50 protein-coding genes and 3 tRNA genes (1 of these 53 running past the window's edge) are annotated in these 57,051 nt (G+C 60.5%); 28 read left to right on the top strand and 25 right to left on the bottom strand.

The window, feature by feature from the left end:
• A protein-coding gene (acnB, locus tag ABQX22_RS20040) for a bifunctional aconitate hydratase 2/2-methylisocitrate dehydratase (protein WP_349801591.1) crosses the window boundary here: on the bottom strand, nt 1-1,497 show its 5' portion. 1,113 nt of this gene lie to the left of the window's left edge; 1,497 of the gene's 2,610 nt are visible here — the first part of the coding sequence; its start codon is at nt 1,495-1,497; its stop codon lies off the left edge, out of view.
• A gap of 402 nt (nt 1,498-1,899) precedes the next feature.
• On the opposite strand from acnB, the gene ABQX22_RS20035 reads away from it, so the two are divergent.
• The 6 genes from ABQX22_RS20035 (at nt 1,900) to ABQX22_RS20010 (ending at nt 8,222) form a co-directional block, all read left to right on the top strand.
• Complete coding sequence (locus tag ABQX22_RS20035; RefSeq protein ID WP_349801590.1) at nt 1,900-2,382, top strand: DUF1289 domain-containing protein; 483 nt, start codon at nt 1,900-1,902, stop codon at nt 2,380-2,382.
• A gap of 143 nt (nt 2,383-2,525) precedes the next feature.
• Nucleotides 2,526-3,158 (top strand): tRNA-(ms[2]io[6]A)-hydroxylase, encoded by a 633-nt coding sequence (locus tag ABQX22_RS20030; RefSeq protein WP_349801589.1) that lies wholly within the window; start codon nt 2,526-2,528, stop codon nt 3,156-3,158.
• 213 nt (nt 3,159-3,371) lie between these two features.
• Nucleotides 3,372-3,845, top strand: coding sequence for a MarR family winged helix-turn-helix transcriptional regulator (locus ABQX22_RS20025; protein WP_349801588.1), 474 nt, complete (start codon nt 3,372-3,374; stop codon nt 3,843-3,845).
• Nucleotides 3,842-5,338 (top strand): efflux transporter outer membrane subunit, encoded by a 1,497-nt coding sequence (locus tag ABQX22_RS20020; protein WP_349801587.1) that lies wholly within the window; start codon nt 3,842-3,844, stop codon nt 5,336-5,338. The genes ABQX22_RS20025 and ABQX22_RS20020 overlap by 4 nt, the downstream gene beginning before the upstream one ends.
• 10 nt (nt 5,339-5,348) lie before the next feature.
• Nucleotides 5,349-6,623, top strand: a complete 1,275-nt coding sequence (locus tag ABQX22_RS20015; RefSeq protein ID WP_349801586.1) for an efflux RND transporter periplasmic adaptor subunit — start codon at nt 5,349-5,351, stop codon at nt 6,621-6,623.
• A 63-nt stretch (nt 6,624-6,686) separates the two neighbouring features.
• On the top strand, nt 6,687-8,222 hold the full coding sequence (locus ABQX22_RS20010) for a DHA2 family efflux MFS transporter permease subunit (RefSeq protein ID WP_349801585.1): 1,536 nt from the start codon (nt 6,687-6,689) through the stop codon (nt 8,220-8,222).
• 181 nt (nt 8,223-8,403) lie between these two features.
• On the opposite strand, the gene lpxH is transcribed toward ABQX22_RS20010, so the two are convergent.
• Nucleotides 8,404-9,168: a UDP-2,3-diacylglucosamine diphosphatase gene (gene lpxH, locus ABQX22_RS20005; protein ID WP_349801584.1), complete on the bottom strand. Its 765-nt coding sequence runs from the start codon at nt 9,166-9,168 to the stop codon at nt 8,404-8,406.
• Nucleotides 9,165-9,668, bottom strand: a complete 504-nt coding sequence (locus ABQX22_RS20000) for a peptidylprolyl isomerase (RefSeq protein WP_349801583.1) — start codon at nt 9,666-9,668, stop codon at nt 9,165-9,167. Before ABQX22_RS20000 ends, lpxH begins: the two co-directional genes overlap by 4 nt.
• 167 nt (nt 9,669-9,835) lie before the next feature.
• On the opposite strand from ABQX22_RS20000, the gene ABQX22_RS19995 reads away from it, so the two are divergent.
• Complete coding sequence (locus ABQX22_RS19995) at nt 9,836-11,533, top strand: glutamine--tRNA ligase/YqeY domain fusion protein (RefSeq protein WP_349801582.1); 1,698 nt, start codon at nt 9,836-9,838, stop codon at nt 11,531-11,533.
• A 24-nt stretch (nt 11,534-11,557) separates the two neighbouring features.
• Nucleotides 11,558-12,940 carry a cysteine--tRNA ligase gene (gene cysS, locus ABQX22_RS19990; RefSeq protein WP_349801580.1) on the top strand — a complete coding sequence of 461 codons (1,383 nt, stop codon included), beginning with the start codon at nt 11,558-11,560 and terminating at the stop codon, nt 12,938-12,940.
• 323 nt (nt 12,941-13,263) lie between these two features.
• On the opposite strand, the gene ABQX22_RS19985 is transcribed toward cysS, so the two are convergent.
• The 3 genes from ABQX22_RS19985 to ABQX22_RS19975 all read right to left on the bottom strand — a co-directional run bounded on the left by ABQX22_RS19985 (nt 13,264) and on the right by ABQX22_RS19975 (nt 15,792).
• A complete protein-coding gene (locus tag ABQX22_RS19985; protein WP_349801579.1) occupies nt 13,264-13,641 on the bottom strand; it encodes a type II toxin-antitoxin system VapC family toxin in 378 nt (125 codons plus the stop codon).
• On the bottom strand, nt 13,638-13,877 hold the full coding sequence (locus ABQX22_RS19980) for a type II toxin-antitoxin system Phd/YefM family antitoxin (protein ID WP_349801578.1): 240 nt from the start codon (nt 13,875-13,877) through the stop codon (nt 13,638-13,640). Before ABQX22_RS19980 ends, ABQX22_RS19985 begins: the two co-directional genes overlap by 4 nt.
• Before the next feature lie 64 nt (nt 13,878-13,941).
• Nucleotides 13,942-15,792 carry a sigma-54-dependent Fis family transcriptional regulator gene (locus ABQX22_RS19975; RefSeq protein ID WP_349801577.1) on the bottom strand — a complete coding sequence of 617 codons (1,851 nt, stop codon included), beginning with the start codon at nt 15,790-15,792 and terminating at the stop codon, nt 13,942-13,944.
• A gap of 348 nt (nt 15,793-16,140) precedes the next feature.
• On the opposite strand from ABQX22_RS19975, the gene ABQX22_RS19970 reads away from it, so the two are divergent.
• From ABQX22_RS19970 to ABQX22_RS19945, 6 genes are all read left to right on the top strand, one after another.
• Nucleotides 16,141-17,235 carry an ABC transporter ATP-binding protein gene (locus tag ABQX22_RS19970; RefSeq protein ID WP_349801576.1) on the top strand — a complete coding sequence of 365 codons (1,095 nt, stop codon included), beginning with the start codon at nt 16,141-16,143 and terminating at the stop codon, nt 17,233-17,235.
• Complete coding sequence (locus ABQX22_RS19965) at nt 17,235-18,353, top strand: ABC transporter ATP-binding protein (protein WP_349801575.1); 1,119 nt, start codon at nt 17,235-17,237, stop codon at nt 18,351-18,353. The genes ABQX22_RS19970 and ABQX22_RS19965 overlap by 1 nt, the downstream gene beginning before the upstream one ends.
• Nucleotides 18,346-19,212 (top strand): carbohydrate ABC transporter permease, encoded by an 867-nt coding sequence (locus ABQX22_RS19960; protein ID WP_349801574.1) that lies wholly within the window; start codon nt 18,346-18,348, stop codon nt 19,210-19,212. The genes ABQX22_RS19965 and ABQX22_RS19960 overlap by 8 nt, the downstream gene beginning before the upstream one ends.
• A 9-nt stretch (nt 19,213-19,221) precedes the next feature.
• Nucleotides 19,222-20,022: a carbohydrate ABC transporter permease gene (locus ABQX22_RS19955; RefSeq protein WP_349801573.1), complete on the top strand. Its 801-nt coding sequence runs from the start codon at nt 19,222-19,224 to the stop codon at nt 20,020-20,022.
• A gap of 12 nt (nt 20,023-20,034) precedes the next feature.
• A complete protein-coding gene (locus ABQX22_RS19950; protein ID WP_349801572.1) occupies nt 20,035-20,307 on the top strand; it encodes a DUF2160 domain-containing protein in 273 nt (90 codons plus the stop codon).
• Nucleotides 20,308-20,483: 176 nt separating this feature from the next.
• Entirely contained in the window at nt 20,484-22,253 is a 1,770-nt protein-coding gene (locus tag ABQX22_RS19945; protein WP_349801571.1) for an ABC transporter substrate-binding protein, read from the top strand.
• Nucleotides 22,254-22,441: 188 nt separating this feature from the next.
• Here the strand turns inward: ABQX22_RS19945 and folD are convergent, their stop codons facing one another.
• Entirely contained in the window at nt 22,442-23,296 is an 855-nt protein-coding gene (gene folD / locus ABQX22_RS19940) for a bifunctional methylenetetrahydrofolate dehydrogenase/methenyltetrahydrofolate cyclohydrolase FolD (protein WP_349801570.1), read from the bottom strand.
• Nucleotides 23,297-23,602: 306 nt separating this feature from the next.
• On the opposite strand from folD, the gene ABQX22_RS19935 reads away from it, so the two are divergent.
• From ABQX22_RS19935 to ABQX22_RS19895, 9 genes are all read left to right on the top strand, one after another.
• A tRNA-Arg gene (locus ABQX22_RS19935) sits at nt 23,603-23,679 on the top strand.
• Between the two features lie 61 nt (nt 23,680-23,740).
• Nucleotides 23,741-23,816: transfer RNA gene (locus ABQX22_RS19930), tRNA-His, on the top strand.
• A gap of 57 nt (nt 23,817-23,873) precedes the next feature.
• Nucleotides 23,874-23,958, top strand: a tRNA-Leu gene (locus tag ABQX22_RS19925).
• A gap of 371 nt (nt 23,959-24,329) precedes the next feature.
• The gene (gene tig / locus ABQX22_RS19920) at nt 24,330-25,640 is read left to right on the top strand and encodes a trigger factor (protein WP_349801569.1); all 1,311 of its coding nucleotides are present in this window, start codon (nt 24,330-24,332) and stop codon (nt 25,638-25,640) included.
• A gap of 90 nt (nt 25,641-25,730) precedes the next feature.
• Nucleotides 25,731-26,372 carry an ATP-dependent Clp endopeptidase proteolytic subunit ClpP gene (gene clpP / locus ABQX22_RS19915; RefSeq protein ID WP_349801568.1) on the top strand — a complete coding sequence of 214 codons (642 nt, stop codon included), beginning with the start codon at nt 25,731-25,733 and terminating at the stop codon, nt 26,370-26,372.
• A 116-nt stretch (nt 26,373-26,488) separates the two neighbouring features.
• On the top strand, nt 26,489-27,772 hold the full coding sequence (clpX, locus tag ABQX22_RS19910; protein WP_268797143.1) for an ATP-dependent Clp protease ATP-binding subunit ClpX: 1,284 nt from the start codon (nt 26,489-26,491) through the stop codon (nt 27,770-27,772).
• A 177-nt stretch (nt 27,773-27,949) separates the two neighbouring features.
• A complete protein-coding gene (gene lon, locus ABQX22_RS19905; protein ID WP_349801567.1) occupies nt 27,950-30,346 on the top strand; it encodes an endopeptidase La in 2,397 nt (798 codons plus the stop codon).
• 149 nt (nt 30,347-30,495) lie between these two features.
• Complete coding sequence (locus ABQX22_RS19900; RefSeq protein ID WP_096822334.1) at nt 30,496-30,768, top strand: HU family DNA-binding protein; 273 nt, start codon at nt 30,496-30,498, stop codon at nt 30,766-30,768.
• Between the two features lie 225 nt (nt 30,769-30,993).
• Nucleotides 30,994-32,865, top strand: coding sequence for a SurA N-terminal domain-containing protein (locus ABQX22_RS19895; RefSeq protein ID WP_349801566.1), 1,872 nt, complete (start codon nt 30,994-30,996; stop codon nt 32,863-32,865).
• 89 nt (nt 32,866-32,954) lie between these two features.
• On the opposite strand, the gene fabI is transcribed toward ABQX22_RS19895, so the two are convergent.
• The 8 genes from fabI to gloB all read right to left on the bottom strand — a co-directional run bounded on the left by fabI (nt 32,955) and on the right by gloB (nt 43,873).
• Nucleotides 32,955-33,749 (bottom strand): enoyl-ACP reductase FabI, encoded by a 795-nt coding sequence (gene fabI, locus ABQX22_RS19890; RefSeq protein WP_349801565.1) that lies wholly within the window; start codon nt 33,747-33,749, stop codon nt 32,955-32,957.
• Between the two features lie 19 nt (nt 33,750-33,768).
• Nucleotides 33,769-35,379, bottom strand: a complete 1,611-nt coding sequence (locus ABQX22_RS19885; RefSeq protein ID WP_349801564.1) for an ABC transporter ATP-binding protein — start codon at nt 35,377-35,379, stop codon at nt 33,769-33,771.
• Between the two features lies 1 nt (nt 35,380).
• The gene (locus ABQX22_RS19880; protein WP_349801563.1) at nt 35,381-36,400 is read right to left on the bottom strand and encodes an ABC transporter permease; all 1,020 of its coding nucleotides are present in this window, start codon (nt 36,398-36,400) and stop codon (nt 35,381-35,383) included.
• Nucleotide 36,401: 1 nt separating this feature from the next.
• On the bottom strand, nt 36,402-37,475 hold the full coding sequence (locus tag ABQX22_RS19875; protein WP_349801562.1) for a microcin C ABC transporter permease YejB: 1,074 nt from the start codon (nt 37,473-37,475) through the stop codon (nt 36,402-36,404).
• Nucleotide 37,476: 1 nt separating this feature from the next.
• Nucleotides 37,477-39,342, bottom strand: coding sequence for an extracellular solute-binding protein (locus ABQX22_RS19870; protein ID WP_349801561.1), 1,866 nt, complete (start codon nt 39,340-39,342; stop codon nt 37,477-37,479).
• On the bottom strand, nt 39,339-41,168 hold the full coding sequence (locus tag ABQX22_RS19865) for an extracellular solute-binding protein (RefSeq protein WP_349801560.1): 1,830 nt from the start codon (nt 41,166-41,168) through the stop codon (nt 39,339-39,341). Before ABQX22_RS19865 ends, ABQX22_RS19870 begins: the two co-directional genes overlap by 4 nt.
• 212 nt (nt 41,169-41,380) lie before the next feature.
• Complete coding sequence (locus ABQX22_RS19860; protein ID WP_349801559.1) at nt 41,381-42,994, bottom strand: LysM peptidoglycan-binding domain-containing protein; 1,614 nt, start codon at nt 42,992-42,994, stop codon at nt 41,381-41,383.
• Nucleotides 42,995-43,093: 99 nt separating this feature from the next.
• Nucleotides 43,094-43,873 carry a hydroxyacylglutathione hydrolase gene (gloB, locus tag ABQX22_RS19855; RefSeq protein WP_349801558.1) on the bottom strand — a complete coding sequence of 260 codons (780 nt, stop codon included), beginning with the start codon at nt 43,871-43,873 and terminating at the stop codon, nt 43,094-43,096.
• A gap of 92 nt (nt 43,874-43,965) precedes the next feature.
• On the opposite strand from gloB, the gene ABQX22_RS19850 reads away from it, so the two are divergent.
• The 4 genes from ABQX22_RS19850 (at nt 43,966) to ABQX22_RS19835 (ending at nt 46,819) form a co-directional block, all read left to right on the top strand.
• A complete protein-coding gene (locus ABQX22_RS19850) occupies nt 43,966-44,724 on the top strand; it encodes a class I SAM-dependent methyltransferase (RefSeq protein WP_349801557.1) in 759 nt (252 codons plus the stop codon).
• A gap of 48 nt (nt 44,725-44,772) precedes the next feature.
• On the top strand, nt 44,773-45,225 hold the full coding sequence (gene rnhA, locus ABQX22_RS19845; RefSeq protein WP_331188517.1) for a ribonuclease HI: 453 nt from the start codon (nt 44,773-44,775) through the stop codon (nt 45,223-45,225).
• Between the two features lie 182 nt (nt 45,226-45,407).
• Entirely contained in the window at nt 45,408-46,172 is a 765-nt protein-coding gene (gene dnaQ, locus ABQX22_RS19840; RefSeq protein WP_349801556.1) for a DNA polymerase III subunit epsilon, read from the top strand.
• Nucleotides 46,173-46,237: 65 nt separating this feature from the next.
• On the top strand, nt 46,238-46,819 hold the full coding sequence (locus ABQX22_RS19835; protein WP_349801555.1) for a GNAT family N-acetyltransferase: 582 nt from the start codon (nt 46,238-46,240) through the stop codon (nt 46,817-46,819).
• Between the two features lie 81 nt (nt 46,820-46,900).
• Here ABQX22_RS19835 and ABQX22_RS19830 read toward each other — a convergent pair whose 3' ends face one another.
• Nucleotides 46,901-47,110, bottom strand: coding sequence for a hypothetical protein (locus ABQX22_RS19830; protein ID WP_349801554.1), 210 nt, complete (start codon nt 47,108-47,110; stop codon nt 46,901-46,903).
• Between the two features lie 316 nt (nt 47,111-47,426).
• Here ABQX22_RS19830 and ABQX22_RS19825 point away from each other — a divergent pair, with 316 nt between their 5' ends.
• Nucleotides 47,427-47,990, top strand: coding sequence for an NADPH-dependent FMN reductase (locus ABQX22_RS19825; RefSeq protein ID WP_349801553.1), 564 nt, complete (start codon nt 47,427-47,429; stop codon nt 47,988-47,990).
• A 154-nt stretch (nt 47,991-48,144) separates the two neighbouring features.
• Here ABQX22_RS19825 and ABQX22_RS19820 read toward each other — a convergent pair whose 3' ends face one another.
• The 9 genes from ABQX22_RS19820 to ABQX22_RS19780 all read right to left on the bottom strand — a co-directional run bounded on the left by ABQX22_RS19820 (nt 48,145) and on the right by ABQX22_RS19780 (nt 56,994).
• Entirely contained in the window at nt 48,145-48,693 is a 549-nt protein-coding gene (locus ABQX22_RS19820) for an adenine phosphoribosyltransferase (protein WP_349801552.1), read from the bottom strand.
• 66 nt (nt 48,694-48,759) lie between these two features.
• Nucleotides 48,760-49,494, bottom strand: a complete 735-nt coding sequence (gene fnr / locus ABQX22_RS19815) for a fumarate/nitrate reduction transcriptional regulator Fnr (RefSeq protein ID WP_349801551.1) — start codon at nt 49,492-49,494, stop codon at nt 48,760-48,762.
• 119 nt (nt 49,495-49,613) lie between these two features.
• Nucleotides 49,614-50,996, bottom strand: coding sequence for an oxygen-independent coproporphyrinogen III oxidase (hemN, locus tag ABQX22_RS19810; protein WP_349801550.1), 1,383 nt, complete (start codon nt 50,994-50,996; stop codon nt 49,614-49,616).
• Nucleotides 50,997-51,068: 72 nt separating this feature from the next.
• Nucleotides 51,069-51,752 (bottom strand): sulfite exporter TauE/SafE family protein, encoded by a 684-nt coding sequence (locus ABQX22_RS19805; RefSeq protein ID WP_349801549.1) that lies wholly within the window; start codon nt 51,750-51,752, stop codon nt 51,069-51,071.
• A gap of 104 nt (nt 51,753-51,856) precedes the next feature.
• Nucleotides 51,857-52,078 (bottom strand): cbb3-type cytochrome oxidase assembly protein CcoS, encoded by a 222-nt coding sequence (gene ccoS / locus ABQX22_RS19800; protein ID WP_349801548.1) that lies wholly within the window; start codon nt 52,076-52,078, stop codon nt 51,857-51,859.
• A 25-nt stretch (nt 52,079-52,103) separates the two neighbouring features.
• On the bottom strand, nt 52,104-54,566 hold the full coding sequence (locus ABQX22_RS19795) for a heavy metal translocating P-type ATPase (protein WP_349801547.1): 2,463 nt from the start codon (nt 54,564-54,566) through the stop codon (nt 52,104-52,106).
• A gap of 11 nt (nt 54,567-54,577) precedes the next feature.
• A complete protein-coding gene (locus ABQX22_RS19790) occupies nt 54,578-55,117 on the bottom strand; it encodes a FixH family protein (RefSeq protein WP_349801546.1) in 540 nt (179 codons plus the stop codon).
• 12 nt (nt 55,118-55,129) lie between these two features.
• Nucleotides 55,130-56,545 carry a cytochrome c oxidase accessory protein CcoG gene (ccoG, locus tag ABQX22_RS19785; RefSeq protein WP_349801545.1) on the bottom strand — a complete coding sequence of 472 codons (1,416 nt, stop codon included), beginning with the start codon at nt 56,543-56,545 and terminating at the stop codon, nt 55,130-55,132.
• A gap of 290 nt (nt 56,546-56,835) precedes the next feature.
• Nucleotides 56,836-56,994 carry a hypothetical protein gene (locus tag ABQX22_RS19780; protein WP_349801544.1) on the bottom strand — a complete coding sequence of 53 codons (159 nt, stop codon included), beginning with the start codon at nt 56,992-56,994 and terminating at the stop codon, nt 56,836-56,838.
• Nucleotides 56,995-57,051: the final 57 nt, after the last annotated feature.

Here is a 57,051-nt window from a genome sequence, read left to right as displayed (position 1 = left end):
GCCACCGGTGCCGACGGTGTCCGGCAGCAGCATGCGGTTCAGCCAGCTGTGGATGATGCCGTCGCCCGGACGCAGCGAAACGCCGCCACGGGTCATGATGAAGTCAGGCAGCGTGTGGTGCGTCGTCACGTCGATCGGCTTTGGATAGGCCGCGGTGTGGCAGAACGACTGCATCACCAGATCGGTGGAGAAGCCCAGGCACGCCAGGTCTTTCAATTCATCACGGGTCATGGGACCTGTGGTGTCTTGAGAGCCGACGGTGGTCATTTTCGGTTCGCAGTAGGTGCCGGGACGCACACCTTTGCCTTCCGGCAGACCGCAGGCCTTGCCCACCATCTTCTGCGCCAGGGTGAAGCCTTTACCGGTGTCGACCGGTGCTTCCGGCAGCTTGAACAGATCGGTCGGGCCCAGGCCCAGTTCGGCACGGGCCTTGTCGGTCAGGCCGCGACCGATGATCAGCGGGATACGGCCGCCGGCGCGGACTTCGTCCAACAGCACCGGGGTCTTGAGTTCGAAGGTGGTGATGACTTCTTCGCTGTCGTGCTTGCAGACTTTGCCAGCGTACGGGTAGACGTCAATCACGTCGCCCATGTTGATGTTGCTGACATCGAATTCAATTGGCAGGGCGCCGGCATCTTCCATGGTGTTGTAGAAGATCGGGGCGATCTTGCTGCCGAAGCAGAAGCCGCCTGCGCGCTTGTTCGGCACGTTCGGGACGTCGTCGCCGAAGAACCACAGCACCGAGTTGGTCGCCGATTTACGCGACGAACCGGTACCGACCACGTCACCCACGTAGGCAATCGGGAAGCCCTGGCCGCGCATTTCTTCGATTTGCTTCATCGGGCCGATGGAGCCCTGGACGTCCGGCACGATGCCTTCGCGTGCCATTTTCAGCATCGCCAGTGCATGCAGCGGGATGTCGGGACGGGACCAGGCATCAGGGGCAGGCGACAGGTCGTCGGTGTTGGTTTCGCCGGTGACCTTGAACACGCGCAGGCTGATCTTGTCGGCCAGGGTCGGGCGCTTGCGGAACCATTCGCCATCAGCCCAGGACTGCAGGACGCCCTGAGCGGTGGTGTTGCCATTCTTGGCTTTTTCAGCGACGTCGTGGAAGGCGTCGAACATCAGCAGGGTGTGCTTGAGTTGTTCGGCGGCCACCTGACCCAGCGCGGCGTCGTCCAGCAGGTCGACCATAGTCACGATGTTATAGCCGCCCTGCATGGTGCCGAGCAGCTCTACAGCATGTTTGCGGTCCAGCAGGGGGGAGGTGACTTCGCCCTTGGCCAGAGCGGACAGGAAACCGGCTTTGACGTAGGCCGCTTCGTCGACGCCAGGTGGGACGCGATTGGTGATCAGGTCAAGCAGGAAAGCTTCTTCGCCAGCCGGTGGATTCTTCAGCAGCTCGACCAGGCCTGCGGTTTGTTCGGCGTTGAGCGGCTGGGGCACGATACCCAGAGCTGCACGCTCTTCGATGTGTTTACGGTAGGCTTCAAGCACAGTATTACCCTCATCAGTGGTCCCAAAGGGTGTCCGGGACGCTCATCCAGAAAAAGTCCGCATCGGCGCTCATTAAACTTGTGAGTTTTTGGGCAGGAAGCTGACGATTTCCAACGGAAGCTGTTTTCAAAGTTTTACGCCTGCGGATCGGTCTGGGAGGAGGGGACCCAGGCGAACCTGGGTCATAACCGACTGCGGGGTGGGCTTTCGTAAAAAAGCCCTGACTGTGCTCGTGACGCTTTGAAAACAGCTTCCAACGGACATTGGCGCCTTAAAAGGCCCGCTGATTCTACGGCAAAAAAAAACTAAAGGTAAGTTAGCCCCTACATGTTCAGGGGTGTACCGCGTTAGACAAAGGGCTAACATGCGGGCTCGTTTCGTCCGCTGCCGTGTCTGTGTGCCATGTCCAATCAAACCATCAAAACGCCCTGCATCGGCCTCTGCTCCACGGTTTACGGGGATCTGGTGTGCCGGGGCTGCAAGCGCTTCCACCATGAAGTGATCCACTGGAACGGCTATAACGAGGCCGAAAAGCGAGCGGTGTGGTTGCGTCTTGAGCAACTGCTGGTGCAGGTGATGACCGCCAAGCTTGAGGTGTTCGACGCCGACAAGCTGCGTCAGCAACTGGAGCAGCGCAAGATCCGTTTCGTGCCGCATCAATCCGAATATTGCTGGGCTTATCAACTGATTGCGCGCGGCGCCCGGGTGATCAACCAGCTGGAAGCGTACGGCATGGTGCTGATGCCCGAGTTCCGTGACTGGAGCTTGCCGGAACTGCGCGACGCCATTGATCGGGAATTCTTCCTGCTGTCCGAGGCGCACTATGAGCGCTACATCGCGCCGGGATTCTTGCAGGATGCGATGGGCGCAGCGGATCCGGTGTAGGAGCGCGCTTGCCCGCGATGGCGTCAGTGCATCCGATGCACTGTTGGCGGCAGGAACATACGTATCGCGAATGAATTCGCTCCTACAGGCGCCACAGCCCTCGTATAATCCTGCGCCTTGCCCCTCCAGCCATTCGTGAACCCATGCCGATCTATCCCGAAGTCGATGCTTTCCTGCTTTGCCCCACTCCAGACAGCTGGGTTCAGGCGGCCGTACGCAACCTGGACGTGCTGCTGATCGACCACGCCAACAACGAAAAGAAGGCGGCCGGGGCAGCGTTCCAGTTCATGTTTCAGTACAACGACAAATTCGACCTGCTGAGCAAAATGTCGCGCCTGGCCCGTGAAGAGCTGCGCCACTTCGAGCAGGTGCTCGGCATCATCAAGAAGCGCGGGATCCCGCTGGTGAATATCAGCTCCTCGCGTTACGCCGGGTCGCTGCGCAAGCTGGTGCGCACCCACAACCCCTACCGCCTGACCGATGCGCTGGTGGTCGGCGCCATCGTCGAAGCCCGCTCCTGCGAGCGTTTCGCCGCGCTGGTCCCCCATCTCGACGAAGAACTGGCCCATTTCTACGCCAGCCTGCTCAAGTCCGAAGCCCGGCATTTTCAGGATTACCTGAAGCTGGCGTATGCCTACGGCGACGAAGCCGACGTCAGTGCCAAAATCGTGGAAGTGCAGCTGGCCGAGCGCGAACTGATCGAAAGCCCGGACGTGGATTTGCGCTTTCACAGTGGTGTGCCGATTCAAACCCCAGATACTGCCCTCTCTTTGTAGGAGCTGACGACCAGCGGGAGGCTGCGATGCGGTGTGTCAGGCAAAACGCAATCGCAGCCTCCCGCTGGTCGTCAGCTCCTACAGATACGGTTCTAGCGGATCCAACGCGTCTGTCCGAAAACCCAGTTGTTAAATAATGTTTCATTGAATAGTTAACTGCCTAGGCAGTAATATCTCACCAACTTACTGCCTAGGCAGCTACTTGGTGATCCAATGCCGCATTTCACGCCCGATACCTTCCATTCCAGCCTGCTCGGCATGTTGCTGGGACGGACAGAACTGCTTAAAAACCGCATTCTTGATACCCACCTGGCGCCGTTTGGCGTCACGGCGCCGCAGTTCAAGGTGCTGGTGATGATTGCGAAGTTCTGCGCCGAAACCCCGGCTGACCTGTGCCGCCTGTTGTCCCTGGACAGCGGCTCGATGACCCGCATGCTGGACCGTCTGGAGCAGAAAAATCTGATCGCCCGCACGCGCTCCGATGCCGACCGACGTCAGGTTCGGCTGGCGCTGACGGAAGAAGGCGTCGCGCTCTCGGGCCTGCTGCCGCAGATCGGCGCCAAAGCCATGAACGAAATGGTAGGCGTGCTGGAGGTCGACGAACTGGCGACGCTGGAACAGATTCTCACCAAGATTCTGGTGGCCTCTGCAGATCCCATCGTTCTGTCGCGGATCGCAGCGAAATGAAGACATCCTCCAAACAAAGCTCCACGTTGCGCACGTCATTGAGCCTGGTGCTGGCCGCCATGGTCCTGGCCGGTTGTGCCAGCTCCAAAGGCCTGGACACTGAAGGCGTGGCCCTCGACGCCAAGGGCCTTCAGACCCAAAACAGCCTGCGGGGCATCACGGTGTCACCGGCGGCCTGGCCGGCGCGTGACTGGTGGAAAACCCTGGGTGACCCGCAACTGGACGGCTTGATCACTGAAGCCCTGCGTGACAGCCCGGACATGCGGGTCGCCGCCGCGCGCACCCATCAGGCTAATGCGCAGGCCTACGCGGCCAACGCCGAGCGCATGCCGACGGTGGACGCCGATGCCGGGATCACCCGTTCGCGCCTGGACCGCGAGTCGGACCCGACCGGGCAAGGCGGGCGCTATGGCACCATGCGCACGCTGTCGGGCGTGTTCAATTACAACTTCGATCTGTGGGGCGGCCAGCGTGCGGCCTGGGAAGCGGCGCTGGGTCAGGCCCGGGCTTCAGAGATCGATCAGCAGGCGGCGCAGTTGACCGTGGCCGCGGACGTCGCGCGCGCCTACAGCGACTTGGGTCAGGCCTACATCGTCCGCGATCTGGCGCAGGATGACCTCAAGCGCACCACGCAGATGCTGGAACTGGGGCGTCGCCGTCTGACCTCCGGGATCGACAGCGCGTATCAATACCAGCAGACCGAAAGCCTGGCGGCCGGCTCGCAAGAAGCCTTGGTCGATGCGGAAAAACGCCTGCGCTCGGCCAAGATTCAGCTGGCGGTGCTCATGGGCAAAGGACCGGACCGGGGCGACGCACTGAGCCGGCCGGAGGTGCTCAAGCCCGCGGTAGTTGCCTTGCCGTCGTCCTTGCCCGCCGAACTGCTGGGTCGCCGTCCTGATCTGGTCGCCGCGCGCTGGCGTGTGGAAGCGGCGAGCAAGGACATCGTCGCCAGCAAGACCAATTTCTACCCCAATCTCAACCTGAGTGCTTCGGCGGGTGTGGAGTCGCTGTTGGGGGACGCCATGTTCGGGTCGGCCAGCCGTTTCTTCAACGTCGGGCCGACCGTTTCGCTGCCGCTGTTTGATGGCGGGCGTCGCCGCGCGGACCTCGATGCCCGGGACGCCGACTACGACCTGGCCGTGGCCCAGTACAACAAGAGTCTGGTGCGGGCCTTGGGCGACGTCAGCGACAACATCGGCCAGTTGCGTGCGATCAGCGCCCAGATCGAGGCGCGCCAGCACGCCACGGATGTCATCCAGCAGTCCTACGGCACCGGCGTTCAGCGCTACGCCTCGGGCATCGGTAACTACGTGGACGTGCTGACCATCGAACAACAACTGCTGCAATCGCAACGCCAATTGGCGGATCTCAACGCCGAACGCATCGATTTGTCGATCCAGCTGATGCAGGCCCTGGGGGGAGGTTTCGCGCCAGTCGCGCCCGGCGAACACGCCGCCCCGGCCGCTCCGTCAACTGCATCGCTGACCCAATAAGGGAACTGTCATGTCCACTGCCGCTGAAAACACCACTGCCGAAAAACCTGCTGTGACCAACCCGCCGGACGCCAAGGCGCCGGATCAGACCAAAGACGCCAAGCCTTCCGGTGGCGACAACAAGCCCAAGGCCAATCCGCGCAAGCGCAAGCTGCTGCTGATCGGGCTGGCGCTGGTGGTCATCCTCGGCGTACTGGCCGTGTGGGGCTGGTACGAATTTTATGGGCGCTGGTACGAAAGCACCGACGACGCCTACGTCAATGGCAACGTGGTGGAGATCACCCCACAGTCCACGGGCACGGTCGTCAGCATCGGCGCCGATGATGGCGATCTGGTGCGCGAAGGTCAGGTGCTGGTGCAGTTCGACCCCAGCGATGCCGAAGTCGCGCAGCAAAGCGCCGAAGCCAACCTCGGCCGGACCGTGCGTCAGGTGCGCGGTCTGTACAGCAACGTCGACGGCATGAAAGCGCAGATGGCCGCCCAGCGCGCCGAAGTGCAGAAAGCCCAGGACAACTTCAACCGTCGGCGCAATCTGGCGGCGGGCGGGGCAATTTCCCAGGAAGAGCTGTCCCACGCCAAGGACGACCTGACCAGCGCCCAAAACGCGCTGAACAACCTCCAGCAGCAATTGGCGACCAGCAACGCGCTGGTGGATGACACCGAAGTGTCGTCGCACCCGGACGTCAAGGCTGCCGCCGCGCAGTTGCGCCAGGCCTATTTGAGCAGCGCCCGCAGCACCCTGATCGCGCCGGTCACCGGTTACGTCGCCCGGCGCACCGTGCAGCTGGGCCAGCGTGTCCAGCCGGGCACTGCACTGATGGCGGTCATCCCGCTGAACCAGTTGTGGATTGACGCCAACTTCAAGGAAACCCAGCTCGGCCAGATGCGCATCGGCCAGCCGGTGGACATCGAGGCCGACCTGTACGGCAGCGACGTGAAATACAGCGGCACCGTGGACAGCGTGGGCGCCGGTACCGGCAGCGCCTTTGCCTTGCTGCCGGCGCAGAACGCGACGGGTAACTGGATCAAGATCGTGCAGCGTGTGCCGGTGCGGATTCATATCAACCCCGACGAGCTGGCGCAAAACCCGTTGCGCATTGGCCTGTCGACCGTGGTCAACGTCAATCTGCACGACCAGAGTGGACCGGTGCTGGCGCAGCAGCCGCCCACGCAGGCGTCCTACAGCACCAATGTGTACGAGAAGCAGCTGGCGGATGCCGACACCTTGATCGCCCGTCTGATCCACGAAAACAGTGCTGGCACCGGCAAGACCGTGCAGCGCTGATTCGCCAATCCATCAGCGCCGGCCTGCGGGCCGGTGCGACGTTGAAGTGTCAAAGGATTCGCGATGAGTAACGCCGCGCCCGCTTCTTTCAAGCCGCCCAGCCTGTTGCTTTGCACCATCGGGTTGTCGCTGGCGACCTTCATGCAAGTGCTCGACACCACCATTGCCAACGTGGCGCTGCCTACCATTTCCGGCAACCTGGGGGTGAGTTCGGAGCAGGGCACATGGGTCATCACTTCGTTTGCCGTCAGTAACGCCATCGCGTTGCCGCTCACAGGCTGGCTCAGCCGTCGCTTCGGCGAAGTGAAGCTGTTCTTGTGGGCGACGATTCTGTTCGTGATGGCCTCGTTCCTGTGCGGTATCTCCACCTCGATGCCCGAGCTGGTGGGCTTTCGCGTGTTGCAGGGCGTGGTGGCCGGTCCCCTGTACCCGATGACCCAGACGCTGCTGATCGCGGTCTATCCCCCGGCGAAAAGGGGGATGGCACTGGCATTGCTGGCGATGGTGACGGTGGTCGCGCCCATTGCAGGTCCCATCCTGGGCGGTGTGATCACTGACAGCTACAGCTGGCCGTGGATCTTCTTCATCAACGTGCCCATCGGCTTGTTCGCCGCGTTCGTGGTGCGTCAGCAGATGGCGTCACGCCCGGTCACCACCAGTCGCCAACCCATGGATTACGTGGGGCTGATCACCCTGATCATTGGCGTCGGTGCGTTGCAGATCGTGCTGGACAAAGGCAATGACATGGACTGGTTCGAGTCCAATTTCATCATCATCGGCACGGTGATTTCGGCCATTGGCCTGGCGGCGTTCATCATCTGGGAAATGACCGATGAGCACCCGGTGGTCAACCTGCGGCTGTTTGCGTATCGAAACTTTCGGGTCGGGACCATCGCGCTGGTGGGAGGGTACGCCGGCTTCTTCGGTATCAACCTGATCCTGCCGCAATGGTTGCAGACCCAGATGGGCTACACCCCGACCTATGCCGGGCTGGCGGTGGCGCCCATCGGGATATTACCCGTGCTGATGTCGCCGTTCGTGGGCAAATACGCGCAAAAGTTCGACTTGCGGGTGCTGTCGGGGATTTCCTTCCTGGGTATCGGCGCCAGTTGTTTCATGCGCGCCGGGTTCACCAGTGAGGTGGATTTCGAGCACATCGCGCTGGTGCAGCTGTTCATGGGGGCGGGGATTGCGCTGTTCTTCATGCCAACGCTGAGCATCCTGCTGTCGGACCTGCCGCCGTCACAGATTGCCGACGGATCGGGGCTGGCGACGTTTCTGCGCAACCTGGGCGGTAGTTTTGCCGCGTCGCTGACCACCTGGATCTGGATTCGCCGGGCCGACCAGCATCATGCGTATCTCACCGAAAGCATCAGCACCTACGACCCGGCCACCCGCCACGCGCTGGACATCATGGGTGGGGCGAGCAATCAGGCCTATGCGCAGCTGGACGGCATCGTCACCAGCCAGGCGTACATGATGTCGACGGTGGACTATTTCTACATGATGGGCTGGATCTTCTTCGCGCTGATCCTGGTGGTGTGGATGGCCAAACCGCCGTTCGGTGCCAAGGCTGCGCCGGGTGGGGGCGGGCATTGATCGCAAGGCAGCTTTTGCTTCTGGCCGGAGGCCGTGGGAGTCCGGCTTGCCGACGATCGAGCGCGAAGCGGTCGTAAATTGCCCACCTCACTGCATCAGTGATACCGAGGTGGATGGATTACTGCCGGTTCCCGGCAGATCGCCTGCAAGCAAGGCTCCCACGCCTTCGGCAGAAGCGAAATTACGTCGATTGAGAACCGCGCGGCAAGGCCAGCACCGGCTCTGCCACAAAATCAAACGCGCCGAGCTGGAACCCCTGCTCATCCACCTGCAACGCCCAGCCCTGCTTGTCCCAGTCGCCGAGCACGATGCGTTGCGCGGTGTCTTCGCCGATCTGCAGTTTGTGAATCGCGGGGCGGTGGGTGTGGCCGTGGATCAGGGTTTTTACGCCCAACTCACGCATGATCCTCGGCACTTCCTCCGGGGTCACGTCGACGATGTCGTTGGCCTTCAGCCTGGTTTGCGTCTTGCTTTCGCTGCGCAGCTTGCGGGCCAGCTTGTAACGGGTGCGCAGCGGCAGATGGCGCAGCACCCACAGCATCACCGGATTGCGCAAATAGCGGCGCATGCGTTGATACGCTTCGTCTCGCGTGCACAGGCTGTCGCCGTGCATCAGCAGCACCGGCTCACCGTAGAACTGCACCACACTCGGGTCGCTCAGCAGCGTGCAACCTGCCGCCTTGCAAAACGCCTTGCCGATCATGAAGTCGCGATTGCCGTGCATCAAAAAGACCTGGGTGCCGCTGTCGCTCAAGCTGCGCAGGGCCTCGCAGATCGAGCGCTGAAAGGGCGACATGGCATCATCGCCGATCCAGGCTTCAAAAAAATCCCCGAGGATATACAGCGACTCGGCCTCGCGCGCGCGGCCACTGAGCAGATTCAGAAACGCCCGGGTAATGTCCGTGCGCTGTTCTTCCAGGTGCAGGTCGGAAATCAGCAATATCACTCAGTGATCTCGGCTTTCTCGATGATCACGTCTTCGGCAGGGACGTCCTGGTGACCGGCCTTGGACGTGGTGGCCACGGCCTTGATCTTGTCGACGATCTCAGCGCCTTCGATGACTTCACCGAACACCGCGTAGCCCCAGCCCTGAACGGTCTTGGCGCTGTGATTGAGGAAGCTGTTGTCCGCGACGTTGATGAAGAACTGCGCGGAGGCCGAATGCGGCTCCATGGTGCGAGCCATGGCCACCGAGTATTTCTTGTTGGGCAGGCCGTTGTCGGCTTCGTTCTGGATGCTCGGGCGCTTGTCTTTCTTCTCTTTCATGCCCGGCTCGAAACCGCCGCCCTGGACCATGAAGTTGCCGATGACGCGGTGGAAGATAGTGTTTTCGTAGTGGCCCGCTTTGACGTATTCGAGGAAGTTGGCGACGGTCAACGGTGCTTTTTCAGCGTCCAGTTGCAGGACGATGTCGCCGTGGTTGGTGGTCAGCTTTACTTTGGACATGCGTGAGCTCGCTCTTTTGAATTCGTGTCAGGCGGTTCTTCCATCAGCCCGCTGCAGTTTTGTTACTGCGTGCTGTCAGGGGCTTGACAGGTTCGGCTATGATAAGCGCTTTGATTTAGTCGGCCTACCCTGGCCGCCACAAGTACGTTAGTACGTTCAAGGATTATATGAGCAAGCCCACTCAAGACGCCGCTGCGAATTCAAAGGCAGGCCCTGCAGTCCCTACCAACTTCCTGCGCCCGATCGTGCAGGCAGACCTGGATTCAGGCAAGCACACACAGATCGTGACCCGCTTTCCGCCGGAGCCCAACGGCTACCTGCACATCGGTCACGCCAAGTCGATCTGCGTCAACTTCGGTCTGGCTCAGGAATTCGGCGGTGTGACGCACTTGCGCTTCGATGACACCAACCCGGCCAAGGAAGACCAGGAATACATCGATGCCATCGAAAGCGACGTCAAGTGGCTGGGCTTCCAGTGGTCCGGCGCAGTGCGCTACGCCTCGCAGTACTTCGACCAGCTTCACGACTGGGCCGTGGAGCTGATCAAGTCGGGCAAGGCCTACGTCGATGACCTGACCCCCGAGCAGGCCCGGGAATACCGTGGCACGCTGACCGAGCCTGGCAAGAACAGCCCGTTTCGCGAGCGCAGCGTCGAGGAAAACCTGGACCTGTTCGCCCGCATGAAAGCCGGTGAGTTCGAAGACGGCGCCCGCGTGCTGCGCGCCAAGATCGACATGGCGTCGCCGAACATGAACCTGCGCGACCCGATCCTGTATCGCATTCGTCACGCCCATCACCACCAGACCGGCGATAAGTGGTGCATTTACCCCATTTATGACTTCACCCACGGCCAGTCGGACGCCATCGAAGGCATCACCCATTCGATCTGCACCCTGGAATTCGAAAGCCATCGTCCGCTGTACGACTGGTTCCTCGACAACCTGCCGGTCCCGAGCAGGCCACGTCAGTACGAATTCTCGCGCCTGAACCTGAACTACACCATCACCAGCAAGCGCAAGCTCAAGCAACTGGTGGATGAGAAGCACGTGCACGGCTGGGATGACCCGCGCATGTCGACGCTGTCGGGTTTCCGTCGTCGCGGCTATACGCCGGTCTCGATCCGTAATTTCTGCGAAATGGTCGGCACCAACCGTTCCGACGGCGTGGTGGATTTCGGCATGCTGGAATTCAGCATCCGTCAGGACCTGGACCAGAACGCGCCCCGTGCCATGTGCGTGCTGCGGCCGTTGAAAGTCGTGATCACCAATTACCCGGAAGGCCAGGTCGATCACCTCGAACTGCCGCGCCATCCGCAAAAGGAAGAACTGGGCGTGCGCAAGCTGCCGTTCTCCCGTGAAATCTACATCGACCGCGACGACTTCGACGAAGCGCCGCCCAAGGGCTACAAGCGTCTGGAGCCTAACGGCGAAGTGCGTCTGCGCGGCAGCTACGTGATTCGCGCCGATGAAGCGATCAAGGACGCCGACGGCAACATCGTCGAGCTGCGTTGCTCGTACGACCCGGAGACCCTGGGCAAAAACCCCGAAGGCCGCAAGGTCAAGGGTGTCGTGCACTGGGTGCCGGCGGCCGAGAGCATCGAGTGCGAAGTGCGGCTGTATGACCGCCTGTTCCGCTCGGCCAACCCGGAAAAAGCCGAAGACGGCCAGAGCTTCCTGGACAACATCAACCCCGATTCCCTGCAAGTGCTCACCGGTTGTCGGGCTGAACCTTCGTTGGGTGAAGCAGCACCGGAAGACCGTTTCCAGTTCGAACGCGAAGGTTATTTCTGCGCGGACATCAAGGACTCGAAACCCGGTCAGCCGGTATTCAATCGCACAGTGACCCTGCGCGATTCGTGGACTTGATGCGGTATCGGTAAGGGGCAGATCGTGCTTTCTATTTACAACACGCTCACCAAGAGCAAAGAAGTGTTCACGCCGCTGGACGGCAACAAGGTGCGCATGTACGTCTGCGGGATGACCGTGTACGACTACTGCCACCTGGGCCACGGCCGCAGCATGGTGGCCTTCGACCTGGTCACCCGCTGGTTGCGGTTCAGCGGATACGACCTGACGTACGTGCGCAACATCACCGACATCGACGACAAGATCATCAGCCGCGCCTTGAGAAACGGCGAACCGTTCGATGCCTTGACCGCGCGCATGATCGACGCGATGCACGAGGATGAAGCGCGACTTAATATCCTCAAGCCGGACATGGAACCGCGCGCCACCGATTACATCGGCGGCATGCACGACATGATCCAGACCCTGATCGACAAAGGTTACGCCTACGCGCCGGGCAATGGCGACGTGTACTACCGCGTCGGAAAATTTCTCGGCTACGGCAAGCTGTCGCGCAAGAAGATCGAAGACCTGCGCATCGGCGCCCGCATCGAAGTCGACGAGTCCAAAGACGATCCGCTGGACTTCGTGCTGTGGAAAGGCGTCAAGCCGGGCGAGCCCAGTTGGGAATCGCCATGGGGCGCCGGGCGTCCGGGCTGGCACATCGAGTGCTCGGTGATGTCCACCTGCTGCCTGGGCGAGACGTTCGACATTCATGGCGGCGGCAGCGACCTTGAGTTCCCGCACCACGAAAACGAAATCGCCCAGAGCGAGGCGGCCACCGGCAAGCCCTACGCCAACGCCTGGCTGCACTGCGGCATGATCCGCATCAACGGCGAGAAGATGTCAAAGTCGTTGAACAACTTCTTCACCATTCGCGACGTGCTGGAAAAGTATCAGCCGGAAGTGGTGCGTTACCTGTTGGTGTCGAGCCATTACCGCAGCGCGATCAACTATTCCGAAGACAGCCTGAAGGAATCGAAGTCAGCGCTGGAGCGGTTCTATCACGCGTTGCGTGGATTGCCGCTGGCAGAGCCGGCCGGTGGCGAGGCGTTCGTCGAGCGTTTCAGCGCGGCGATGAACGATGACTTCGGCACGCCGGAAGCCTGCGCCGTGCTGTTCGAGATGGTGCGCGAGATCAACCGCCTGCGCGACACCGATCTGGCCGCTGCGGCCGGCCTGGCGGCGCGTTTGAAGCAGCTCGCCAGTGTCTTGGGCGTGTTGCAACTGGAGGCCGACGACTTTCTGCGCGCCGGCGCGCAAGGGCGGGTCGATGCGGCAGAAGTGGAAGCGCTGATCCAGGCCCGCCTGCAGGCCCGCACCGACAAGAACTGGGCCGAATCCGACCGCATCCGCGACCAGCTCACCGCCATGGGCGTGGTGCTGGAAGACGGGAAGGGCGTGACGACGTGGCGCTTGGCGGATTGATCGTCGACGTCTGAAAAAGCCATCGCGGGCAAGCGCGCTCCTACATGGGAACGATCAAGACGCGGTCGACTGTAGGAGCGAACTTGTTCGTGAAGCGTTCTGGCTGATACTCCGCGTCACCTGTTTCGCCAACAAGTTGGCTCCTACCGAATGCTGCGTCATTTGATCGGCCTGAACACTGACCTGTAGGAGCTGACGACCCCGAGGGAGGCTGCGATACGGTTTTGTCTGACGCACCGCAATCGCAGCCTCCCGTAGGGTCGTCAGCTCCTACAGAAGCGTTTGCTCGCGATTGCATATGGACGTTGTTCACGTTGCGACCGCTACACAAGAACAGCCAGCGACGAGTATCGGGCGACCATGGGATCGGAGGTCAGCAGCTTCATCGGCTCGGTCATCGCGGTAGCAACGATCAGGCGATCAAACGGATCGCGGTGATGATGCTCCACGTCTTTCACCGCAATCGCATGTTCAACCGCGATGGGCAGCTCGATGAATCCGCTCTCCCGGCAATACTCCCGGATTTCATCCAGATCCGCATTCAGCTTGCCGAGCCCGACCTTGATCGACATTTCCCAGAACGTGGCTGCACTGACGTAAATCTCGGTTGCGGTGTCGATCATCTTTCTGGCTTTGGGTGAAAGCCTCGGATCGTCAATCAGCGCCCAAAGCAAAATGTGCGTATCAAGCAAAATCCTCATAATTTTCCCTCTTCGAAATCGGCCAGTACGTCGTTTGGCAGAGGGGCGTCGAAGTCATCGGGAAGCTCAAGCATGCCTTTCATTGCACCAATGCGTTTACCCGTCGGACGCCCCACGGGGATGAGCCGCGCCATGGCGCGTCCATGCTTTGCAATCGTGATGGTTTGACCCGCCGCAGCGTCATCGACGAGTTTCGAGAGGTTGTCTTTGGCCTCACCCAGGGGAATGATGATCACTGAACTGCTCCATTGAATATTCTGGCCAAATATAGCCAGAATATCGAACCCCGCAAAGCGCCCGTTACAAATCTCTCTCCCGCAAACGCTTGTACAACGTATTGCGGCTCACCCCCAGCCGCTTGGCCAGGTGCGAAATATTGCCGCCGCTTTCGCGCAGCAGTTCGTTGAGGTCTTCGGTCGAGGCCAGGATGGCTTTGGCGTTCAGCGCTTCGTGGGGGCGGGAGGGTTCGCTGTCCATCTCCAGATCGGCGAAGAAATCCTCCGGCAAGTGCTCGGCGGAGATGACTTCGTCGTCCGCCAGTGCCAACGCCACCTGGATCACGTTGCTCAACTGACGCAGGTTACCGGGCCACGGGTGACGCTCGAACAACGCCATCACCTGTGGATCGAAGCCGGCGGTCTGCTGCGGCTCGCGGTGCTCCTCCCACAGGCTATGGACCAGGGATTTTTTATCAGTGCGCTCGCGCAGGGGCGGCAGTTCGAGGTTCAGGCCGCTGATGCGGTAGTACAAATCCTGGCGGAAGTGCCCGCTCTGCACCTGTTCACGCAGCGAACAGTGGGTGGCGGAAATGACCCGGATGTCCACCGGGTACAACTCGCTGCTGCCCAGTGGCTGAACGCAGCGTTCCTGCAACACCCGCAGCAGCCGCGCCTGAACCGGCAATGGCATGTCGCCGATTTCATCGAGAAACAGCGTGCCTTTGTCCGCCTTGCGGATCAGCCCGATGCTGCCTTTATGGTGGGCGCCGGTGAAGGCGCCTTTCTCGTAACCGAACAGTTCGGCCTCCACCAGCTCGGAGGGAATCGCCGCGCAGTTGACCGCAATCAAGGGCTGCCGGGCGCGGGAACTCGCGCTGTGCAGTGCTTTGACGAACACCTCTTTGCCGACCCCCGTCTCACCGTGAATCAACAGCGGTACGTTTTTCTCCAGCAGACGCTGGGCCTGGCGCGCGGCCTTGGCTACTTTTTCGTCACCCAGGCCCAAGGCCAACAAACCGGTGGGCTCGTTGACGGGCGGCGTCTTCGCCATAGGCACCGGGCGCAGATGCACAACCTGAGCCTTGGGCCGCTTCAGCAGGCCATGGAAACGGTTATGCCCTGACGCCTGAAGCGAGAACGGCTGGCCCTCCGCCTGATCCAGCAACTGCGAAACCGGTGCCTTGAACAGGTCCTCGATGTTCGCCCGCAGCAGACTCACGCCCAGCAGGTTGTCGGCCCGGCGATTGGCGCACAGGATCTGGCCGCTCTCGTCGAACACCACCAACCCGGCCCACTGGCTGTCTAGGTTGTTCAGGCCGGTGTTGAAGGTGAGCTGGAAGTAACTGTGCTGGAACTGGTCGAGGATCAGCCGGTTTTCGATGGTCTGGCTCATCATCTTGACCATGCCCAGGGTGTGGGACGGCGGCAGGAAGCTGTCGCTGGACACGTCGAGCACCGCGACCATGCGGCGGCTGGCGTCGAAAATCGGCGCGGCGGAACCGGTCATGAAGCGGTTGGCTTTGAGAAAGTGTTCATCGTGCTCGATGTGCACCGCCTGTTCGCAGGCCAGCGCCGTGCCAATGGCGTTGGTGCCGGTGGCCTGCTCGACCCACGTCGCGCCGGGTACAAAGCCCAGGCTCTGTGCGGGCTCGACAAAGCGCTTGGTGCCCCAGGAGTTCAACACCTGGCCGTGTTCGTCCGCCAGCAGGATCAGGCAGTTGGAGTTACTGAGGATGTTTTCGTAAAACGGCAGGACCTGCTGGTGGGTGGTTTGCACCAGCGAATGATGGCGCTCGAGCAGTTGCCGCACCTGCTGTTCCGGCAATTGGCCGAAAGCCGGACGCGATTGATGGTCCAGGCCGAACTCACGGCAGCGCGCCCATGAATCCTGAATGATGGTGTCGTGATTGCTGGAAACGCCAGGTAAGGCCATGAGTAGATGTCCGAGAGCTTATTATTTTTTTTGGTGACGCTGTGCATGAGCCTCCTTGCTCGGAACGCTTACCCATTGTTGTTCAACATTGTTCAAAGTCAACGTTCATTTTGTTCAGGTGTTCAATGTTTGCTGTTCATTTTTGTTCAGCAACGAATATCCAGACAACGCTAAAAATGCGCTGAAGGCTCTAGTCCGTGCCTCTTGGCCTGCAATACCTCTATGAACGTCGATTGGCACGATTGTCGCTATCCAACAAGCGGGTCGACGAACGTAGCGATCCAACTGCAGCACCCCAAGCAGCACCAGTCTTCTAATAAGAAACACAACAGACAAAAAGGGCACGCCATGTCTCTCACGCTTGAGCACGTCAGCCGCGCAGTCGACGGTCAAATCTGGATCGATGATGCTTCGCTGAGCTTCGAACCTGGCTCATTCAACGTATTGCTGGGGCGCACCTTATCAGGCAAAACCAGCCTGATGCGCCTGATGGCCGGGCTGGACAAGCCGGACAGCGGCCGCGTCCTGATGAATGGCAAGGATGTCACCAAAGTCGCGGTGCGTCATCGCAACGTGTCGATGGTGTATCAGCAATTCATCAATTACCCAAGCATGACGGTATTCGACAACATCGCCTCGCCACTGCGTCAGGCCGGTGTCTCGAAAGAAGAAATCCAGGACAAGGTTCTGGAAACCGCGAAGATGCTGCGGATCGAGAAATTCCTCACCCGTTACCCCCTCGAACTCTCCGGTGGCCAACAGCAGCGCACGGCCATGGCCCGGGCGCTGGTCAAGGACGCCGAACTGATCCTGTTCGACGAGCCGCTGGTCAACCTGGACTACAAACTGCGCGAAGAGCTGCGTCAGGAAATGCGCCTGCTGTTCGAAGCGCGGCACACCATTGCGATCTACGCCACCACCGAACCCAACGAAGCCCTGGCCTTGGGTGGCACCACCACGATCCTGCACGAGGGACGGGTGATTCAGAGCGGCAGGACGCCTGAGGTGTATCACCAGCCCAAGACCGTGCTGGCCGCCGAGTTGTTTTCCGAGCCGCCGATCAACCTGATGCCGGGCCGCATTGAAGGCAACGAGGTCAGCTTCGCCAACTTTGTCCACTTCCCCCTCAACGTCGACCTGCGCAACATCGGTGATGGCGACTACCGCTTCGGCGTGCGCCCGAGCCACCTGAGCCTGGTGCCGTCCAACGACGACGATCTGGAACTGGCGGTGACCGTGGAACTGGCTGAGATCAGCGGCTCCGAGACCTTTCTCCACGTGCGCAACGAGCATTTCTCTCTGGTCCTGCACCTGCCGGGCGTGCATGCATACGACGTCGATGCCTCGATCCGCGTGTACATCCCGACCCATAAATTATTCGTATTCGATCAGCAGGGCGGCCTGATTCAGGCGCCGGGCCTGCGCATGGCGAGGGTTGCCTGATGGCCGAGATCCGCTTGCAAAACCTCGCTCATAGCTACAGCGCCACCCCCAGTGGTCCTGAAGACTATGCCATCCGCGAGATGAGCCACATCTGGGAGCAGGGCGGGGCATACGCGCTGCTCGGGCCTTCCGGGTGCGGGAAATCCACGTTGCTCAACATCATTTCCGGCCTGCTCAGCCCGTCTGAAGGTCAGGTAATGTTCGACTCCACAGTCGTCAACACAATGTCCCCGGAGCAGCGCAATATCGCTCAGGTGTTCCAGTTCCCGGTGGTGTACGACACCATGACGGTGTACGACAACCTGGCGTTCCCGCTGCGCAATCAGGGCATGGACGAGAAGAAAATCCAGATCAAGGTCGGGGAAATCGCCGACGTGCTGGACCTGCAGCCGCTGCTGAAAAAGAAAGCCAAGAACCTCACCGCCGACGAAAAGCAGAAAGTGTCCATGGGCCGTGGTCTGGTGCGCGATGACGTGTCGGCAATCCTGTTCGACGAACCGCTGACCGTGATCGACCCGCACCTGAAGTGGAAACTGCGACGCAAGCTCAAGCAGATCCATGAGCAGTTCAACATCACCATGGTCTACGTCACCCACGACCAGCTGGAAGCCTCGACCTTCGCCGACAAGATCGCCGTGATGTTCGGCGGGCAGATCGTGCAGTTCGGCACCCCCCGCGAACTGTTCGAAAAGCCCCGGCACACCTTTGTCGGCTACTTCATCGGCAGCCCCGGCATGAACCTGATCGACGTCACCCCGCAGCCAGGCGGCGTCGGCTTCGGCGACATTCACCTGCCGCTGTCCGAAGGCCTGCAGCAGCGCTTGGCCGCGACACAGTGGAGCACTCTGAAAGTCGGCATTCGCCCGGAGTTCGTGCATCTTTGGGAAGGCCCTTACGACGACGCGATGTGCGCGGACGTGACCTACGTCGAGGATTTGGGCACCTACAAGATCATCACGCTGAAACTGGCGGGGCAGTTGCTCAAGGTGCGAATCCCAGAAGACAAACCCGTGCCCCAAGGCCAGGCCTGGATCAGTTTTCCTGGTCAGTGGTTGATGCTGTACGCCGATGATTTTCTGCTGGAAGCCAGTCAGGCCAGCGAGGTGCCCCATGAGTAAGGTGCAGAACAACAAAGCCTGGTGGTTGGTCATGCCAGTGTTTTTGCTGGTGGCGTTCAGCGCCATCATCCCGATGATGACGGTGGTCAACTATTCGGTGCAGGACATCTTCGACCAGTCCAGCCGCTACTTCGTCGGCACCGACTGGTTCAGGCAGGTGTTGCAGGACCCGCGCCTGCATGACTCGCTGTTGCGCCAGTTCGTGTATTCGGCCTGTGTGCTGCTGATCGAAATCCCGCTGGGAATCGGCATCGCCCTGACCATGCCCACCAAAGGCCGCTGGTCTTCGCTGTGCCTGATCGTCATGACCATTCCGCTGCTGATCCCCTTCAACGTGGTCGGCACCATCTGGCAGATCTTCGGCCGTGGCGATATCGGCCTGATGGGCTGGTTTCTCAATAATGTGATGGGCATCAGCTACAACTACGCAGCCAATGCTTCCGATGCCTGGGTGACGGTGTTGATCATCGATGTCTGGCACTGGACCTCGCTGGTGGCGCTGCTGGCCTATTCCGGGCTGCGGGCGATTCCGGACGTGTACTACCAGGCGGCGCGTATCGATCGGGCGTCCAGCTGGGCAGTGTTCCGACACATCCAACTGCCGAAAATGAAGAGCGTGCTGCTGATCGCGGTGATGCTGCGCTTCATGGACAGCTTCATGATCTACACCGAGCCGTTCGTGCTCACCGGTGGCGGTCCGGGCAACTCGACGACGTTCCTCAGCCAGACCCTGACCACCATGGCCCTGGGGCAATTCGACCTCGGCCCGGCGGCAGCTTTCTCGCTGGTGTACTTCCTGATCATTCTGTTGGTGTCGTGGGTGTTCTACACCGCCATGACCCACGGCGAAAAGAACTGAGGAGCGGCCATGAATTTTCGAAAAGTAGTGCCGTTGTGGATCTACCTGTTGTTCCTGCTGTTGCCGATCTACTGGCTGGTCAACATGTCGTTCAAGACCAACACCGAGATCCTCGGCGGTCTGACGCTGTTTCCCCAGGACTTCACGCTGGCGAACTACAAGGTGATTTTCACCGACGAGAGCTGGTACAGCGGCTACATCAACTCGCTGTACTACGTGTGCCTGAACACCGTGATATCGCTGAGTGTCGCTTTGCCAGCAGCTTATGCGTTTTCACGCTATCGTTTCCTCGGCGACAAGCACCTGTTCTTCTGGTTGCTGACCAACCGCATGGCGCCGCCGGCAGTGTTTCTGCTGCCGTTCTTCCAGCTGTACTCGTCCATCGGCCTGTTCGATACCCACATTGCCGTCGCACTGGCGCATTGCCTGTTCAACGTGCCGCTGGCGGTGTGGATTCTTGAAGGCTTCATGTCCGGCGTACCGAAGGAGATCGACGAAACGGCTTACATCGACGGCTACAGTTTTCCGAAGTTTTTCGCGAAGATTTTCATCCCGCTGATTGGCTCCGGGATCGGCGTGACGGCGTTCTTCTGCTTCATGTTTTCGTGGGTCGAGTTGCTGCTGGCACGCACCCTGACGTCGGTCAACGCCAAGCCCATTGCGGCGGTGATGACGCGCACGGTGTCGGCATCGGGTATCGATTGGGGGGTGCTGGCAGCGGCGGGGGTGTTGACCATCCTGCCGGGTATGCTGGTGATCTGGTTCGTTCGCAATCACGTGGTCAAGGGCTTTGCTCTTGGTCGTGTCTGAGGAGTCGCACACATGGAATGGATGGCCTGGACACTGCCCACCGCACTATTCTTCGGCAGCATCGCCGTCATCCTGGCGGGCATGACCGCCTGGGAATTGCGTTCGGCGAGCATCGAGCGGCGGGGTTTTCTGCCGATTGCCACCACCCGTGGCGATCGGTTATTCATCGGACTGCTCGGCAGCGCTTACCTGCATCTGCTGGTGATCGGCGCGACCGACTGGAGCATCTGGGTCGCTTCGGGGATCTCCCTGGTGTGGCTGTTGGTGGTAATGCGGTGGGGTTGAAATTGAGTCGTAAGAGCACCGCTCAGCTGTAGGAACGCGCTTGCCCGCGATGGCGGTCTGTCTGCGAAAGATTTTTCGACTGGCACTCAGCCTTCGCGGGCAAGCGCGCTCCTACAATGAGGTGCGATTACAGGTTGGAAAGCGGATTACATAAGAAACAATACTTGGAGGTGTCTATGTTCAATAAGAAAAACAAGCTGCGACATAGCGTGACGTTGGCGACCATGCTGACGCTCAGCGGATTGAGCGTGTCGGCGTGGGCGGATCAGTACGAAGACGCAGCGAAAAAATGGGTGGGCAGCGAATTCAAGCCTTCGACACTCAGCGCCGAGCAGCAACTGGATGAGTTGAAGTGGTTCATCAAGGCTGCCGAGCCCTTCCGCGGCATGAAGATCAAGGTGGTGTCGGAAACCCTGACCACCCACGAATACGAATCCAAGACGCTGGCCAAGGCGTTCTCCGAGATCACTGGCATCGAGCTGACCCATGACCTGCTGCAGGAAGGCGACGTCATCGAGAAGCTGCAGACCGCCATGCAGTCCGACAAAAGTATCTATGACGGCTGGGTCAACGACTCGGACCTGATCGGTACGCATTTTCGCTATGGCAAGGCTGAAGCCATCACCGACATGATGGCCAACGAAGGCAAGAACTTCACTTCGCCGACGCTGGATCTCAAGGACTTCATCGGTACCTCGTTCACCACCGCTCCGGACGGCAAGCTGTATCAGCTGCCCGACCAGCAGTTCGCCAACCTGTACTGGTTCCGTGCTGACTGGTTCGACCGCGCTGACTTGAAAGAGAAGTTCAAGGCCAAATACGGCTACGAGCTGGGGGTTCCGGTCAACTGGTCCGCCTATGAAGACATCGCCAAGTTCTTCAGCGAAGACGTCAAGGAAATCGACGGCAAGAAAGTCTACGGCCACATGGACTACGGCAAGAAAGACCCGTCCCTGGGCTGGCGCTTCACCGATGCCTGGTTCTCCATGGCCGGCAGCGGCGACAAGGGCCTGCCCAACGGCTTGCCAGTGGACGAGTGGGGTATTCGCGTAGAAGACTGCCATCCGGTCGGCTCCAGCATCACCCGTGGCGGCGACACCAACGGCCCGGCCGCTGTGTTCGCCACCCAGAAATACATCGACTGGCTCAAGGCCTACGCGCCACCTGAAGCCGCGGGCATGACGTTCTCCGAGTCCGGCCCGGTGCCGTCCCAGGGCAACGTTGCGCAACAGATCTTCTGGTACACCGCGTTCACCGCCGACATGACCAAGCCAGGTCTGCCGGTGATGAATGCCGATGGCACGCCGAAATGGCGCATGGCGCCGTCGCCTAAAGGGCCGTACTGGAAAGACGGCATGAAGCTGGGCTATCAGGACGTGGGTTCGTGGACCTTCCTCAAGTCAACGCCTGAGAAACAACGTCTGGCGGCGTGGCTTTACGCGCAATTCGTGACGTCGAAAACCGTTTCCCTGAAGAAAACCATCGTCGGCCTGACGCCGATTCGTGAGTCGGACATCAACTCCAAAGAGATGACCGAACTGGCGCCGAAACTGGGTGGTCTGGTGGAGTTCTATCGCAGCCCGGCCCGCGTTCAATGGTCGCCTACCGGCACCAACGTTCCGGATTATCCGAAGCTGGCGCAGTTGTGGTGGAGTCACGTGGCCGAAGCGGTCACCGGCGAGAAAACCGCGCAGGCGGCCCTCGACGGTCTGGCGAAGGATCAGGACGCGATCATGACCCGTATCGAACGCTCCAAGGTTCAGGACGCCAGCAAATGCGCGCCGAAGATGAACCCGGAAACGTCGGCAGAAGAGTGGTATGCGAAGGCAGAAGCCAGCGGCGGCAAGTTCCTTGCGCCACAGCGCAAATTGGCTAATGAGAAGCCGAAGGGCGAAACCATCAGCTACAACGAGCTGCTCAAGAGCTGGGAAGCGGCCAAGAAGTAGTGCGGGACCGGCGCCAGCTTTATCCGGGCGCCGGCTTCTGTAGGAGCGAATTTATTCGCGAAGCGGTGGGTCTGGGAGACCTGATACCGCCCTTCGCCAACACGTTGGCTCCCACAGAACCTTGATAAATGCAGATAAAAAAACGGCACCCTCGGGTGCCGTTTTTTATGCCTGATCGATTGGACGGATCAGTTGTGCAGCGACTCGGCCGCCAGCAGGGTGTTTTCCAGCAGGCAGGCGCGGGTCATCGGACCTACGCCGCCCGGCACCGGCGTGATCCAGCCTGCGCGGGGCAGGGCGGTCTCGTAGATCACGTCCCCCACCAGCTTGCCGTCGTCCTGACGGTTGATGCCGACGTCGATGACGATGGCGCCCTGTTTGATCCACTCGCCCTTGACCAGGCCCGGTTTGCCGGCGGCCACTACCACCAGATCGGCGCGGCCCACGTGGCCAGCCAGGTCCTGGGTGAAGCGGTGAGTCACGGTCACGGTGCAGCCGGCAAGCAGCAGCTCCATGGCCATTGGGCGACCAACGATGTTGGACGCGCCCACCACCACTGCGTCTTTGCCGTACAGGTCCACGCCGGTGCTTTCCAGCAGGGCCATGATGCCCTTCGGCGTGCACGGGCGCAGCACCGGGATGCGTTGTGCCAGACGGCCGATGTTGTAGGGGTGGAAGCCATCGACGTCCTTGTCCGGACGGATGCGCTCGAGCAGGCTGGAGGCTTCCAGGTGCGCAGGCAGGGGCAGTTGCAGCAGAATGCCGTCGATGGCGGCGTCGTCGTTCAGGCGATCGATCAGGTCCGTGAGTTCGGTCTGAGTGGTTTCGCTTGGCAGGTCGTAGGCCTGGGAGATGAAACCGACCTCTTCGCAATCCTTGCGCTTGTGCGAGACGTAAACCTGAGAGGCGGGGTCGCTGCCGACCAGAATGACCGCGAGGCCCGGCGTGCGCAGACCTTGCTCGCGACGTTCGGCGACACGTTTGGCAATCTGCTGGCGCAGGTTGGCTGCGATCGCTTTGCCGTCTATTAGTTTTGCAGTCATTACGCGTGATTAACCATCGGAGGGGAGGAAAAAAGAGCGCGCATTCTCGCATGACATGGCGCAAGGGCAAAGGCGCTTGGCACGCATAATCCCCTAAGCCCTTTAATTAACTGAATTTTTTAGAAAAAAGAGTTGACGACCTTTTGGACCGTCTATAAGATTCGTCGCACTTGTCGGGCACAGCCTAGCACTGAGTAGCCAGAAATGGCTGGCGAAGTCGGTAGGTTAATGAGTCAGGTAGGGTGTAGATCGGCTCAGCTTGATTGAAGCTCTTGGTTTGTAGTCGAAAGAATACAAATTGAATAAGTGCCCGTAGCTCAGCTGGATAGAGCATCCGCCTTCTAAGCGGATGGTCGCAGGTTCGAGTCCTGCCGGGTGCGCCATTAACGGCAGCTTTGGCACAAGTAGCATTCTTTATGAATGTATCGGTTACAACGCAAGATGGTGGGCGTAGCTCAGTTGGTAGAGCACGGGATTGTGACTCCCGTTGTCGAGGGTTCGATCCCCTTCGTCCACCCCATATTTGAAGAAGGCGCCAGACTTATAATCTGGCGCCTTTGCTTTAACAGCTTCAAACGCGGATGTGGTGGAATTGGTAGACACACTGGATTTAGGTTCCAGCGCCGCAAGGTGTGAGAGTTCGAGTCTCTCCGTCCGCACCAGTAAAAACCTTGGGAACTGCTTCGGTATTCTCAAGGGCTAGAAAAGCCGCCTAGTGCGGCTTTTTTCGTTTTGGCGTATTGGTTTCACGATCCAGCGCCCCCGGCGGCCAGGCGGTCGCAGCGGGGCGTGGACTGTTTCCGGGGCGTGGATCGATGTCCGGTAGCGAACGCTTCCTTTATATAGAGGCGGGTTACACCTGTCCCAGAGCGCTCGCAACGATTATCGGCGTCGACACCACACCCCTTGATTCATTCCACTTTATTTACCCTCACTCAGTAGGGTGACTTCTTGAGTTTGACCCACTAGAATGCTTGCCCTTGATTCTGGGGTCGGAAACGGCCGGCTAACGTCTGTGCAACGAGGAATATCCATGCAAGTTTCTGTTGAAAATACTTCCGCTCTTGAGCGCCGCATGACCATTGGCGTGCCAGCTGAGCGCATCGAGACCGAAGTCAACAAGCGTCTGCAGCAGACCGCACGTAAAGCCAAGATCCCGGGCTTCCGCCCTGGCAAAGTGCCTATGAGCGTGATCCGCCAGCGCTACGAAGACGGCGCTCGTCAAGACGCATTGGGCGACCTGATTCAGGCGACCTTCTACGAAGCAGTCGTAGAGCAAAAGCTGAACCCGGCTGGGGCCCCATCGGTCGAGCCAAAATCCTTTGAAAAGGGCAAGGACCTGGAATACGTCGCCACGTTCGAAGTATTCCCTGAGTTCACCGTTGCCGGTTTCGAATCCGTTGCCGTAGAGCGTCTGTCTGCCGACGTGGCTGACAGCGATCTGGACAACATGCTGGAAATCCTGCGCAAGCAGAACGTTCGTTTTGAAGCCACCGATCGCGCTGCTCAAGCCGACGACCAGCTGACCATCGACTTCGTTGGCAAGATCGACGGCGAAGAGTTCGCCGGCGGTTCTGCTACCGGCACTCAACTGGTGCTGGGTTCGGCTCGCATGATCCCGGGTTTCGAAGACGCACTGGTCGGCGCTAAAGCCGGCGAGAAGCGCGTGCTGACCCTGACGTTCCCAGAGGACTATCAGAATCTGGAGCTGGCGGGCAAACCCGTTGAATTCGACGTGACCGTCAACACCGTCTCCGAGCCAATCCTGCCTGAGCTGAACGAAACGTTCTTCAATCAGTTCGGCATCAAGGAAACCGGTATCGAAGGCTTCCGCACCGAAGTTCGCAAGAACATGGAGCGCGAGCTGCGTCAGGCGATCAAGTCCAAGGTCAAGAATCAGGTCATGGACGGTCTGCTGGCCGCTAACCCGATTGAAGTGCCTAAATCGCTGCTGGAAAACGAAGTCAACCGTCTGCGCGTTCAGGCCGTTCAGCAGTTCGGCGGCAACATCAAGCCGGACCAGCTGCCTGCCGAGCTGTTCGAAGAGCAAGCCAAGCGTCGCGTAGAGCTGGGCCTGATCGTTGCCGAAGTGGTCAAGCAGTTCGACCTCAAGCCTGATGAAGATCGCGTACGCGAGCTGATCAAGGAAATGGCTTCTGCTTACCAGGAGCCAGAGCAGGTCGTCTCCTGGTACTACAAGAACGAACAGCAGATGAACGAAGTGCGTTCGGTTGTGCTGGAAGAGCAAGTTGTGGATACTGTTTTGCAGAAAGCGAGCGTGACCGACAAAGCGGTCTCGTACGAAGAAGCGGTCAAGCCGGTAGAAGCTCCACAAGCCGACTGATTTTTTCTCTCGTTCGAAAACACCATAAGCCAGCCTTCGCGCTGGCTTATGCGTATTCAAGACATGACTATTTGGGAGTGAATGCAGGACATGTCCCGCAATTCTTATATTCAGCAGAACTCTGACATCCAGGCCGCTGGCGGCCTGGTCCCTATGGTTATCGAGCAGTCCGCCCGTGGCGAACGAGCCTATGACATCTACTCGCGCCTGTTGAAGGAGCGAGTGATATTTCTGGTCGGCCCGGTAGAAGACTACATGGCCAACCTGATCTCGGCTCAACTGCTGTTCCTTGAAGCGGAAAACCCGGACAAGGACATCCATCTCTACATCAACTCACCAGGCGGTTCGGTGACTGCAGGCATGGCGATCTACGACACCATGCAGTTCATCAAGCCGGACGTTTCGACCACATGCATGGGCCAGGCCTGCAGCATGGGCGCTTTCCTGTTGGCCGGTGGCGCACATGGCAAGCGTTTCGCGCTGCCGAATTCGCGCGTCATGATTCACCAGCCACTGGGCGGTTTCCAGGGCCAGGCGTCGGACATCGACATCCATGCCAAGGAAATCCTGTTCATCCGTCAGCGTCTGAACGAACTGCTGGCTCACCACACGGGTCAGTCACTGGAAACCATCGAGAAAGACACCAACCGGGATAACTTCATGAGCGCCGAACGCGCTGCTGAATACGGTCTGGTGGATTCGGTTCTCGACAGACGTCAAATGGTCAAATGACTGCTTGATTAGGCAGTAATCCCGGGTGGACGGACTTTCCGCGCCACCTGCGGACTTGAAAAAGCCCGCAATTGCCTTCATCTTGTGTTGCAAGCCTACCGGATTGGATCGATCGAATGACTGACACCCGCAACGGCGAGGACAACGGCAAACTGCTCTACTGCTCCTTCTGCGGCAAAAGCCAGCATGAAGTGCGCAAGTTGATTGCCGGCCCCTCGGTATTTATCTGTGACGAGTGCGTCGACCTGTGCAACGACATCATCCGCGAGGAGGTGCAGGAAGCACAGGCAGAGAGCAGCGCCCATAAATTACCATCGCCCAAAGAAATCAGCGGCATCCTTGACCAGTACGTCATCGGTCAGGAGCGTGCCAAAAAGGTTCTCGCAGTGGCGGTCTACAACCACTACAAGCGCCTTAACCAACGTGACAAGAAAAACGACGATGTCGAGCTTGGCAAAAGCAATATCCTGCTGATTGGCCCTACGGGCTCCGGCAAGACGTTGCTGGCCGAGACGCTTGCTCGCTTGCTCAATGTTCCGTTTACCATCGCCGACGCCACCACCCTGACCGAAGCCGGTTATGTGGGCGAAGACGTGGAAAACATCATCCAAAAGTTGTTGCAGAAATGCGATTACGACGTAGAGAAGGCCCAGATGGGTATCGTCTACATCGATGAAATCGACAAGATTTCGCGCAAATCCGACAACCCGTCGATTACCCGTGACGTTTCCGGCGAAGGCGTTCAGCAGGCACTGCTGAAGCTGATCGAAGGGACCGTGGCCTCCGTTCCGCCGCAAGGTGGACGCAAGCATCCTCAGCAGGAATTCCTGCAGGTGGACACGCGCAACATCCTGTTTATCTGCGGCGGTGCGTTCTCTGGCCTTGAAAAAGTCATCCAGGCGCGCTCCACCCGTGGCGGCATCGGCTTCAACGCCGAAGTTCGCAGCAAGGAAGAAGGCAAGAAAGTGGGCGAGTCCCTGCGTGAAGTCGAGCCTGACGATTTGGTCAAGTTCGGTCTGATCCCGGAATTCGTCGGCCGTCTGCCTGTGCTGGCGACGCTGGACGAGCTGGACGAAGCTGCGTTGATGCAGATTCTGACCGAGCCCAAGAACGCGCTGACCAAGCAGTACGGCAAGCTCTTCGAAATGGAAGGCGTGGACCTGGAGTTCCGGCCGGACGCGTTGAAATCGGTTGCCCGTCGTGCGCTTGAGCGCAAGACAGGCGCTCGTGGCCTGCGCTCCATTCTCGAAGGCGTACTGCTCGACACCATGTACGAGATCCCGTCGCAGTCTGACGTGAGCAAGGTGGTGATCGACGAAAGCGTGATCGAAGGAACGTCCAAGCCGCTGTTGATTTACGAAAACAGCGAGCCACCTGCCAAAGTGGCGCCGGACGCGTAAGCGCCGGTGTCAGCGGCAAGTGTGTAAAACGCAAGGGGGCCTACGGGCCCCTTTTGCATTCAGGTGGTTTTGCATTTACTCAAGTCGGCGCTTGTTTTTTTAGGTGTCTACCCCCATCTTGATTTTCAGCTTATATCTATCTGTCCATGGCCTTACGGCCGCCGTAGAGGCGAAATCATGAAGACGACCATTGAATTGCCTCTCTTGCCATTGCGCGATGTTGTGGTTTATCCGCATATGGTTATCCCACTGTTCGTGGGGCGCGAGAAGTCGATCGAGGCGCTTGAAGCCGCGATGACCGGTGACAAGCAGATCCTGTTGCTCGCGCAAAGAAACCCTGCAGACGATGATCCTGGTGAAGACGCTCTTTATAGCGTGGGCACGGTTGCAACCGTGTTGCAGCTGCTCAAACTGCCCGATGGCACCGTCAAGGTGTTGGTCGAAGGCGAGCAGCGGGGTTCTGTCGAACGTTTTATCGAGGTCGAAGGCCACTGCCGCGCCGAAGTGGCGCTGATCGACGAAGTCGACGCCCCGGACCGTGAATCCGAAGTCTTTGTGCGCAGCCTGCTGGCTCAGTTCGAGCAGTATGTGCAGCTGGGCAAGAAAGTCCCCGCCGAAGTCTTGTCCTCGCTCAACAGCATCGATGAGCCGGGCCGTCTGGTCGATACCATGGCAGCGCACATGGCGCTGAAAATCGAACAGAAGCAGGAAATCCTCGAGATCATTGACCTGTCTGCACGGGTCGAGCACGTACTGGCCTTGCTGGATGCCGAGATTGACCTGCTGCAGGTCGAGAAGCGCATCCGCGGCCGCGTGAAGAAGCAGATGGAGCGCAGTCAGCGCGAGTACTACCTGAATGAGCAGATGAAGGCCATTCAGAAGGAGCTCGGCGACAGCGACGAAGGCCATAACGAAATCGAAGAGCTGAAAAAGCGTATCGATGCTGCCGGGCTGCCCAAGGACGCGCTGACCAAGGCGACGGCCGAGCTGAACAAGCTCAAGCAGATGTCGCCAATGTCTGCTGAAGCCACCGTGGTGCGATCCTACATCGACTGGCTGGTTCAGGTGCCATGGAAAGCGCAAAGCAAGGTCCGTCTGGATCTGACGCGCGCGGAAGACATCCTCGACGCTGATCACTACGGTCTGGACGAAGTCAAGGAACGCATTCTTGAATACCTCGCCGTGCAGAAGCGCGTGAAGAAGATTCGCGGCCCTGTGCTGTGCCTGGTCGGTCCGCCTGGCGTGGGTAAAACCTCGCTGGCCGAATCCATCGCCCATGCCACCAACCGCAAGTTCGTGCGCATGGCCCTGGGTGGCGTGCGTGACGAGGCCGAGATCCGCGGGCATCGCCGTACCTATATCGGCTCGATGCCGGGCCGCCTGATCCAGAAAATGACCAAGGTCGGCGTGCGCAACCCGCTGTTCCTGCTCGACGAAATCGACAAAATGGGCAGCGACATGCGCGGCGATCCGGCGTCTGCACTGCTTGAAGTGCTCGACCCCGAGCAGAACCACAACTTCAACGACCATTACCTGGAAGTCGATTACGACCTCTCGGACGTGATGTTCCTGTGCACCGCGAACTCCATGAACATCCCTCCCGCGCTGTTGGACCGTATGGAAGTGATTCGCCTGCCGGGCTACACCGAAGACGAAAAGATCAACATCGCCACCAAGTACCTTTCACCCAAGCAGATCGCTGCCAACGGGTTGAAGAAGGGCGAAATCGAATTCGATCCGGAAGCCATTCGCGACATTATCCGGTATTACACGCGGGAAGCCGGGGTACGTAGCCTCGAGCGTCAGATCGCCAAAGTCTGCCGCAAGGCGGTCAAGGAACATGCCCACGAGAAGCGTTTCTCGGTGCGTGTGACGGCCGAAATGCTGGAAAACTTCCTGGGCGTGCGCAAATTCCGCTACGGATTGGCCGAGCAGACCGACCAGATTGGCCAGGTAACGGGTCTTGCGTGGACTCAAGTGGGCGGTGAATTGCTGACCATCGAGGCCGCTGTGGTACCGGGCAAAGGTCAGTTGATCAAGACCGGTTCCCTGGGTGACGTGATGGTCGAATCCATCACCGCTGCACTGACCGTTGTGCGCAGCCGCGCCAAAAGTCTGGGCATCCCCGTGGACTTCCACGAGAAGCGCGACACCCATATCCACATGCCGGAAGGGGCAACGCCCAAAGATGGCCCTAGCGCAGGCGTAGGCATGTGCACGGCGCTGGTTTCGGCGCTGACACAGATACCGGTGCGTGCGGACGTGGCAATGACCGGTGAAATCACCCTTCGCGGGCAGGTTCTGGCGATCGGCGGGCTGAAGGAAAAGTTGCTGGCGGCACACCGTGGCGGGATCAAAACGGTGATCATTCCTGAAGAAAATGTTCGCGATTTGAAAGAAATTCCCGACAACATCAAACAGGACCTGCAGATCAAGCCGGTTAAATGGATTGACGAAGTCCTGCAAATTGCGCTGCAATACGCGCCGGAGCCCTTGCCGGATGTGGCGCCGGAGATGGTTGCAAAGGATGAAAAGCGCGAGTCTGACGCTAAGGAAAGAATTAGCACGCATTAGTCTGAGTGGCTTCCTTGACAGCTTTTTAGAGCCCTTGTTATAAAGCGGCTCTTCAAGCCCAGGCAGTCAATAGCCAGGCCACTCAGCGCTCGTTTGGCTTTACCAAAAAACTTAGAAAATACTCAATTTAGATATAAGGGGACTTAAGAGTGAACAAGTCGGAACTGATTGATGCTATCGCTGCATCCGCTGATATCCCGAAAGCTGCTGCCGGCCGTGCGCTGGATGCAGTCATCGAATCCGTCACTGGTGCTCTCAAGGCTGGCGACTCCGTTGTACTGGTTGGCTTTGGTACCTTCTCCGTCACCGACCGTCCTGCTCGCGTAGGTCGCAACCCGCAGACTGGCAAGACGCTGGAAATCGCAGCCGCCAAGAAGCCAGGTTTCAAAGCCGGTAAAGCGCTGAAAGAAGCTGTGAACTAAGTTTCAACGTTTGCCTTTACCCAGCCAGGAGACATTTGTTCCTGGTTGTGAAGCGGCAAGTGCGGTTGGTCGCAAACTGGCCTGTCACCTCGGGGGACGCAAATTCGAACCCCGTCCGCTTTGCAAGTTACGAGAAGGCGCATCCTCGGATGCGCCTTTCTTCTATCCGGATTCTACCCACGCTCCGCGGTTGGTCAGTCAAACACCACCGTTTCTGGGGGACGCATGCTGCAGAATATCAGGGACAATTCACAAGGCTGGATTGCCAAAACCATTATCGGAGTGATCATTGCTCTGATGGCCCTGACGGGTTTCGATGCCATTTTCAGAGCAACCAGCCACAGTCAGGATGCTGCGAAGGTCAATGGCGAAGAGATCAGTCAGAACGAGCTGGCGCAAGCGGTTGACATGCAACGTCGTCAACTGGCGCAACAGCTGGGCAAGGATTTCGATCCTGCGATGCTCAATGACCAAATGCTGCGTGAATCCGCCCTCAAGGGACTGATCGACCGCAAGCTCTTGCTGCAGGGCGCCGCCGATTCCAAATTCGGCTTCTCCGAAGCGTCGCTGGATCAACAGATTCTGCTCACACCTGAATTCCAGGTCGATGGCAAATTCAACGCCGATCGTTTCGATCAGGTGGTACGTCAGCTGGGTTACACCCGTCTGCAGTTCCGCCAGATGCTTGGCCAGGAAATGCTGATCGGCCAGATTCGCGCCGGTGTTGCGGGCAGCGCCTTCATCACGGATGCGCAAGTCGATGCCTTCGCCCGTCTGGAAAAGCAGACGCGTGATTTCGCGACCTTGACCCTGCCGGCCGATCCGGCGGACGTCAAAGTCACCGACGATGAAATCAAGGCCCACTACGACGAGCACGCCAAGGAATTTCTGAGCCCGGAGCAGGTGGTACTCGACTACATCGAGCTGAAGAAGTCTTCCTTCTTCGACAAGGTGTCGGTCAAGGACGAAGACCTTCAAGCGGCCTACCAGAAAGAAATCGCCAACCTGGCTGAGCAGCGTCGCGCTGCCCACATCCTCATCGAAGTGAACGACAAGATGACCGATGCACAGGCCAAGGCGAAGGTTGAAGAGATTCAACAGCGTCTGGCCAAGGGTGAAGATTTTGCTGCGTTGGCCAAGGAAGTGTCCCAGGACCCGGGTTCGTCCGCCAAGGGCGGTGACCTGGGTTACGCAGGCAAGGGCGTTTACGATCCGGCCTTCGAAGACGCGCTGTATGCGTTGAACAAGGATCAGGTGTCGCCACCGGTTCGCACCCAGTTCGGCTGGCACTTGATCAAGCTGTTGGGTGTCGAGGCGCCGTCGGTACCGACGTTCGCCAGCCTCAAGGAAAAGCTGACCACCGACCTGAAATCGGCACTGGTGGAGCAGAAGTTCGTTGAAGCCACCAAGCAGTTGGAAGACACGGCGTTCGAATCCTCTGATCTGGCACAGCCGGCTCAGGACCTGGGCCTGAAAGTGCAGACCAGCGCTCCGTTCGGGCGTGAAGGCGGCGAAGGCCTGACGGCCAACCGTGCGGTCATCCAGGCGGCGTTCAGCCCGGAAGTGCTGGAAGAAGGTTCCAACAGTTCGGCGCTGGAGCTTGATCCGGAGACCGTGCTGGTGGTGCGTTCCAAGGAACATCGTCAGCCCGAGCAATTGCCGCTGGAAGCGGTGTCTTCGGCAATCCGTGCCCAGCTGACCAAAGAGCACGCCAGCGAAGCGGCGAAAGCCAAGGGCGAGGCGCTGCTGGCAGGGTTGCGTGACGGCAAGACGCCGTTGGCGGCCAAGCAGGGCGGCCAGAGCTGGAAAGTCGTTGAGGCGGCATCCCGCACGCAGGAAGGGGTTGACCCTAAAGTGCTGCAGGCGTTGTTCCGGATGCCCAAGCCTGAAGGCAAGGACAAACCTGGCTTCGGCAGCCTGACGGCCGCTGACGGCAGCTTCGTGATCCTGCGCCTCAATGGGGTCAATCAGGCAGCGGCACCGACCGATGCCGAGAAAGCGCAGTACCGTCGTTACCTGGCGTCCCGCGAAGGGCAACAGGATTTCGCGGCGTACCGGGCACAGCTGCAAAGCACAGCGAAGATCGAGAAATACTGATCGATTGATCCGCTGACTACAAAAAGCCCCGGCTCGTGAGAGACCGGGGCTTTTTTGTTCGTTCCCACGCAGAGCGTGGGAAAGATGAATCACTCTTCCAGATTACCCATCGCGGTGGTGTTGAAGCCGCCGTCGACGTACATGATTTCGCCGCTGATGCCCGATGCCAGGTCCGAGCACAGGAACGCGCCGGCGTTGCCGACTTCATCGATGGTCACGTTACGACGCAGAGGGGTCTGCGCTTCGTTGGCGGCCAGCATTTTGCGGAAGTTCTTGATGCCGGACGCGGCGAGGGTGCGGATCGGGCCAGCCGATACGGCGTTGACGCGGGTGCCGTCCGGACCGAGGCTGCCGGCCAGGTAGCGAACACCGGCTTCAAGGCTGGCCTTGGCCATGCCCATGACGTTGTAGTTCGGCATGGTGCGCTCGGCACCCAGGTACGACAGGGTCAGCAGGCTGCCATTGCGGCCTTTCATCATCTCGCGGCCGGCTTTGGCCAGTGCCACGAAGCTGTACGCGCTGATGTCGTGAGCGATGCGGAAGCCTTCACGGGTGGTGGCTTCGGTGAAGTCGCCGTCCAGTTGGTCGCCCGGTGCGAAACCTACCGAGTGAACGATCACGTCCAGGCCGTCCCACTTCTTGCTCAGCGCTTCGAAGACCTTGGCGATCTCCTCGTCGCTGGCCACGTCGCACGGGAAGCACAGCTCAGGGTTGGAACCCCAGCCTTGCGCGAATTCTTCGACGCGACCTTTCAGTTTTTCGTTCTGGTAGGTGAAGGCAAGCTCAGCGCCCTCGCGGTGCATGGCGGCAGCAATGCCGGATGCGATGGACAGTTTGCTGGCGACACCGACGATCAGGACGCGCTTACCGGCGAGAAAACCCATGTGTTGTTCCTCTATCAGATTAATCGACAACGGCTGGTGCCAAAAAGGCGGCTTCCAGCAGCTGCTGTGTATACGGATGTTGCGGTGCTGCGAAGATGTCTTGCGCTGCACCCTGTTCGACCACTTGGCCTTGCTTGACCACCATCAGCTGGTGGCTCAGCGCTTTGACTACCGCCAGGTCATGGCTGATAAACAAATACGTCAGGTTGTACTTGGTTTGCAGTGACCGCAGCAGCTCCACCACTTGGCGCTGAACGGTGCGGTCGAGGGCCGAAGTCGGCTCGTCCAGCAAAATCAGCGCCGGTTTTAACACTAATGCCCGGGCAATGGCGATTCTTTGCCGCTGCCCCCCGGAAAATTCATGGGGGTAGCGGTGCCGGGTGTCCGGATCCAGACCTACCTCCTTGAGTGCCTCGATGACCGCCGATTCCTGCTCCACCGGCGTGCCCATCTTGTGAATGCGCAAGCCCTCGCCGACGATGTCACACACCGACATGCGCGGGCTCAGGCTGCCGAAGGGGTCCTGGAACACCACCTGCATCTGGCGCCGCAGCGGGCGAACCTGCTGTTGCGTCAGGGAGTCTAGCGGCTTGCCCTGAAAGCGTATGTCACCGTCGCTACCGATCAGCCGAAGAATGGCCAGCCCCAGCGTCGATTTGCCTGAACCGCTTTCACCGACGATGCCCAGGGTCTGACCCTTGGGCAGGCTGAAGTGAATGCCGTCCACCGCCTTGACGTGATCGACCGTGCGCTTGAACAGGCCCTTCTTGATCGGAAACCAGACCCGCAGGTTGTCGACTTCCAGCATCGGCGGCCCCGCAGGGTTGTCGGCCGGCCCGCCTGTGGGCTCGGCGCTGAGCAACTCTTTGGTGTACGGATGCTGCGGCGAACGGAACAGCGCCTCGCAAGATGCCTGTTCGACGATGCATCCGCGCTGCATGACACATACGCGATTGGCTATTTGTCGAACCACGTTCAAATCATGGCTGATCAACAGCAGCGCCATGCCCAGGCGGCCCTGCAGTTCCTTGAGCAATTCGAGGATTTTCAGCTGCACCGTGACGTCCAGCGCCGTGGTCGGCTCGTCGGCGATCAGCAGCTCCGGCTCGTTGGCTAGCGCCATGGCGATCATCACCCGCTGTCTCTGACCGCCGGAGAGCTCGTGAGGCAGCGCCTTGAGGCGTTTGCGCGGCTCGGGGATGCCCACCAGCTCAAGCAGCTCCAGCGTGCGCAGCGTGGCGGCCTTGCCGGTCAGGCCCTTGTGCAGTCCGAGCACTTCGTTGATCTGCTTTTCGATGGACTGCAGCGGATTCAACGAGGTCATCGGCTCCTGAAAAATCATGGCGATGTGATTGCCGCGAATGGCCCGCAGGCGCTTTTCGCTGGCGGTTAGCATGTCGTGGCCGGCGTAACGAATGGTCCCGGTGGGATGGGTCGCCAGCGGGTAGGGCAGCAGTCGCAGGATCGAGTGGGCGGTGACGGATTTGCCCGAGCCACTTTCGCCCACCAGCGCCAGGGTTTCGCCCTTGCGGATGTCGAAGCTGATGCCCTCGACCACGCGCTGGCGCTTCTCGCCGGTAATGAACTCCACGGACAGGTCGCGGACTTCGATCAGATTGTCCTGCTTCATCTCATTTCCTCGGGTCGAACGCGTCGCGGGCGGATTCGCCGATGAACACCAGCAGGCTCAGCATCAGCGCCAGCACGGCGAAGGCGCTGATGCCCAGCCACGGCGCTTGCAGGTTGGATTTGCCCTGGGCCACCAGTTCGCCCAGCGACGGCGAGCCGGCGGGCAGGCCGAAGCCGAGGAAGTCCAGCGCGGTCAGGGTGCCAATCGCGCCGGTGAGGATGAACGGCATGAAGGTCATGGTCGAGACCATGGCGTTGGGCAGGATGTGACGGAACATGATCGCGCCGTTCTGCATGCCCAGCGCACGGGCCGCGCGCACATATTCCAGGTTGCGGCCGCGCAGGAACTCGGCCCGCACCACGTCCACCAGACTCATCCAAGAGAACAGCAGCATGATGCCCAGCAACCACCAGAAGTTGGGCTGCACGAAACTGGCGAGGATGATCAGCAGGTACAGCACCGGCAGCCCGGACCAGATTTCCAGGAAGCGTTGCCCCACCAGGTCCACCCAGCCGCCATAAAAGCCCTGCAGGGCACCGGCGATTACGCCGATGATCGAGCTCAGCACCGTCAGCGTCAGGGCGAACAGCACCGAGATCCGAAAGCCGTAGATGACCCGGGCGAGCACGTCGCGGCCCTGGTCGTCGGTGCCGAGCAGGTTTTCCCGGGATGGTGGGCCCGGCGCCGGGACTTTCAGGTCGTAGTTGATGCTCTGGTAGCTGAAGGGTATCGGTGCCCACAGGGTCCAGCCGCCTTTCGCGGCCAGCAGTTCCTTGATGTACGGGCTCTTGTAGTTGGCTTCCAGCGGGAATTCGCCGCCGAAGGTGGTCTCGGGGTAACGCTCGAACACCGGGAAGAACCACTGGCCGTCATAGCGCACTGCCAGCGGCTTGTCGTTGGCGATCAGCTCAGCGCCCAGGCTTGCGCCGAACAGGATCAGAAACAGCCACAGCGACCACCAGCCGCGCTTGTTGGCCTTGAACCGGGCAAAGCGGCGTCGATTGAGAGGGGACAACGTCATATCAATGATCCCTGCTTTCGAAGTCGATACGCGGGTCAACCAGGGTGTAGGTCAAGTCGCCGATCAATTTCACCACCAGCCCCAGCAACGTGAAGATGAACAGCGTGCCGAACACCACCGGGTAGTCGCGGTTGATGGCCGCTTCAAAGCTCATCAGGCCCAGGCCGTCCAGAGAGAAGATCACTTCCACCAGCAGCGAACCGGTGAAAAAGATGCCAATGAAGGCCGACGGGAAACCTGCGATCACTAGCAGCATCGCGTTACGGAACACGTGACCGTAGAGCACGCGGTGCTGGGACAGGCCCTTGGCCTTGGCGGTGATGACGTATTGCTTGCCGATCTCATCGAGAAAGCTGTTCTTGGTCAGCAAGGTCATGGTCGCGAAGTTGCCGATCACCAGCGCCGTGACCGGCAGCGCCAAATGCCAGAAGTAATCGCCGATCTTGCCCAGCCAGCTCATCTCGTCAAAGTTGTTGGAGGTCAGCCCGCGTAACGGGAACCAGTCGAAATAGCTGCCGCCGGCAAACACCACGATCAGCAGGATGGCGAACAGAAATGCCGGGATCGCGTAGCCGACGATGATGGCCGAACTGGTCCAGACGTCGAAATGGCTGCCGTGCCGCGTGGCCTTGGCGATCCCCAGCGGGATCGACACCAGGTACATGATCAGCGTGCTCCACAGCCCGAGGGAAATGGACACCGGCATCTTTTCTGCAATCAGGTCGATGACCTTGGCGTCGCGGAAAAAGCTGTCGCCAAAATCCAGCTGTGCGTAATTCTTGATCATGATCCACAAACGTTCCGGCGCCGATTTGTCGAAGCCGTACATGTGCTCGATTTCTTTCACCAGGCCGGGGTCCAGGCCTTGGGCGCCGCGATAGGTCGAACCGGCGACCGCCACCTCGGCACCGCCGCCTGCGATCCGGCTGGTGGCGCCTTCGAAGCCTTCCAGTTTGGCGATCATCTGCTCGACAGGCCCACCGGGCGCGGCCTGGATGATCACGAAATTGATGAGCAAAATGCCGAACAGCGTCGGAATGATCAGCAGCAGGCGCCGGAAAATGTAGGCCAGCATGTTATTGCTCCGCGCTCGCCGGCTTGGCGTCGGCGTCAGGCTTGGGCGCGGCATCCAGCGGGATGGCCGGCTTGGCGTCGGGCTTGACCCACCAGGTCATGTTGCCGACGTCGTACAGCGGCGAGACCTTGGGATGACCGATGTGGTCCCAGTAGGCCACGCGCCAGGTCTTGATGTGCCAGTTGGGGATCACGTAATAGCCCCACAGCAACGCGCGATCCAGCGCACGGGTGTGCTCGATCAGGCTTTGCCGCGAATCGGCGTTGATCAGCCCGTTGACCAGCGTATCCACCGCCGGGTTTTTCAGGCCCAGCACGTTATAGCTGCCGGGTTTGTCGGCACTGGCCGAATCCCAATATTCGCGCTGCTCGTTACCCGGCGAACTGGATTGCGGGAAACTGCCGACGATCATGTCGTAGTCCCGGGAGCGGCGGCGGGTGATGTACTGCGACACGTCAACCCGGCGAATCTCCAGATTGATGCCGATGTCACTCAAGTTGCGCTTGAACGGCAACAGCACCCGTTCGAATTCGGTCTGGGCCAGCAGGAATTCGAGGGTGACCGGCTTGCCTTCGGCGTCGACCATCTTGTCGCCAACGATCTTCCAGCCGGCCTCCTTCAACAGCTGGAACGCCTTGCGCTGCTGCTCGCGGATCATGCCGCTGCCGTCGGTGACCGGCAGTTTGAATTCGTCAGTGAAGACCTGCGGCGGGAGCTGATCGCGCAGCGGTTCCAGGATCTTCAGCTCTTCAGGTGAGGGCAGGCCGTGGGCGCCCATGTCCGAGTTGTCGAAGTAGCTTTTGGTCCGGGTGTAGGCCCCATTGAACAGCTGCTTGTTGGTCCATTCGAAATCCAGCAACAGGCTCAGGGCCTGACGCACGCGAACGTCCTGGAAGATCGGTTTGCGCAGGTTGAAGATAAAACCCTGCATGCCCTGCGGGTTGCCGTTGGGGATTTCCTCGCGGATCAAGCGGCCTTCTTTTACGGCAGGCGTGTCGTAGGCGGTGGCCCAGTTCTTCGCGCTCATTTCCAGCCAGTAGTCAAATGCGCCGGCTTTCATCGCTTCCAGCGCCACGGTGTTGTCGCGGTAGTAATCCGTGGTCAAGGTGTCGAAGTTGTAGAACCCCTTGTTCACCGGCAGGTCCTTGCCCCAGTAATCCTTGACCCGCTCGTAGCGCACCGAGCGTCCGGCCTTGACCTCCGCCACCTTGTACGGCCCGCTGCCCAGCGGGATCTCCAGATTGCCCTTGCTGAAATCGCGCCCCTCCCACCAATGCTTGGGCAGCACTGGCAACTGGCCGAGGATCAGTGGCAGCTCGCGGTTGTTGGTGTGCTTGAACTTGAACAATACCTTGAGCGGGTCTTCGGCAATGACTTGATCGACGTCGGCGTAGTAGCTGCGATACAGGGGCGAGCCGTCCTTGATCAGGGTCTGGAAACTGAACACGACGTCGTCGGCCCGCACCGGGTGGCCGTCATTGAATTTCGCTTCCGGGCGCAGATAGAACCGCACCCAACTGTTGTCCGGGGCCTTTTCGATTTTGCCGGCGATCAGGCCGTATTCGGTGAACGGTTCATCCAGGCCCTGGCGGGCGAGGGTGTCGTAGATCAGGCCGATGTCATCAGCCGGCACGCCCTTGTTGATGAACGGGTTGAGGCTGTCGAAACTGCCGAAACCGGCCTGGCGGAACAGGCCGCCCTTGGGCGCATCGGGGTTGGCGTAATCGAAGTGCTTGAAATTGGCCGGGTACTTGGGGGCCTCGTTGTACAGGGTCAGGGCGTGCTCGGGGGCGGCCACGGCTGAGCAGGCAATGCCCAGCAGAAACACACCGCCAGCCTGCGTGAACAGGGAGCGAAGGGCAGTCATTGAGGGTTCTCCAAAGGCTTGAGCCACCACGCACGCAGGCCCAGGGTGTAGGGCGGGGTGGTGACCATGACGAACCGGTTGCGGTACGCCAGACGGTGATTATTGAGGTACCAGTTCGGGATCATGTAGTGCTGCCACAGCAGGACCCGGTCCAGGGCCCTGGTCGCGGCGACCTGATCGTCCCGGGTCTTGGCCGCGAGCAATTGATTGAGCAGGTTGTCGACCACGGGATTGGCGATGCCCGCATAGTTTTTACTGCCCCGGATGCCGGCCTGGCTGGAGTGGAAGTATTGCCACTGCTCCAGGCCCGGGCTCAGGGTCTGATTGAGGGTCATCAGGATCATGTCGAAATCGAACTGGTCCAGCCGCTGTTTGTATTGCGCGCGATCCACGGTGCGCAGCCTCGCGTCGATGCCGATGCGCGTGAGGTCTTCGATGTAGGGCTGCAGGATCCGTTCGAGATTCGGGTTGACCAACAGTATTTCAAAACGCAACGGCTGGCCGTTCTGCGCTGTCAGGTGGCCGTCGGCATACTTGAAGCCGGCTTCGGCGAACAGGCCCAGGGCCTTGCGCATGGTGTCGCGGGGGATGCCGCCGCCGTCGGTTTTCGAGACGCTGAACGGCTGGGTGAACAGGTTGGGCGGCAACTGCTCGCGGTAAGGCGCCAACGACAGGAACTCGCCGCCCACGGGCAGGCCGGTCGCTGAAAATTCACTGTTGGGGTAGTAGCTGGTGGAACGCTTGTAGGCGTCGTTGAACAGCGTGCGGTTGGTCCACTCGAAATTGAACATCAGCCCCAGGGCTTCGCGCACCTTCACGTCGGCGAAGGTCGCGCGCCGGGTGTTCATGAACAAGCCCTGTGTCTGCGTGGGGATTTTGTGGGTGATCTGGGCCTTGATCACCTTGCCGTCGGCCACTGCCGGGAAGTTGTAACCGGTGGACCAGTTTTTTGCCTGGTGCTCGATGTAGATATCGAATTCGCCGGCCTTGAACGCCTCGAACGCCACGTCGGCGTCGCGGTAGAACTCGACCTCGACCCGGTTGAAGTTGTATTTACCGCGATTGACCGGCAGGTCCTTGCCCCAGTAATCCTTGACCCGTTCGAAAACCAGGCTGCGGCCGGGATGAACCTGCGTGATGCGGTACGGCCCACTGCCCAGCGGCGGCTCGAAGGTGGTGGCCTTGAAGTCGCGGTTCTTCCAGTAGTGCTGAGGCAGGACCGGCAATTCCCCCAGGCGCAGAATCAATAATGGGTTGCCGCTGCGCTTGAGCACGAAGCGAATCCGGTGACGGTTGAGGATGTCCACCCGCTGCACTTCCTGTAGCGCGGTACGGTATTGCGGGTGGCCGTCCTTGAGCAGGGTCCGGTAGGAAAAGGCGACGTCGTAGGCGGTAATCGGCTTGCCGTCATGAAAGCGCGCTTCGGGCCGCAGATTGAACACCACCCAGCTGCGGTCTTCGCTGTATTCCACCGATTTGGCAATCAGGCCGTAGCTGGAGGTCGGCTCGTCGCCGGAAGGGTCGTACTGACCAGTGCCGACCATCAACGGTTCGTTCAGCTCATTGACGCCGTACTGACCGAAATTGGGGGTCGAAATCGGGCTGCTGCCCTTGAAGGTGTAGGGGTTGAGCGTGTCGAAGGTGCCGAACGCCATGATTCGCAGGGTGCCAGCCTTCGGCGCCTCGGGATTGACCCAGTCGAAATGCGTAAAACTGGCCGGGTACTTGAGGACACCGAACTGTGCGTAGCCATGGCTTTCGCTGACGGTTGCGGCGGCTGTCGAGCTCAAGACCAGACTGATGATCAGCAGGCAAGGGCGTATCAAATCGAGGTTCGATCCAGGCAGCGGTCGGTCACAGTAACAGCTTGTATCGGCTGGAAAAAGAGTGGTTGTGAATGGTGTTGTGTGGAAGCGAACATCCGAGGATGTAGGAGCGCGCTTGCCCGCGATTAAGGTGTGTCAGGTGATGAATCCGTCACAGACAAAACCCGATCGCGGGCAAGCGCGCTCCTACAAGTATTTGGTCGGATCAAGGCTCAATGCGGCAGGTAGACGGTCAAGGTCTGCCCCGGCTTCAACGCCTGGCCGCTGCGCGGGTTCCAGCGCTTGAGATGTTGCATCTCGACGTTGAACCGCTTGGCCACCAGATACAGCGAGTCGCCTTTCTGGATTTTGTACTGCATGGTTTTCTGGTCGGCTTCCTTGCTGCTGGTGCCTTTGCTGGCAACGGCTTGCGCGCGGGTGCCGGCTTTGGCGGGCTTGCTGTTGTCCTGGATGACCAGCGTCTGACCGACCTTGAGGTTCTGGCCGGACAGCTTGTTCCAGTGCTGCAGGTCCTCGACGTCGACCTTGTTGATGCGGGCGATCTGGATCAGGTTGTCGCCACTTTTGACCTTGTAACTGCGGCTGCGTGCAGGTCGGGTGTCTTGCTCCGCGATTTCCTGAAACACAGGCACGTCGGGGCTAAGGCCCGGCTTGACCGGAATCGTCAGCGCCTGGCCACGGCGCAGGTGCGTGCTGGTGAGCTTGTTCAAATCCTTGAGGGTCGAGGTCGAGACCTGATACCGACTGGCGATGGTTGCCAGGCTGTCGCCTTTGCGCACCCGGTATTGCTGCCAGTCGATCAGGTCGGCCGGCTTCATGTTCAACAGGCTGGCGGTCAGCAGCTGCGACTTGGAGGTGGGCACCAGCAGGTGCTGCGGGCCGTCGATGGTCAGGCGTTTCTTGAAGGCAGGGTTGAGCTGGATCAGCTCGTCTTCGTCGATGTTTGCCATCGCCGCGACCTTCGACAGGTCCATGCGCTGGTTGAGTTCCACCACCTGGAAGTACGGCTGGTTGGCGATCGGGTTGAGATTGACCCCGTACGCCTCCGGCGACAGCACCACCTGCGACAGCGCCAGCAGCTTGGGCACGTAATCGCGGGTTTCCTGGGGCAGGGGCAGGTTCCAGTAGTCGGTGGGCAGGTTCAGTTTGTCGTTGCGCTCGATGGCACGGGCCACGGTGCCTTCGCCGGCGTTATAGGCCGCCAGGGCCAGCAGCCAGTCGCCGTTGAACATGTCGTGCAGCTTGGTCAGGTAATCCAGAGCGGCCGTGGTGGATGCCGTGATGTCGCGACGACCGTCGTAGAAATTGGTTTGACGCAGATTGAAATAGCGACCGGTGGACGGGATGAATTGCCAGATACCGGCGGCATCGCTGCGTGACAGCGCCATGGGGTTGTACGCGCTTTCAATGACCGGCAGCAGGGCCAGTTCCAGCGGCATGTTGCGTTCTTCCAGGCGCTCGACGATGTAGTGCATGTACAGGCTGCCGCGTTCGCCGGCGGTTTCCAGGAAAGAAGGGTTGTTGGCGTACCACAAGCGCTGCTGCTCGATGCGCGGGTTGAGGTCGTTGCCTTCTTGCAGCTGGAAACCTTCACGGATCCGTTCCCAGACGTCGTGCGGCGGCGTCTGGGGCTTGGGTTTGCGGGCGAGGAAAACGGGCTTTTGCTTGATCTTGACCGAAAGATTCGGGGCCGGGGTCGCGTTGCTGGCCTCCAGACTGCTGGTGGTCTGGCAGCCCGCCAAGGTGGCGCTCGCGACGACCGCGAGCGCTTGGGCCAACCGAGTCAATGCGTCGGAATTAAAGGTTCTGCTTATAGATGACGACATTGGCTGGGGGATAGTTCCAGTCGAAAATGTCGGGCGATTCTAGAAATTACATTAACAACGGTCAACCTTTCAGAATATTTGTACCGATTGGCCACTGTCTTAGAACTTATCTTTCCAGCCGCGCAACGCGGTGAACACCGCCACAGGGCTCGTATTATCAGTTCCGCTCCGTTCGTCTGCTTTTTCTTTCACCGCCGCAATGTCCACCCGCAGGAACGGGTTGGTTTTGCGTTCCAGGGCTAAATTTGAAGGCAGGCTGATGCGGTTTTGGTTGCGCCATTGCGTCACCTGCTCGAAGCGCGCACGCACATCGGGGTTGTCCGGCTCGACCGCTACCGCAAAACGCAGGTTGCTCAGGGTGTATTCGTGGGCGCAATACACCAGGGTGTTGCCAGGAAGTTCGGCCAGGCGCCCAAGGGAGTGATCCATCTGTTGCGGGGTGCCCTCGAACAGTCGACCGCAGCCGGCGGCAAACAGGGTGTCACCGCAGAACAACAGGGGCGCTTGCGGGTCGTCGTGGTAGAACGCGATATGGCCGAGCGTGTGGCCGGGCACCGCATAGACGCCGAAGGTCAGGCCGAGTACGGTGAGCGAGTCGTTGTCGTTGAGCGACACGTCGCGCACGGGCGTGTGTTCCGCGGCCGGGCCGTAGACTTTGGCGCCGCTGAGGCTTTTCAGCTGTTCGACGCCCCCGGTGTGATCGGCATGGTGATGGGTGACCAGAATGTCGGTCAGCTGCCACTCGGGATGTTGCGCAAGCCAGGCGATGACTGGCCCGGCGTCCCCCGGATCGACCACGGCGCACTGTTTGCTGGACGCATCGTGTAACAGCCAGATGTAATTGTCGCTAAAAGCGGGCAGGGCAAGGATCTGTATCATTCGGGTCGCCTCGCTGGAAACAAAGTCGCATCTTAGAGTCTCACTTCGTTCCAGGCGAGCACCTCTCGCGAGATCATTCATGGAGACCGGTAATGACCGATGAAGCGTTTGCCCAGGCCGACCCCGAATGGCTTGAGTTGATCAGCTCAGCACGTGAATGGCTGTCCGGGCCGCTGGGGCAATTGTTGCTGCAAGCCGAACGGCGCGTGCTGGAGGAAGAGCTTGAGCGGTTCTTCGGCGGTTATCTGGTGCATTACGGCCCCTCCGCCGAAACACCGCCCGCCGCCAAGCAAGTGCAGCGCAACGTTCGCCTGGGCGCTCCGCTGCCGGGCGTCGAGATCGTCTGCGAAGAGCAGGCCTGGCCGTTGAGCGAGCACGCGGCCGATGTGGTGGTGATGCAACACGGCCTGGATTTCTGCCTGTCGCCCCACGGTCTGCTGCGGGAAGCGGCGAGCAGCGTCAGGCCCGGCGGGCACTTGCTGATCGTCGGGATCAACCCCTGGAGCACCTGGGGGATTCGTCATCTGTTCGCCCATGACGGCCTGCGCCGGGCGCGTTGCATCTCGCCTTCACGGGTGGGTGACTGGCTGAACCTGCTGGGCTTCGCGCTGGAGAAACGCCGCTTCGGGTGCTATCGTCCGCCGCTTGCCTCACCCACCTGGCAGTCCCGTCTGGCGGGGCTCGAGCGTCTGGGCGACGGCTGGCAAAGCCCTGGTGGCGGCTTTTACGTGCTGGTGGCGCGCAAACTGATGGTCGGATTACGGCCTGTGCGCATGCCGCGCCGCGAACCCATGGGCCAGTTGCTGCCCCTGCCGATGGCCAAGGTCAACCGGCGCAGCCCGGAGCCTTGACAGCCAGACCCCCTGTGGTGAGAAGACCCCTTATTCTGGAAACGTCTCATGAGTGAAACCGTTGAACTCTTCTCCGACGGCGCCTGTAAAGGCAACCCCGGCCCGGGCGGCTGGGGCGCGTTGCTGGTGTGCAAGGGCGTGGAGAAAGAACTGTGGGGCGGCGAAGCCAACACCACCAACAACCGCATGGAATTGACCGGCGCCATCCGTGGCCTCGAAGAGCTCAAGCGTTCGTGTGAAGTGACGCTGGTCACCGACTCCCAATACGTCATGAAGGGCATCACCGAATGGATGCCCAACTGGAAAAAGCGCGGCTGGAAAACAGCGGCCAAGGAACCGGTGAAAAACGCCGATCTGTGGCAATTGCTGGATGAACAGGTCAACCGCCACAAAGTGACCTGGCAATGGGTCCGCGGCCACATCGGCCACCCCGGCAACGAACGGGCCGACCAACTGGCCAATCGCGGGGTCGACGAAGTGCGCGGGATCAAGCGCGGTTGATAGCCCGACGTCGACGCCGCACTGTCTCGAAATACCCGGGTGTGTGGGAGGGAGCTTGCTCGCGATTCAATATCCGGCACGATATGCGTTGGGTGTAGCCGCTTTCGCGAGCAAGCTCCCTCCCACAGGAACCAGCCCGTTTGGCATGCTAAGATTCGCGCCTGGCGCTGAGGCGGTAAGCAATGACTGTACAAAACACCCTTGAACGAAAAATAGTCCTCGATACCGAGACCACCGGCATGCCCGTGACCGATGGTCATCGGGTGATCGAGATCGGTTGCGTTGAGGTCATCGGCCGTCGCCTGACCGGGCGGCATTTCCATGTGTACCTGCAACCGGACCGTGGCAGTGACGAGGGCGCGATTGGCGTCCACGGCATCACTGACGAATTCCTGATCGGCAAACCGCGCTTCGCCGAAGTCGCCGACGAGTTCTACGAGTTCGTCAAAGGCGCACAGCTGATCATCCACAACGCCGCGTTCGACGTGGGCTTCATCAATAACGAATTTGCGTTGATCGGTCAGACCGATCGCGCCGACGTCACCACCTACTGCACCGTGCTCGACACCCTGGCCATGGCCCGGGAGCGGCATCCGGGGCAGCGCAACAGCCTCGATGCCCTGTGCAAGCGCTACGGCGTCGACAACTCCAACCGGGAGCTGCACGGCGCACTGCTCGACTCCGAGATTCTGGCAGACGTTTATCTAGCGATGACCGGCGGCCAGACGACCTTGTCGCTGGCGGGCAATAACGACGGGGAAGGTGGTGCCGATCGGCCGAGCGAGATTCGGCGCGTGGCCAACCGCACCCCCGGGCCGATCATCCACGCGTCCGACAGCGAACTGGCCGAGCACCAGGCACGCCTGGCGATCATCGCCAAGTCCGCCGGTGCGCCGTCGCTGTGGGTGCAGTTGCTCGAAGCCCGGGAACAAGCCTCTGTGGCGTGAAGGCGAATGCACTCGGGGGCGATCCTTGAGTGCGTGCCTCTCTTGATCGGCGGTGCAGGCCTGACATGACTGACTCTCCCTCGACATCCTCCGCCTTGAGCATTCGCGTCGCTGACGAACGCTTCGAGGACTACATCCTCAACAGCGAATTCACCTTCACCGTGTCCGGTTATGCCCGGGTCCAGATCGGCAAGCCGGTGGATCAGTGGCGCATCGACCCGGTCGAGCCGTACGTGAAAAACTACGGGATCGATTCAGAGGAGTTCTGCGACTACCGCGACCGCGCTGACAGCACCGTGCTGGTGGCCTGGCTCGGCGAGCAGGCGGTGGGGCACATTGTCCTGAGCACGTACTGGAATGGATTTGCGCACATCGACGAGTTGGCGGTGGACGCCACGTTCAGACGCACCGGCGTGGCCCGCTCGCTGCTGGACGTCGCGCAGTTCTGGAGCCATAAACATCACCTTCCCGGCATCATGCTGGAAACCCAGAACAACAACCTGGCGGCCTGTCGGCTGTATGAAAACTACGGGTTCATCGTCGGAGGCGTCGATCACTTGCTGTATCGAGCGATCGATCCGACGAGCGCAGAAGTGGCGATATTCTGGTATCTGGTGTTTGAGGACGATCGGGCAGACGATCTGTAGGAGCGCGCTTGCCCGCGATGACGGTGGGGCGGTCGAGAAATGCTTTCGCGGGCAAGCGCGCTCCTACAGCGCAATGCTGACTCAGGAAACTCGCGTGATCTTGATCCCGGACTGGAGCAGTTCGAAATCATCGCCACCCAGGTGGTTGACGCGGTCGCCAATGGCCAGTCGATAGGTGGATTTTGGCTCCGTGCCAGCCTCGACAGGCTGTGATTCACGGAACTCATGCACAGGGTAGACGCGACCTTCTGCGTCTCTGGCATGAAATTGTCCAACTAGAACTGAAGCCATTTGCTTTGTAACCTCTGGAAATAATTACGCGTTTCGCCCGCATCGTACCACTGCACGCTGACAATCCGTGGCCGCTTGTAAGGTAAGTCGCAAAGATATGTAGCTCGTTTCGCGATTATGCCTTCAGACCGTTGTTTTGAAGGGTAGTTTTCCGTGGGGGAAAATATAGTCGCCACTGACCGCATGCCGCCGCACGCAGGGGGGTTGGGCGAAAAATATCGGGCAATTCGATCATGATGACGCACATTCTGACCGGAACACTTTCAGCGTTTGATCTATAACTGTCAGCTCACTCATCACCCAAAAAGGCATGTTCATGAGCCAGGTTCATACGATCGCAGTCATCGTCGGCAGTCTGAGAAAGGATTCCATCAACCGCAAGGTCGCCCGCGCCATGGCTGAATTGGCCCCCAGCAGCCTGAAGCTCAAGATCGTCGAAATCGGCGATCTGCCGCTCTACAACGAAGACATCGATCAAGACACGCCTCCCGAATCCTACGCCCGCTTTCGTCAGGAACTGCAGGGCGCGGATGGCTTTCTGTTCGTCACCCCCGAATACAATCGTTCCGTACCCGGCGCGCTGAAAAACGCCATCGACGTCGGCTCGCGTCCCTACGGCAAAAGCGCTTGGGGCAGCGCCAAGCCTGCAGCGGTCGTCAGTGTTTCGCCGGGCGCCATCGGTGGTTTCGGGGCCAACCAGCACTTGCGTCAGTCGTTCGTGTTTTTGAACGTGCTGTGCATGCAGCAGCCTGAGGCGTATCTGGGCAATGCCGGTACGTTCTTCGACGAGCAAGGCAAACTGAACGAAAAGACCCGGCCGTTTCTGCAAGGCATCATCGACGCGTTCGCCGGGCATGTTGAGCGCACGTTGAAGGGTTGATTCGGCATGCCTGCTCATGGCTGATCTGTGGGAGGGAGCTTGCTCGCGAAATCGATGTTGGGCCGAGGCGATTTTTCCGGCCTCGCGGACGTCTCGCGAGCAAGCTCCCTCCCACAATGGTTGGTTCATTCAGGTGGGGAGGCGCAAGGGTTTATTACTGATCGGTCAACGCAAACTGCGTCAGGCAGAACGTGGGGATCGACAGGGCTTCCAGTCGTTGCGAGCCGCCCAGCTCTGGCAGATCAATGATGGCCGCGGCCTCATGGACCTTGGCGCCCATGCGGCGGATCAGGTTGGCGGCGGCGATCAGGGTGCCACCGGTGGCGATCAGGTCATCGAACATCACCACCGAATCGCCATCGCACAAGCTGTCGGCGTGCACCTCCAGATACGCTTCGCCGTACTCGGTTTTGTACGCCTCGGCCAGCACGTCAGCCGGCAGCTTGCCTTGCTTGCGGAACAGCACCAACGGTTTGTTGAGTTCGTAGGCGATGATCGAACCGATCAGGAATCCCCTCGCGTCCATGGCGCCGACGTGGGTGAAATCCGACTCGATGTAGCGCTGCACAAAGCTGTCCATCACCAGTCGCAGGGCTTTTGGCGACTGGAACAGCGGGGTGATGTCGCGAAAAATGACGCCCGGCTTGGGGAAGTCGATCACCGGGCGGATCAGGGATTTGATGCTGAATTCATCGAAAATCATCGAGGGGATCCTGGGCAGGAAAGCCAAACAAAGGCGCTAGTCTAAGCCTGCCCGACGTCCCACGCATCAGCTTTCCAGAGAACCACCTGCCAATGCGCACAGCTGGATCGGGTCGATGATGCGGATTTCCTTGCCCTCGGCGGCGATCAGTTCGTTCTGCTGAAACCGGGTAAACACCCGTGACACCGTTTCCACCGCCAGGCCCAGGTAGTTGCCGATCTCGTTGCGCGACATGCTCAGGCGAAACTGGTTGGCGGAAAACCCCCGAGCCCGGAACCGCGCCGACAGATTGACCAGAAACGTGGCAATGCGCTCATCGGCGGTCTTCTTCGACAGCAGCAGCATCATTTGCTGGTCATCGCGGATTTCCCGGCTCATCACCCGCATCAGTTGACGTCGCAATTGCGGCAGCTGCACGGACAATTCGTCCAGACGTTCGAAAGGGATTTCGCACACCGACGTAGTCTCCATCGCCACCGCTGACACCGGATAGGCCTCGGCGTCCATGCCGGACAGGCCGACCAGCTCGCTGGGCAGGTGAAAGCCGGTGAGCTGTTCCTGGCCGCCATCGCTGAGGCTGAAGGTTTTCAGGGCGCCGGAGCGCACGGCGTAGACCGAGTCGAATCGGTCACCCTGGCGGAACAGGAAGTCGCCTTTTTTCAACGGACGGCCGCGCTTGACGATATCGTCCAGGGCATCCATGTCTTCCAGGTTCAGTGAAAGGGGAAGGCACAACGGGGCCAGGCTGCAATCCTTGCAATGGGCCTGGGTATGAGCGCGCAGTTTCACTGGCTCAGGCATCGAGAATTCCTTGTAAGAAAACACACATAAGTCGTAAGGGTAACGCACTGTTCCTACAGTCGAACAGCATGCGCCTTCCATGGCGCTGTCGTAAGTCCTGCTGTTAGTAGCGCCGTCTCCTAGATCACTCGGGAAAATAGCTGACGATGGCTGACGTTCAGGTAGGCATCGAACACCCCGCAGATCGCGCGTATCAACAACCGGCCCGCCGGGGTGACCTGGATCCCGCGCGCATCGATATTCAATAAGCCGTCTTCGGCCATGTTCAATAGCCGAGGCCACACGTCAGCGAAATAATCCTGAACGACGATGGAGAACGAGCGTTCCACCGTCGCGAAATCCAGGCTGAAGTGGCAAATCAATTGGCCGATGATTGCCCGCCGCAGCCGGTCATCGACATTGCAGCGCAGGCCTCGCTTGGTGGCCAGTTGGTTGCTGGCGAGCTGGCTCTGGTAATCGTTCAGGTCATTGCTGTTCTGCGTGTAGAGGTCGCCGATCTGACTGATGGCCGACACGCCAAGGCCGATCAGGTCGCAATGGCCGTGGGTGGTGTAGCCCTGAAAATTGCGGTGCAGGGAGGCTTCTTCCTGAGCAATCGCCAGGTCATCGTCGGGCAAGGCGAAATGGTCCATGCCGATGTAGCGATAGCCTGCGCCGGTCAGTTGCTCGATGGAGCGCTGGAGCATCCGCAGCTTGTCTTCGGGCGTGGGCAGGTCGGCGCCGTCGATGCGCCGTTGGGGCATGAAGCGCTCCGGCAGGTGCGCGTAATTGAACACCGACAGGCGATCCGGCTGCAGCTCGATGATGTCGTCGACCGTGCGAGCGAAGCCTTCCGGCGTCTGCCGGGGCAGGCCGTAGATCAGGTCGATGTTCACCGAGCGAAATTGCAACGTGCGCGCGGCATCGATGATGGCCTGGGTCTGGTGCCGACTCTGCAACCGGTTGACCGCCCGTTGCACTTCCGGGTCCAGGTCCTGCACGCCGAGGCTGACGCGGTTGAAGCCCAGTTCGCGCAGCAGGCCCATGGTTGACCAATCGGCTTCCCGCGGGTCGATCTCGATGCTGTAGTCGCCGGTGTCATCGTCCAGCAGGGTGAAATGCCGGCGCAGGTGGGCCATCAACTGGCGCAGTTCGGCATGGCTGAGGAAGGTCGGCGTGCCGCCCCCGAAATGCAGCTGCTCGACGACCTGGCCCGGGTCCACGTGACAGGCCAGCAGCTCGATCTCCTGCTGCAAGCGCTGCAAGTAAAGCTGCGCGCGGCCACGGTCCTTGGTGATGACCTTGTTACAGGCGCAGTAGTAGCAGATGTTGGCGCAGAACGGGATGTGCACGTACAGCGACAACGGGCGTTTGGCGATGCGGCTGGTGCGCAGCGCGTGCAGCAGGTCAAACGCGCCGATCTGCGTGTGAAACTGGATGGCGGTGGGGTAGGAGGTGTAACGCGGCCCCGACAGATCGTAGCGGTCGATGAGGTCGGAATCCCAGCGAAGGTCGTCGAGCATGGGAGCGTTCCCGGAAAGGCTGGCAGTGGCGGTCAGTCTAGGGCGTCCGCGATGCCGGGCTATTGATCTGGATCAATGCCCCATCAGCCAGTGCGGATGAGGCAACGGCAGGGTCCACAGGCCGAACACGATCACCAACAGGCCGCCTGCCACCCGAATGCCACGCTGGCGCAGCAGCGCCGTGGTGCGCTCCGCCGCCAGGCCCGTCGCCAGCAAGACCGGCCAGGTGCCCACCCCGAACGCGATCATCAGCAGCGCGCTGTACAGCGCATTGCCCTGGCTCGCCGACCAGAGCAGCGTGCTGTAAACCAGCCCGCACGGCAGCCAGCCCCACATCCCGCCCAGCAACAGGGCGCGGGGCACGCTGGAGACCGGCAGCAGTTTGCTGGCGACCGGTTGAATGTGCCGCCACAGGCCGCGGCCCAGGCTTTCGATGCGGGTCAGGCCGCTCCACCACCCGGCCAGGTACAGGCCCATGGTGATCAGCAGCAGCGCCGCGACCACGCGCAGGATCATGGCGCCGGGGCTGTTGGCCACCGCCCAGCCGGCCAGTCCGATCAGCAGGCCAGCGCAGGCATAACTGAGGATGCGCCCCAGGTTGTACGCCAGCATCAAGCGCAACCGGCGGCTGCGTTGTTCCTTGGGAATCGCCAGGGTCAGCGCGCCCATCAGGCCGCCGCACATGCCCAGGCAATGGCCGCCGCCGAGCAGGCCGAGGATCAGGGCTGAGGCGAGCTGGGGGAGCAGGTCAGACATATGTGCCGCCCGTGCCGACGCCATCGCGGGCAAGCGCGCTCCTGCAGTGAAGTGGGATCCTTTGTAGGAGCGCGTTTGCCCGCGATGGCCTTACTACCGATAACTCATTCATGAGATCGCTGCTTGTCCACGGCGGGCAGCGGTGTTTTACCGGACGCTTCGTCCACGCCAGCCTGGTGATTGGGGTCCTGATCGTCGAACAGAATGCTGTGGGCCGGGCTGTCCAGGTCGTCGTACTGGCCGCTGTCCACGGCCCAGAAGAAGATATAAATCGCGGCCGCCACGATCAGCAGCGCGGCGGGGATCATGATGTAGAGCGCGGGCATAACCCCTCCGAAATCCTGTGCATGCTCAGGTGGCCAGCGTCTGGATGTGACGGCCCGACAGCTTATCGGCTACAGGGCGTGAGAGCCCCTTCACCCGCGTCAAACGCAGCGCATTGAGCACCACCGTCAGCGAACTGATGGACATCCCGACTGCCGCCCACAGAGGCGTGACCCAGCCGAGCGCCGCAAACGGCAACATCAGGCCATTATAGAACCCGGCCCACAGCAGATTCTCGACGATGATCCGGCGGGTTCTTCGGGCGAGACTGAAGGCCTCCACCAGTGCCTGCAAGCGATTGGAAAGCAGCACCGCGTCGGCGCTGGTCTTGGCCAGATCGTTGGCCGAACCCATGGCCACGCTGATGTCGGCGGCCGCGAGCACGGGTACGTCGTTGACCCCGTCGCCGAGCATCAGCACCTTGCGCCCGGTGGCCTGCAGTTGACGCAGCACCGCCAGCTTGTCATCCGGCAGCAACCCGCCGCGCACGTCATCGATACCCAATTGCGCGCCCACGCTGGCCACCATCGGCGAGCTGTCGCCCGAGAGCAGCAGCACGTTCCAGCCGCGGGCTTTGCAGGCCTGCACCAGTGCAGCGGCATCGTCACGCAGGCGATCGTCCAGCACCAGCCACCCCAGCGGCTGGGTTTCGTCGCCCAGCAGCAACCATTGCCCGGGCTCATCCGGCATGGGCGCAACCGGGCAACCGCTGAGCTGGCAGACGAACGCAGGCTGGCCGATGCGCAGTCGGCGGCCCGCCACCACGCCTTCCAGCCCAAGGCCGGGGGTGCTGACGACGTCGTGAGCGGCGACCGGCGCACGGCCGAAGGCGCGGGCAATGGCGTGTTCGGAACGGTTTTCCAAGGCGGCCGCCAGCGCGAGGCAGTCGTCGCTGTTCACGTTCGCCAGCGGCCTGATGGCGCGCAGGGTCAGGCGGCCTTCGGTCAGCGTGCCGGTCTTGTCGAAGATCACCGTGTCGATCTGATTCAGCCCTTCGAGCACATGGCCCCGGGTCAACAGCAGCCCCAGCCTGTGCAGCGTGCCGGTGGCGGCGGTGAGGGCAGTCGGTGTGGCCAGCGACAAGGCACAAGGGCAGGTCGCCACCAACATCGCCAGCACCACCCAGAATGCGCGGGACGAATCTATCTGCCACCACAACACGCCGATCACCGCGGCAAAGAGCAGCGACACCAGCAGAAACCACTGCGCCGCTCGGTCGGCCAGTTGGGCGAGCCTTGGTTTCTCCGATTGCGCGCGTTCCAGCAGGCGGACGATGGCCGACAATCGCGTGTCGTGGCCCAGCGCGGTAACCCGCACCGTCAGGGCACTGTCGACGTTCAGCGTGCCGGCGGTAACGGCATCCCCCACCCGGCGCGGGCGCGGCAGGTACTCGCCGGTCAGCAGGGATTCATCGACGCTGGAGTGACCATCGATGATCTCGCCATCGGCGGGCAACACGGCGCCGGCCTGCACCAGCACCTGGTCGTCGAGCCGGAGTTGCGCCAGCAGGATCCGTTCGCTCTGGCCGTGCGTGTCCAGCCGCAGGCACGACGCCGGCAGCAGATTGACCAGATGGGCGGTGGCGGCCAGGGTGCGTTCCCGGGCGCGGCGCTCCAGGTATCGGCCGGTCAGCAGGAACAGGGCAAACATCCCGACAGCGTCGAAATACAGCTCGCCGACGCCGCTGATGGCAGTCCAGATGCCAGCCAGGTACGCGGCACCGATGGCCAGCGACACCGAGACGTCCATGGTCAGGTGACGGGTGCGCAGGTCGCGCAGGGCGCCTTTGAAAAACGGGGCACAGCTGTAGAACACGATGGGGGTGGTCAGAAACATCGCCACCCAACGCAGGATGGTGTGCATCTGCGGGCTGAGGTCGATGCTGAATTCGGGCCAGGTGGCCATGGTCGCCATCATCGCCTGGAACCACAGCAACCCGGCCACGCCCAGTTGACGCAATGCCCGGCGGTTATCGGCGGCCAGCTGTTCCGCAGCTTTGTCGGGCTGGTAGGGATGGGCGGCGTAACCGATGGCGCGCAGCTCGCCAAGCAAGGTGCTCAGCGGCAGGTCAGCGTCGACCCAGCGTACGTGCAGACGATGATTGGACAGGTTCAGCCGCGCTTGATCGACCCCCGGCATCGCCCGCAAATGACGCTCGATCAACCAGCCGCAGGCCGCGCAACTGATGCCTTCCATCATCAGCGTGGTCTCGGCAAACGCGTGGTCGTGGCGCACGAACGGGGCTTGCACGTCGGCGCGATCGTAGAGCTGCAATTCGTCGGCGAGCTGTGCCGGCAGTGTCTCGGGATTGGCCGAGGTTTCGCTGCGGTGCCGGTAGTAACCGTCCAGCCCACCCGCAACGATGGCCTGCGCCACCGCCTGGCAACCGGGGCAGCACAGCTCGCGGCGTTCGCCGAGGATGCTCGCCGTGAACCGGCTGCCGGGCGGGACGGGCAGGGCGCAGTGGTAGCAGGGGGTGGGTTGGGTCATGGGCCGTCCACTCACCGCTTCACATCTTCCGCGCCCTGCAGCGGTTCGTCACCCAGCATCAGGTCCTGGTCGTGGCTGACTACTTCCTCCTCGAACATCCGCCAGGTCTGGCCGTTCTCGACCCCCAACAGTTCGACGAAGCGACGACCTTGCACCTTGTCATTCAACTGGCCGACATAGCGACCGGATGGCGAACCGCTGAGGCTGAGCAGGACCTTGCGATCCTTCCCGGGCTGGGTGGGTGATATCAGGTTCAGCTCAAGGGTCGGCGGCTGGCTGTTGCCGGTCAGGCGCACATCGGCTTCGCCGGTCACGTCGTCCAGGTGCACCGTCGCACGCAACGTGAGGGTCTGCGCCAGCAGCTCGCGGTCCAGGGCGCGGTTGATGCCCTTGCCGGCTTCGTAATAGTTGTCGTTGACCAGGTTGTCCGGGTTATTCACCGCGATGGTCACCATCGTCAGGGTCAACGTGACCGAGCAGGCAAGAATGCCGACGATGATCCACGGCCACAGATGCCGGTACCATGGGCTTGAAGCGGTTGCTGCGGGCATGGCGAAGTTCTCTCAGCGTACTTGCGGGCCAATGAATCGGCTCTTGGCCTGTATTTCTGTGCCGCTGTCGTCGGCGTCTCTCAGGATGAACGTCACCTCATTGGCGCTGGACGGCAGCCGCTCCGGCGCCGCCGACAGCTCCACCGGCTGCGTGAGGATGTCCCCGGCGGCCACCTTGATCTCACGCCGGCCTTGCAGCCTGAGGTCCGGCAACCCGGTTGCTTCAAGCAGGTAGGTGTGGTCGATCTGGTCCTTGTTCATGATTTTCAGGCTGTAGACGTTTTCGATGCGGCCTTCGGCGTTCTCGCGGTACAGCACGCGGTCTTTGCTGACGTCGAAACCCACCAGCGAGCGCATGAAAAACGCCCCCACCAGAAACCCGATCATTGCCAGCAGCACCACGGCATAGCCAATCAGGCGCGGACGCAGTGTGTGGGTCACCTGCCCGGACAGGTTGTGCTCGGTGGTGTAGCTGATGAGCCCGCGCGGGTAGGCCATTTTGTCCATGATGGTGTCGCAGGCGTCGATGCAGGCCGCGCAGCCGATGCACTCGATTTGCAGGCCGTCGCGGATGTCGATGCCGGTGGGGCAGACTTGTACGCACATAGTGCAATCGATGCAATCGCCTAGCCCGTGGGCCTTGTAGTCCAGTTCTTTTTTGCGCGGCCCGCGTTTCTCGCCACGGCGTGGGTCGTAGGACACGATCAGCGTGTCCTTGTCGAACATCACACTTTGAAAACGCGCGTACGGGCACATGTAAATGCACACCTGCTCGCGCAGCCAGCCCGCGTTGCCGTAGGTCGCGAGGGTGAAAAAGCCGACCCAGAAATACGACCAGCCATCGGCCTGCCCGGTGAAGAATTCGATGACCAGCTCGCGAATGGGGGAGAAGTAGCCTACAAAGGTCAGGCCGGTGACGAACCCGATGAGCAGCCACAGGCCGTGCTTGGCCAGCTTGCGCGTGAACTTGCCGGCCGTCATGGGGGCTTTGTCGAGCTTCATCCGCTGGTTGCGGTCGCCTTCGGTGACCTTTTCGCACCACATGAAAACCCACGTCCACACGCTCTGCGGGCAGGTGTAACCACACCAGACACGCCCGGCATACACGGTGATAAAGAACAGCCCGAAGGCGCTGACGATCAGAATGCCCGACAGCAGAATGAAATCCTGGGGCCAGAACGTGGCGCCGAAAATATAGAACTTGCGCTCCGGCAGGTTCCACCAGACTGCCTGATGCCCGCGCCAGTCCAGCCAGACCGTGCCGAAATACAGCGCAAACAACAACGCGCCGCCGCCCATGCGCAGGTTGCGAAAAAGACCGGTGAACGCCCGGGTGTAGATCTTTTCCCGAGAGGCGTAGAGGTCGACCGTGTCACCGTCTTTCTTCGCCGGCGGCGTGACGTTGTGTACCGGAATCTGGTTGCTCATCGGTGCATCCCACGGCGGTGGAAAAGTGCCCCGGCCAGTGCGTGCCGGTCGGGGTCATTGAGTCGCTCTGATGCCGAAAATGTTACTGTTTTGACGTTAGTCGATAGAGACGGACACTTGCCTGACTCCATGCCGATTCTGCCCAGAGAACCACAGGCTCTGCGGCCACCCCGACTTCACGCGGAGCGTTGGGGGTAGGGGCGCCTGGGTTTTAGCATGGGCTAGCGCCACAGCTCAGGGCAGAGGGTTAGAATTGCGACTGGGTCTGGGCAAAACTCCAGTAGCCTGACTCAGGAAAAATCCTGTTGACGCCGTCTTGGGGCGCGCGTAACTCGATCAAGCTCCGAGTCAAGGTCGATATTCTCTCCATCTGGCATCGCGAGCAGCTCGGCGATGGTGTTGGCATCAATATTCTGGGGCGGCGTGGTTTTCTCTTTTTTTTCAGTCATATGACTCCCTGTGGATCATTGGACCGCTGGCTTGTTGTCATAGCGTGTCCGGGCTTT

Source organism: Xanthomonas sp. WHRI 1810A (assembly GCF_040202885.1).
Lineage (GTDB): Bacteria > Pseudomonadota > Gammaproteobacteria > Pseudomonadales > Pseudomonadaceae > Aquipseudomonas.
The sequence above is the reverse complement of the archived record's forward strand: the minus strand, read 5'-3'. Positions and strand labels throughout refer to the sequence as shown.

Bases quoted from the DNA above. Each gene is read 5' to 3' on its own strand.
- ABQX22_RS20035 (WP_349801590.1), top strand. From the start codon at position 1,900: ATGTCCAATCAAACCATCAAAACGCCCTGCATCGGCCTCTGCTCCACG.
- ABQX22_RS20030 (WP_349801589.1), top strand. From the start codon at position 2,526: ATGCCGATCTATCCCGAAGTCGATGCTTTCCTGCTTTGCCCCACTCCA.
- ABQX22_RS20025 (WP_349801588.1), top strand. From the start codon at position 3,372: ATGCCGCATTTCACGCCCGATACCTTCCATTCCAGCCTGCTCGGCATG.
- ABQX22_RS20020 (WP_349801587.1), top strand. From the start codon at position 3,842: ATGAAGACATCCTCCAAACAAAGCTCCACGTTGCGCACGTCATTGAGC.
- ABQX22_RS20015 (WP_349801586.1), top strand. From the start codon at position 5,349: ATGTCCACTGCCGCTGAAAACACCACTGCCGAAAAACCTGCTGTGACC.
- ABQX22_RS20010 (WP_349801585.1), top strand. From the start codon at position 6,687: ATGAGTAACGCCGCGCCCGCTTCTTTCAAGCCGCCCAGCCTGTTGCTT.
- ABQX22_RS20000 (WP_349801583.1), bottom strand. From the start codon at position 9,668: ATGTCCAAAGTAAAGCTGACCACCAACCACGGCGACATCGTCCTGCAA.
- ABQX22_RS19995 (WP_349801582.1), top strand. From the start codon at position 9,836: ATGAGCAAGCCCACTCAAGACGCCGCTGCGAATTCAAAGGCAGGCCCT.
- ABQX22_RS19985 (WP_349801579.1), bottom strand. From the start codon at position 13,641: ATGAGGATTTTGCTTGATACGCACATTTTGCTTTGGGCGCTGATTGAC.
- ABQX22_RS19975 (WP_349801577.1), bottom strand. From the start codon at position 15,792: ATGGCCTTACCTGGCGTTTCCAGCAATCACGACACCATCATTCAGGAT.
- ABQX22_RS19970 (WP_349801576.1), top strand. From the start codon at position 16,141: ATGTCTCTCACGCTTGAGCACGTCAGCCGCGCAGTCGACGGTCAAATC.
- ABQX22_RS19965 (WP_349801575.1), top strand. From the start codon at position 17,235: ATGGCCGAGATCCGCTTGCAAAACCTCGCTCATAGCTACAGCGCCACC.
- ABQX22_RS19960 (WP_349801574.1), top strand. From the start codon at position 18,346: ATGAGTAAGGTGCAGAACAACAAAGCCTGGTGGTTGGTCATGCCAGTG.
- ABQX22_RS19955 (WP_349801573.1), top strand. From the start codon at position 19,222: ATGAATTTTCGAAAAGTAGTGCCGTTGTGGATCTACCTGTTGTTCCTG.
- ABQX22_RS19950 (WP_349801572.1), top strand. From the start codon at position 20,035: ATGGAATGGATGGCCTGGACACTGCCCACCGCACTATTCTTCGGCAGC.
- ABQX22_RS19945 (WP_349801571.1), top strand. From the start codon at position 20,484: ATGTTCAATAAGAAAAACAAGCTGCGACATAGCGTGACGTTGGCGACC.
- folD (WP_349801570.1), bottom strand. From the start codon at position 23,296: ATGACTGCAAAACTAATAGACGGCAAAGCGATCGCAGCCAACCTGCGC.
- tig (WP_349801569.1), top strand. From the start codon at position 24,330: ATGCAAGTTTCTGTTGAAAATACTTCCGCTCTTGAGCGCCGCATGACC.
- clpP (WP_349801568.1), top strand. From the start codon at position 25,731: ATGTCCCGCAATTCTTATATTCAGCAGAACTCTGACATCCAGGCCGCT.
- clpX (WP_268797143.1), top strand. From the start codon at position 26,489: ATGACTGACACCCGCAACGGCGAGGACAACGGCAAACTGCTCTACTGC.
- lon (WP_349801567.1), top strand. From the start codon at position 27,950: ATGAAGACGACCATTGAATTGCCTCTCTTGCCATTGCGCGATGTTGTG.
- ABQX22_RS19895 (WP_349801566.1), top strand. From the start codon at position 30,994: ATGCTGCAGAATATCAGGGACAATTCACAAGGCTGGATTGCCAAAACC.
- fabI (WP_349801565.1), bottom strand. From the start codon at position 33,749: ATGGGTTTTCTCGCCGGTAAGCGCGTCCTGATCGTCGGTGTCGCCAGC.
- ABQX22_RS19885 (WP_349801564.1), bottom strand. From the start codon at position 35,379: ATGAAGCAGGACAATCTGATCGAAGTCCGCGACCTGTCCGTGGAGTTC.
- ABQX22_RS19880 (WP_349801563.1), bottom strand. From the start codon at position 36,400: ATGACGTTGTCCCCTCTCAATCGACGCCGCTTTGCCCGGTTCAAGGCC.
- ABQX22_RS19875 (WP_349801562.1), bottom strand. From the start codon at position 37,475: ATGCTGGCCTACATTTTCCGGCGCCTGCTGCTGATCATTCCGACGCTG.
- ABQX22_RS19870 (WP_349801561.1), bottom strand. From the start codon at position 39,342: ATGACTGCCCTTCGCTCCCTGTTCACGCAGGCTGGCGGTGTGTTTCTG.
- ABQX22_RS19860 (WP_349801559.1), bottom strand. From the start codon at position 42,994: ATGTCGTCATCTATAAGCAGAACCTTTAATTCCGACGCATTGACTCGG.
- gloB (WP_349801558.1), bottom strand. From the start codon at position 43,873: ATGATACAGATCCTTGCCCTGCCCGCTTTTAGCGACAATTACATCTGG.
- ABQX22_RS19850 (WP_349801557.1), top strand. From the start codon at position 43,966: ATGACCGATGAAGCGTTTGCCCAGGCCGACCCCGAATGGCTTGAGTTG.
- rnhA (WP_331188517.1), top strand. From the start codon at position 44,773: ATGAGTGAAACCGTTGAACTCTTCTCCGACGGCGCCTGTAAAGGCAAC.
- dnaQ (WP_349801556.1), top strand. From the start codon at position 45,408: ATGACTGTACAAAACACCCTTGAACGAAAAATAGTCCTCGATACCGAG.
- ABQX22_RS19835 (WP_349801555.1), top strand. From the start codon at position 46,238: ATGACTGACTCTCCCTCGACATCCTCCGCCTTGAGCATTCGCGTCGCT.
- ABQX22_RS19830 (WP_349801554.1), bottom strand. From the start codon at position 47,110: ATGGCTTCAGTTCTAGTTGGACAATTTCATGCCAGAGACGCAGAAGGT.
- ABQX22_RS19825 (WP_349801553.1), top strand. From the start codon at position 47,427: ATGAGCCAGGTTCATACGATCGCAGTCATCGTCGGCAGTCTGAGAAAG.
- ABQX22_RS19820 (WP_349801552.1), bottom strand. From the start codon at position 48,693: ATGATTTTCGATGAATTCAGCATCAAATCCCTGATCCGCCCGGTGATC.
- fnr (WP_349801551.1), bottom strand. From the start codon at position 49,494: ATGCCTGAGCCAGTGAAACTGCGCGCTCATACCCAGGCCCATTGCAAG.
- hemN (WP_349801550.1), bottom strand. From the start codon at position 50,996: ATGCTCGACGACCTTCGCTGGGATTCCGACCTCATCGACCGCTACGAT.
- ABQX22_RS19805 (WP_349801549.1), bottom strand. From the start codon at position 51,752: ATGTCTGACCTGCTCCCCCAGCTCGCCTCAGCCCTGATCCTCGGCCTG.
- ccoS (WP_349801548.1), bottom strand. From the start codon at position 52,078: ATGCCCGCGCTCTACATCATGATCCCCGCCGCGCTGCTGATCGTGGCG.
- ABQX22_RS19795 (WP_349801547.1), bottom strand. From the start codon at position 54,566: ATGACCCAACCCACCCCCTGCTACCACTGCGCCCTGCCCGTCCCGCCC.
- ABQX22_RS19790 (WP_349801546.1), bottom strand. From the start codon at position 55,117: ATGCCCGCAGCAACCGCTTCAAGCCCATGGTACCGGCATCTGTGGCCG.
- ccoG (WP_349801545.1), bottom strand. From the start codon at position 56,545: ATGAGCAACCAGATTCCGGTACACAACGTCACGCCGCCGGCGAAGAAA.
- ABQX22_RS19780 (WP_349801544.1), bottom strand. From the start codon at position 56,994: ATGACTGAAAAAAAAGAGAAAACCACGCCGCCCCAGAATATTGATGCC.